Origin of the sequence: Acinetobacter sp. YH12135, from assembly GCF_013418565.1 — a bacterium.
Lineage (GTDB): Bacteria > Pseudomonadota > Gammaproteobacteria > Pseudomonadales > Moraxellaceae > Acinetobacter > Acinetobacter towneri.
This window is the reverse complement of record NZ_VPBU01000018.1, coordinates 1-57671: the sequence shown is the minus strand read 5'-3', so window position 1 is coordinate 57671 and position 57671 is coordinate 1. Positions and strand designations below refer to the sequence as shown.

Annotated in this window: 52 protein-coding genes, 1 tRNA gene and 1 pseudogene (1 of these 54 running past the window's edge); 19 read left to right on the top strand and 35 right to left on the bottom strand. The window is 41.8% G+C overall.

All coding sequences use genetic code 11. From position 1 onward, the window contains the following. A protein-coding gene (gene secG, locus FTU70_RS10790; RefSeq protein WP_004975868.1) for a preprotein translocase subunit SecG crosses the window boundary here: on the bottom strand, nt 1-290 show its 5' portion. 40 nt of this gene lie to the left of the window's left edge; only the first 290 of its 330 coding nucleotides appear in the window; the start codon lies at nt 288-290; its stop codon lies off the left edge, out of view. A gap of 13 nt (nt 291-303) precedes the next feature. Then, nucleotides 304-1095 (bottom strand): triose-phosphate isomerase, encoded by a 792-nt coding sequence (gene tpiA / locus FTU70_RS10785; RefSeq protein WP_019836081.1) that lies wholly within the window; start codon nt 1093-1095, stop codon nt 304-306. A gap of 277 nt (nt 1096-1372) precedes the next feature. Between tpiA and pilB the strand changes: the two genes are divergently transcribed. Genes pilB through coaE form a run of 4 tightly spaced genes read left to right on the top strand, consistent with a single transcriptional unit; the run spans nt 1373 to nt 5811 of the window. Beyond that, nucleotides 1373-3085: a type IV-A pilus assembly ATPase PilB gene (gene pilB / locus FTU70_RS10780; protein WP_180060576.1), complete on the top strand. Its 1713-nt coding sequence runs from the start codon at nt 1373-1375 to the stop codon at nt 3083-3085. A 30-nt stretch (nt 3086-3115) separates the two neighbouring features. Then, the gene (locus FTU70_RS10775; RefSeq protein WP_004975864.1) at nt 3116-4342 is read left to right on the top strand and encodes a type II secretion system F family protein; all 1227 of its coding nucleotides are present in this window, start codon (nt 3116-3118) and stop codon (nt 4340-4342) included. Beyond that, nucleotides 4342-5202, top strand: coding sequence for an A24 family peptidase (locus FTU70_RS10770; RefSeq protein ID WP_096901344.1), 861 nt, complete (start codon nt 4342-4344; stop codon nt 5200-5202). Before FTU70_RS10775 ends, FTU70_RS10770 begins: the two co-directional genes overlap by 1 nt. 9 nt (nt 5203-5211) lie before the next feature. Beyond that, the gene (coaE, locus tag FTU70_RS10765; protein ID WP_004975860.1) at nt 5212-5811 is read left to right on the top strand and encodes a dephospho-CoA kinase; all 600 of its coding nucleotides are present in this window, start codon (nt 5212-5214) and stop codon (nt 5809-5811) included. Nucleotides 5812-5816: 5 nt separating this feature from the next. Here the strand turns inward: coaE and FTU70_RS10760 are convergent, their stop codons facing one another. From FTU70_RS10760 to FTU70_RS10750, 3 genes are all read right to left on the bottom strand, one after another. Beyond that, a complete protein-coding gene (locus FTU70_RS10760; protein WP_180060578.1) occupies nt 5817-6737 on the bottom strand; it encodes a DMT family transporter in 921 nt (306 codons plus the stop codon). A gap of 52 nt (nt 6738-6789) precedes the next feature. Beyond that, a complete protein-coding gene (rlmB, locus tag FTU70_RS10755) occupies nt 6790-7539 on the bottom strand; it encodes a 23S rRNA (guanosine(2251)-2'-O)-methyltransferase RlmB (protein ID WP_180060575.1) in 750 nt (249 codons plus the stop codon). A 188-nt stretch (nt 7540-7727) separates the two neighbouring features. Further along, nucleotides 7728-8051, bottom strand: a complete 324-nt coding sequence (locus FTU70_RS10750) for a pyrimidine/purine nucleoside phosphorylase (protein WP_004975854.1) — start codon at nt 8049-8051, stop codon at nt 7728-7730. A 492-nt stretch (nt 8052-8543) separates the two neighbouring features. Between FTU70_RS10750 and recN the strand changes: the two genes are divergently transcribed. After that, on the top strand, nt 8544-10205 hold the full coding sequence (recN, locus tag FTU70_RS10745) for a DNA repair protein RecN (protein WP_131261101.1): 1662 nt from the start codon (nt 8544-8546) through the stop codon (nt 10203-10205). 61 nt (nt 10206-10266) lie between these two features. Here recN and FTU70_RS10740 read toward each other — a convergent pair whose 3' ends face one another. Genes FTU70_RS10740 through FTU70_RS10725 form a run of 4 tightly spaced genes read right to left on the bottom strand, consistent with a single transcriptional unit; the run spans nt 10267 to nt 13708 of the window. Continuing rightward, nucleotides 10267-11253, bottom strand: a complete 987-nt coding sequence (locus FTU70_RS10740) for a CsgG/HfaB family protein (RefSeq protein ID WP_004975851.1) — start codon at nt 11251-11253, stop codon at nt 10267-10269. A gap of 56 nt (nt 11254-11309) precedes the next feature. After that, nucleotides 11310-11912 carry a penicillin-binding protein activator LpoB gene (gene lpoB, locus FTU70_RS10735; RefSeq protein WP_004975849.1) on the bottom strand — a complete coding sequence of 201 codons (603 nt, stop codon included), beginning with the start codon at nt 11910-11912 and terminating at the stop codon, nt 11310-11312. Nucleotides 11913-11925: 13 nt separating this feature from the next. Beyond that, nucleotides 11926-12327, bottom strand: a complete 402-nt coding sequence (locus tag FTU70_RS10730; RefSeq protein WP_004975847.1) for a DUF1425 domain-containing protein — start codon at nt 12325-12327, stop codon at nt 11926-11928. 16 nt (nt 12328-12343) lie between these two features. After that, nucleotides 12344-13708, bottom strand: a complete 1365-nt coding sequence (locus FTU70_RS10725) for a COG3014 family protein (RefSeq protein ID WP_179988501.1) — start codon at nt 13706-13708, stop codon at nt 12344-12346. A 621-nt stretch (nt 13709-14329) separates the two neighbouring features. On the opposite strand from FTU70_RS10725, the gene FTU70_RS10720 reads away from it, so the two are divergent. The 3 genes from FTU70_RS10720 to FTU70_RS10710 all read left to right on the top strand — a co-directional run bounded on the left by FTU70_RS10720 (nt 14330) and on the right by FTU70_RS10710 (nt 16253). Beyond that, complete coding sequence (locus FTU70_RS10720; protein WP_004975844.1) at nt 14330-14884, top strand: YqgE/AlgH family protein; 555 nt, start codon at nt 14330-14332, stop codon at nt 14882-14884. Continuing rightward, nucleotides 14877-15320: a Holliday junction resolvase RuvX gene (gene ruvX / locus FTU70_RS10715; RefSeq protein ID WP_104852952.1), complete on the top strand. Its 444-nt coding sequence runs from the start codon at nt 14877-14879 to the stop codon at nt 15318-15320. Before FTU70_RS10720 ends, ruvX begins: the two co-directional genes overlap by 8 nt. 150 nt (nt 15321-15470) lie before the next feature. Further along, nucleotides 15471-16253 carry an IclR family transcriptional regulator gene (locus tag FTU70_RS10710; RefSeq protein WP_180060574.1) on the top strand — a complete coding sequence of 261 codons (783 nt, stop codon included), beginning with the start codon at nt 15471-15473 and terminating at the stop codon, nt 16251-16253. 89 nt (nt 16254-16342) lie between these two features. On the opposite strand, the gene FTU70_RS10705 is transcribed toward FTU70_RS10710, so the two are convergent. Continuing rightward, nucleotides 16343-16960 (bottom strand): alpha-ketoglutarate-dependent dioxygenase AlkB, encoded by a 618-nt coding sequence (locus FTU70_RS10705; protein ID WP_180060573.1) that lies wholly within the window; start codon nt 16958-16960, stop codon nt 16343-16345. A 142-nt stretch (nt 16961-17102) separates the two neighbouring features. Here FTU70_RS10705 and FTU70_RS10700 point away from each other — a divergent pair, with 142 nt between their 5' ends. Further along, nucleotides 17103-18905 carry an ABC transporter ATP-binding protein gene (locus tag FTU70_RS10700; protein ID WP_180060572.1) on the top strand — a complete coding sequence of 601 codons (1803 nt, stop codon included), beginning with the start codon at nt 17103-17105 and terminating at the stop codon, nt 18903-18905. A gap of 49 nt (nt 18906-18954) precedes the next feature. On the opposite strand, the gene pgsA is transcribed toward FTU70_RS10700, so the two are convergent. The 3 genes from pgsA to uvrC form a co-directional block, all read right to left on the bottom strand. Then, nucleotides 18955-19542, bottom strand: coding sequence for a CDP-diacylglycerol--glycerol-3-phosphate 3-phosphatidyltransferase (pgsA, locus tag FTU70_RS10695; protein ID WP_004975835.1), 588 nt, complete (start codon nt 19540-19542; stop codon nt 18955-18957). A gap of 105 nt (nt 19543-19647) precedes the next feature. Continuing rightward, nucleotides 19648-20442: a thioesterase family protein gene (locus tag FTU70_RS10690; RefSeq protein ID WP_096901351.1), complete on the bottom strand. Its 795-nt coding sequence runs from the start codon at nt 20440-20442 to the stop codon at nt 19648-19650. A 224-nt stretch (nt 20443-20666) separates the two neighbouring features. Then, the gene (gene uvrC / locus FTU70_RS10685) at nt 20667-22466 is read right to left on the bottom strand and encodes an excinuclease ABC subunit UvrC (protein WP_004975832.1); all 1800 of its coding nucleotides are present in this window, start codon (nt 22464-22466) and stop codon (nt 20667-20669) included. 185 nt (nt 22467-22651) lie between these two features. Here uvrC and FTU70_RS10680 point away from each other — a divergent pair, with 185 nt between their 5' ends. Continuing rightward, nucleotides 22652-23716, top strand: a complete 1065-nt coding sequence (locus FTU70_RS10680) for an AAA family ATPase (protein ID WP_179988504.1) — start codon at nt 22652-22654, stop codon at nt 23714-23716. Between the two features lie 372 nt (nt 23717-24088). Here the strand turns inward: FTU70_RS10680 and FTU70_RS10675 are convergent, their stop codons facing one another. Together FTU70_RS10675 and lpxO are read right to left on the bottom strand one after the other, a co-directional pair. After that, nucleotides 24089-24505 (bottom strand): PH domain-containing protein, encoded by a 417-nt coding sequence (locus FTU70_RS10675; protein ID WP_131260939.1) that lies wholly within the window; start codon nt 24503-24505, stop codon nt 24089-24091. 114 nt (nt 24506-24619) lie between these two features. After that, a complete protein-coding gene (gene lpxO / locus FTU70_RS10670) occupies nt 24620-25534 on the bottom strand; it encodes a lipid A hydroxylase LpxO (RefSeq protein WP_131260941.1) in 915 nt (304 codons plus the stop codon). A gap of 485 nt (nt 25535-26019) precedes the next feature. Between lpxO and fadB the strand changes: the two genes are divergently transcribed. Then, a complete protein-coding gene (gene fadB, locus FTU70_RS10665; RefSeq protein ID WP_180060571.1) occupies nt 26020-28173 on the top strand; it encodes a fatty acid oxidation complex subunit alpha FadB in 2154 nt (717 codons plus the stop codon). 12 nt (nt 28174-28185) lie between these two features. Then, the gene (gene fadA / locus FTU70_RS10660; protein ID WP_180060570.1) at nt 28186-29358 is read left to right on the top strand and encodes an acetyl-CoA C-acyltransferase FadA; all 1173 of its coding nucleotides are present in this window, start codon (nt 28186-28188) and stop codon (nt 29356-29358) included. Nucleotides 29359-29486: 128 nt separating this feature from the next. Here fadA and FTU70_RS10655 read toward each other — a convergent pair whose 3' ends face one another. Then, nucleotides 29487-29759 (bottom strand): hypothetical protein, encoded by a 273-nt coding sequence (locus tag FTU70_RS10655; protein WP_168417604.1) that lies wholly within the window; start codon nt 29757-29759, stop codon nt 29487-29489. A 112-nt stretch (nt 29760-29871) separates the two neighbouring features. Beyond that, complete coding sequence (locus FTU70_RS10650; protein WP_168417605.1) at nt 29872-30621, bottom strand: hypothetical protein; 750 nt, start codon at nt 30619-30621, stop codon at nt 29872-29874. A 207-nt stretch (nt 30622-30828) separates the two neighbouring features. On the opposite strand from FTU70_RS10650, the gene FTU70_RS10645 reads away from it, so the two are divergent. Next, a complete protein-coding gene (locus tag FTU70_RS10645; protein ID WP_180060569.1) occupies nt 30829-31530 on the top strand; it encodes a DsbA family oxidoreductase in 702 nt (233 codons plus the stop codon). 172 nt (nt 31531-31702) lie between these two features. Here the strand turns inward: FTU70_RS10645 and FTU70_RS10640 are convergent, their stop codons facing one another. After that, nucleotides 31703-31903, bottom strand: coding sequence for a dodecin family protein (locus tag FTU70_RS10640; protein WP_004975809.1), 201 nt, complete (start codon nt 31901-31903; stop codon nt 31703-31705). Between the two features lie 374 nt (nt 31904-32277). On the opposite strand from FTU70_RS10640, the gene FTU70_RS10635 reads away from it, so the two are divergent. From FTU70_RS10635 to FTU70_RS10620, 4 genes are all read left to right on the top strand, one after another. Further along, the gene (locus FTU70_RS10635) at nt 32278-32442 is read left to right on the top strand and encodes a hypothetical protein (protein WP_019836107.1); all 165 of its coding nucleotides are present in this window, start codon (nt 32278-32280) and stop codon (nt 32440-32442) included. A gap of 327 nt (nt 32443-32769) precedes the next feature. After that, nucleotides 32770-32949 (top strand): hypothetical protein, encoded by a 180-nt coding sequence (locus FTU70_RS10630; RefSeq protein ID WP_104852940.1) that lies wholly within the window; start codon nt 32770-32772, stop codon nt 32947-32949. A gap of 10 nt (nt 32950-32959) precedes the next feature. Further along, nucleotides 32960-34456, top strand: a complete 1497-nt coding sequence (locus FTU70_RS10625; RefSeq protein ID WP_180060568.1) for a hypothetical protein — start codon at nt 32960-32962, stop codon at nt 34454-34456. A gap of 94 nt (nt 34457-34550) precedes the next feature. After that, nucleotides 34551-35696 (top strand): hypothetical protein, encoded by a 1146-nt coding sequence (locus FTU70_RS10620; protein WP_104852938.1) that lies wholly within the window; start codon nt 34551-34553, stop codon nt 35694-35696. A 140-nt stretch (nt 35697-35836) separates the two neighbouring features. Here the strand turns inward: FTU70_RS10620 and htpG are convergent, their stop codons facing one another. From htpG to FTU70_RS10595, 5 genes are all read right to left on the bottom strand, one after another. Then, on the bottom strand, nt 35837-37753 hold the full coding sequence (gene htpG / locus FTU70_RS10615) for a molecular chaperone HtpG (RefSeq protein WP_180060567.1): 1917 nt from the start codon (nt 37751-37753) through the stop codon (nt 35837-35839). A 94-nt stretch (nt 37754-37847) separates the two neighbouring features. After that, a complete protein-coding gene (locus tag FTU70_RS10610; RefSeq protein ID WP_180060566.1) occupies nt 37848-38192 on the bottom strand; it encodes a lysozyme inhibitor LprI family protein in 345 nt (114 codons plus the stop codon). 174 nt (nt 38193-38366) lie between these two features. Further along, nucleotides 38367-38978, bottom strand: a complete 612-nt coding sequence (locus FTU70_RS10605) for an OmpW family protein (RefSeq protein ID WP_180060565.1) — start codon at nt 38976-38978, stop codon at nt 38367-38369. A gap of 573 nt (nt 38979-39551) precedes the next feature. Beyond that, entirely contained in the window at nt 39552-40928 is a 1377-nt protein-coding gene (locus FTU70_RS10600) for a Na+/H+ antiporter family protein (RefSeq protein ID WP_180060564.1), read from the bottom strand. A gap of 114 nt (nt 40929-41042) precedes the next feature. Continuing rightward, nucleotides 41043-41933 carry an alpha/beta fold hydrolase gene (locus FTU70_RS10595; RefSeq protein ID WP_180060563.1) on the bottom strand — a complete coding sequence of 297 codons (891 nt, stop codon included), beginning with the start codon at nt 41931-41933 and terminating at the stop codon, nt 41043-41045. A 121-nt stretch (nt 41934-42054) separates the two neighbouring features. Here FTU70_RS10595 and FTU70_RS10590 point away from each other — a divergent pair, with 121 nt between their 5' ends. After that, a complete protein-coding gene (locus FTU70_RS10590; protein WP_180060562.1) occupies nt 42055-42540 on the top strand; it encodes a DUF4442 domain-containing protein in 486 nt (161 codons plus the stop codon). Nucleotides 42541-42748: 208 nt separating this feature from the next. Then, nucleotides 42749-43600 carry an alpha/beta hydrolase gene (locus FTU70_RS10585; protein WP_096902328.1) on the top strand — a complete coding sequence of 284 codons (852 nt, stop codon included), beginning with the start codon at nt 42749-42751 and terminating at the stop codon, nt 43598-43600. 102 nt (nt 43601-43702) lie between these two features. On the opposite strand, the gene FTU70_RS10580 is transcribed toward FTU70_RS10585, so the two are convergent. From FTU70_RS10580 to FTU70_RS10525, 12 genes and pseudogenes are all read right to left on the bottom strand, one after another. Continuing rightward, nucleotides 43703-44059: a hypothetical protein gene (locus FTU70_RS10580; protein ID WP_004975789.1), complete on the bottom strand. Its 357-nt coding sequence runs from the start codon at nt 44057-44059 to the stop codon at nt 43703-43705. Nucleotides 44060-44170: 111 nt separating this feature from the next. Beyond that, a complete protein-coding gene (locus tag FTU70_RS10575; RefSeq protein WP_179989537.1) occupies nt 44171-44731 on the bottom strand; it encodes a hypothetical protein in 561 nt (186 codons plus the stop codon). 151 nt (nt 44732-44882) lie between these two features. After that, the gene (gene rpoC / locus FTU70_RS10570; RefSeq protein WP_096902331.1) at nt 44883-49082 is read right to left on the bottom strand and encodes a DNA-directed RNA polymerase subunit beta'; all 4200 of its coding nucleotides are present in this window, start codon (nt 49080-49082) and stop codon (nt 44883-44885) included. A 157-nt stretch (nt 49083-49239) separates the two neighbouring features. Continuing rightward, nucleotides 49240-53328: a DNA-directed RNA polymerase subunit beta gene (gene rpoB / locus FTU70_RS10565; RefSeq protein WP_180060561.1), complete on the bottom strand. Its 4089-nt coding sequence runs from the start codon at nt 53326-53328 to the stop codon at nt 49240-49242. 307 nt (nt 53329-53635) lie between these two features. Further along, nucleotides 53636-54007: a 50S ribosomal protein L7/L12 gene (gene rplL / locus FTU70_RS10560; protein WP_004975779.1), complete on the bottom strand. Its 372-nt coding sequence runs from the start codon at nt 54005-54007 to the stop codon at nt 53636-53638. Nucleotides 54008-54055: 48 nt separating this feature from the next. Then, nucleotides 54056-54562 (bottom strand): 50S ribosomal protein L10, encoded by a 507-nt coding sequence (gene rplJ, locus FTU70_RS10555; protein ID WP_004975777.1) that lies wholly within the window; start codon nt 54560-54562, stop codon nt 54056-54058. A 321-nt stretch (nt 54563-54883) separates the two neighbouring features. Beyond that, complete coding sequence (gene rplA / locus FTU70_RS10550; protein WP_004975774.1) at nt 54884-55579, bottom strand: 50S ribosomal protein L1; 696 nt, start codon at nt 55577-55579, stop codon at nt 54884-54886. A gap of 3 nt (nt 55580-55582) precedes the next feature. Continuing rightward, nucleotides 55583-56011 (bottom strand): 50S ribosomal protein L11, encoded by a 429-nt coding sequence (rplK, locus tag FTU70_RS10545; RefSeq protein WP_004975771.1) that lies wholly within the window; start codon nt 56009-56011, stop codon nt 55583-55585. 116 nt (nt 56012-56127) lie between these two features. Continuing rightward, entirely contained in the window at nt 56128-56661 is a 534-nt protein-coding gene (gene nusG / locus FTU70_RS10540) for a transcription termination/antitermination protein NusG (protein ID WP_004975770.1), read from the bottom strand. 7 nt (nt 56662-56668) lie between these two features. Beyond that, the gene (gene secE / locus FTU70_RS10535; RefSeq protein ID WP_004975769.1) at nt 56669-57109 is read right to left on the bottom strand and encodes a preprotein translocase subunit SecE; all 441 of its coding nucleotides are present in this window, start codon (nt 57107-57109) and stop codon (nt 56669-56671) included. Nucleotides 57110-57182: 73 nt separating this feature from the next. After that, nucleotides 57183-57258, bottom strand: a tRNA-Trp gene (locus FTU70_RS10530). Between the two features lie 51 nt (nt 57259-57309). Beyond that, a pseudogene (locus FTU70_RS10525) lies at nt 57310-57671 on the bottom strand (elongation factor Tu); the annotation flags it as partial.

The following is a 57671-nucleotide window of genomic DNA, read 5'->3' as shown; positions in this document are numbered from 1 at the left end:
GATACTGGCTGTGCAGGTGCAGTCGTTTGTACAGTCTGCAAACTATATGCACCTGTGGTTTGTTTCTTGGCAAACACCGCTAAAGTTAAACTGGTTGCAAAAAACAATGCTGTTAAAATTGCCGTTAAACGGGTTAAAAAGTTACCTGAGCCTGACGCACCAAATACGGTTGCCGCACCACCGCCACCAAAAGAAGCGCCTGCATCTGCACCTTTACCATGCTGAACCAAAATTAGTCCAATCATTAAAATGGCTAAGATAATATGTACTACCAGCACAAATGTTTGCATGCTGAACTCCTCATTATTGTGTATTTGCAAAGGCTTGCGCAATTTGATGGAACGATGCCGCATTTAAGGATGCACCACCGACCAAAGCACCATTAATGTCTGGGCAGGCTGCTAACTCTACGGCATTTTCTGGTTTTACACTACCACCATATAAAATCGGTAGAGTCACCGCATAAGCGGTGATTTGGCTTAAACCTTCACGGATTTTTGCATGCATGGTTTGCGCATCTTCAGGTGATGCGGTCTTGCCTGTACCAATTGCCCAAATAGGTTCATACGCAATCACTATCTGTTGCCATTGCTCAGCGTCAACCACAGCAGCAATATCACAAATTTGTTGCAAAACAACTTGCTCTGCCTGACCGCTTTCACGTTGTTGCAGACTTTCACCCACACAATAAATAACTGTCAAACCTGCCTGCAAGGCATTTTTAACTTTTTCATTCAAAATGCTTGGTGTGTCTGCAAAAAGTTCACGACGTTCTGAATGCCCAACCAATACATAATCAATTTGACTGTCTTTTAGCAATTCTGCACTGACTTCGCCTGTATATGCACCCAAACCCGCAATACGGGAAAGGTCTTGTGCAACGGTATAGACAGGACGTACTGCTTCGCTCAATGCAGCTTGAATTTGAGTTAAAGCCAAAGTGACAGGTGCAATCCCCAAATGACACTTTTCAGCCTCTACAGGGCTGTCTTGTAATAATGTTTTAAATTCAGAAATAAGTTGCTGAGCATCGGCATGTATCGGATTCATCTTCCAATTGCCAACCACCCAAGGCTTAATCGTCGTAGCCGACATAGAATAACCTGCAAAAACAATTCATTTAATCGCGCACATTCTACACGCAAATCACATTTCTGCTGAGTTTTTTGTACAAGCTTTGCATCAAACTGCTGCATGAAGTATCTTTTCATGGCAGGACTTACAATTTTTTTAGCAGATTAATGTAACTGGTTCATGCTTTTAGGCGATACTTAGGTGGTGACAGCACTTTCAGATATGGTATTTTTGTGCAACAAAAGTATAATTTTAAGATACCAATTATAAACAATCTTGATTTTGAGGACGTTGGGGAATGTCAGTACAACAAGCTACACCTAGATTTACAGGTTTTATTCGACGCTTGGTCGAAGATGGGCTCGTTTCTGCTGAAAATATGCAAACCGCCATTATGGCTGCTCATAAAGAAAAAGTAGATATTGTTCCCTACCTGATTCAACAGCATAAGATTGCCCCTGCACAAATTGCAGAGAAAATTTCCAGCGAATTTGGCGAACCTATTTTTGATTTAAGCGTATATGACTCTGCGCTCATCGTGCGTGAAGGCATTGATGAAAAGCTTTTCAGCAAATATAACCTTTTACCTATTTTTAAGCGTAATCACCTGCTTTACGTTGCGACCAGTAACCCGACCAATATCGAAGCAATGGATGCCATTCGTTTCAACAGTAAAATGAATATTGAAGCCATTGTGGTCGAACACGATAAATTGGTAAAACTGATTGAACAAAACTTTGCGAGTGAGTCTGCTTTTGAATTTGAAGATGATGACTTCGATCTCAACTTTGAAGATGGTAACAGCGAACCAGAACAAGCTGCAGAAGATGAACCGCAGGGTGATGAATCCCCAATTGTTAAATACATCAACAAATTACTGATTGATGCAATTCGCATGGGTGCTTCGGACTTACACTTTGAACCGTATGAAAAAACCTATCGAGTGCGTTACCGTGTCGATGGTGTATTACGTCAAATTGCCACCCCACCCTTACAGTTAGCTAACCGCTTGGCATCACGTTTAAAAGTGATGTCCCAAATGGACATTTCTGAAAAGCGTGTCCCGCAAGATGGTCGTATTAAATTAAAACTATCTAAAAATAAATCCATCGACTTCCGTGTGAACTCGTTGCCAACATTGTTCGGTGAAAAAATCGTACTGCGTATTCTTGACCCATCTAGCGCGATGCTTGGGATTGACGCTTTGGGCTATGAACCAGAACAAAAAGAATTGTTCATGGAAGCCTTAGAAAAACCGCAAGGCATGTTACTGATTACAGGTCCAACGGGTTCGGGTAAAACGGTATCGCTATATACAGGCTTAAATATCTTAAACAGAGAAGATACCAACATTTCCACTGCCGAAGACCCTGTGGAAATTAACTTAGAAGGCATCAACCAGGTTAACGTCAACAATAAAGTGGGCTTAACCTTCGCTGCCGCTCTGAAATCTTTCTTACGTCAAGACCCTGATATTGTCATGGTGGGTGAGATTCGTGACCTTGAAACTGCAGAAATTGCAATTAAAGCAGCCCAAACAGGTCACATGGTTTTATCTACCCTCCACACCAACAGTGCGCCAGAAACTTTAACGCGTTTACGCAATATGGGCGTTCCTTCCTTTAACATCGCAACTTCGGTAAACCTCGTCATTGCACAGCGTTTGGCACGACGCCTATGCCCGCATTGCAAAGCTCCTTCCGATATTCCAAAACAAAGCTTATTGGAAATGGGCTTTACTGAAGCCGATTTGAGCAATCCAGAATTTCAGGTCTATCAACCTGTAGGCTGTTCTGAATGCCGTGAAGGTTATAAAGGACGTGTTGGTGTTTATGAAGTGATGAAAGTCACACCAGAAATTTCTAGAATTATTATGGAGGATGGTAATGCCATCCAAATTGCTGATGCGTCAGCAAAATCGGGGTTTAACAATCTGCGTCGTTCGGGGTTACTTAAGGTCATGCAGGGGGTGACTTCATTGCAAGAAGTCAATCGTGTGACCAGTGAATAGTTGTAAAATTTAAAATAAGGATAAATACGCATGGCTGTCAAAAAAGCACAGATGATGCCCACCTTCGTTTATGAAGGGATTGACCGCAAAGGGGCTAAGTTAAAAGGGGAAATTCCAGCGCGTAATATGGCCTTGGCAAAGGTCACATTGCGTAAACAAGGGATTACCATCAAGACGATTCGCCAAAAGAAAAAGAATATTCTTGAAGGCTTAATGAAAAAACGGGTGTCGACCTTAGACATCACTATTTTCACGCGTCAGCTTGCCACTATGATGAAAGCAGGTGTGCCTTTGGTACAAAGCTTTGAGATTGTTGCCGAAGGTCTTGAAAACCCCGCCATGCGTGAAGTGGTTTTAGGCATTAAAGGTGAAGTGGAAGGCGGGAATACCTTTGCTGGCGCATTGCGTAAATATCCTCAATATTTTGACAACCTATTTTGTTCTTTGGTCGAATCTGGTGAACAATCGGGTGCCCTAGAAACCATGCTAGATCGTGTCGCGATCTATAAAGAAAAGAGTGAGTTACTCAAACAAAAAATTAAAAAAGCCATGAAATACCCTGCAACGGTCATTGTGGTGGCCGTGATTGTGACCATTATTTTGATGGTGAAAGTCGTACCTGTGTTTGAAGAGTTGTTTAGCTCTTTTGGTGCGGACTTGCCTGCCTTCACTAAAATGGTGGTGAACATGTCACAATGGATGCAGAAATACTGGTTTATTCTGATTATTGTGATTGGGGTCATCATTGCAGGTTTCTTGGAAACTAAAAAACGCAGTAAAAAATTCCGTGACTTCTTAGACAAAGCGGCACTGAAAGCGCCTATTTTTGGTGACTTGGTCTATAAAGCGATTATTGCACGTTATAGCCGTACTTTAGCCACTACTTTTGCTGCTGGTGTACCCTTAATTGATGCCTTGGAATCTACCGCTGGGGCAACCAATAATGTGGTCTATGAAGAAGCCGTGATGAAAATTCGTGATGATGTTGCGACAGGTCAACAGCTACAATTCGCCATGCGTGTCACCAATAAATTCCCGTCTATGGCAGTGCAAATGGTAGCCATTGGTGAAGAATCAGGTGCGCTAGATGCCATGCTAGATAAAGTCGCAACCCACTATGAAAACGAAGTCGACAACGCAGTAGATGGCTTAACCTCAATGATGGAGCCGTTGATTATGTCTGTCTTGGGTATTTTAGTGGGTGGTTTAGTTGTCGCCATGTACCTTCCAATCTTCCAAATGGGTTCTGTGGTTTAATGCAAGAATTAATCGCGTACTTTATCCAAAATCCAACTGCGCTCTATATCGCAGTTGGACTTTTTAGTTTATGTATTGGCAGTTTTTTGAATGTGGTGATTTACCGCACCCCAAAAATGATGGAACAGGAGTGGCGTAATGACTGCCAAATGTTATTACATCCTGAACAAGCCATTATTGATGAAAGTAAAATCACCCTGAGCAAACCTGCATCGACCTGCCCCAAATGTCACAACCCAATTCGTTGGTATCAAAATATTCCTGTGCTGAGTTGGTTGGTATTACGCGGTAAATGTGGCAACTGCCAAAACCTGATCAGCGTACGTTATCCAATGATTGAAGTATTAACCGCTGTTTGCGCCCTGATTGTGCTTGCGGTATTTGGCCCAACTGTACAAATGCTGTTTGGTTTGCTGCTCACTTATACCTTGATTGCACTCACCTTCATTGATTTTGATACACAACTCTTGCCAGACCGTTACACCCTGCCTTTGGCTGCACTGGGTTTGGCAGTCAACAGCTATGCCATCTATACCTCACCGACATCGGCAATTTGGGGTTATGTAATTGGCTTCCTATGTCTATGGGTGGTGTATTACCTGTTTAAAATAGTCACAGGCAAAGAAGGCATGGGCTATGGTGACTTCAAGCTCCTTGCCGCTTTAGGTGCATGGATGGGGCCGATGATGTTACCCCTGATTGTGCTGCTATCGTCCTTAGTTGGGGCGATTATTGGCATTATTCTGTTAAAAGTGCGTAAAGAAAACCAACCCTTTGCATTTGGTCCGTATATCGCCATTGCGGGCTGGATTGCCTTTTTATGGGGCGAGCAAATCATGAAAGTATATTTGGGACAATAAGGACAGCACATGCGTTTTGTTTTGGGTCTAACAGGAGGAATTGGCAGTGGCAAGTCTGCAGCCAGTGCGTGGTTCGAGACCCAAGGCATTGTTGTGGTCGATGCGGATGTTGTTGCACGTGAAGTGGTTGAAAAAGGACAGCCTACCTTAAAGCAAATTCAACAACACTTTGGCGATTGGGTTTTACTTGAAAATGGCGAACTAGATCGTCGCGCATTACGTGAACACATTTTCAAAGAACCAAGTGCACGACAAGCACTTGAAAAAATCACCCACCCTGCAATTCGTGAATCGATTATTCAACAATTAGATACTGCCGACAGTCCCTATGTGGTTTTGGTTTCACCACTCTTGTTTGAAACCAATCAACATCAATTGACCCGACATACATTATTGATTGATGCTACTGAAGCCCTACAAATTCACCGTGCTTCACAACGTGATGGTCAAACGGTTGAGCAAATTCATAAAATTATTCAAGCACAAATGCCACGTGCTGAAAAACAACGCCTAGCCGATGACATTGTGCTAAATGATGGGCATTTAGATCATTTGTATAGCAAACTTGAAGTATTGCATCAGCAGTATTTAAAGCGAGCGATGCAGTAAGCAAATTAATCTGACTGTTGTTTTTGCTGTTCAAGTTGAGCTTTTAAGCTGTCAGGTCGGGCCCACCAACGCCAAGGTTGCAAAGCACCAATCCCCATACCCACCAAGCCACATAAAATTGCTAAACTCAAAGGTTCACCCAATAAAGGGACAGCAAGAATCGCAGCGATAAACGGCGCCAAGGTCACAATACTGCCAGTTTTAAATGCTCCCAAACGCTTAATTGCCTCGACATAGCTAAGTGTTGCGATGATCACCACAAACACTCCATGAAAAATAGTTTGCAGCAATAAATGAATCGGTTCAGGTGTGCTGAGTTGTTTCGGGAAAAACAGTACGTAAATCGGGACATAGACGATTGCCGACCAAATTGCGACACCCGCCATAGCATGCCAAGCGGAAAGCTTCCATTGTCTTAATAAAACCGTAAACACACCCCACCAAATAGCGCTGATAAAAAACAGTCCATCCCCAAGTCCAAAGGCAACACCTGTTTCTTGATACATCAGCGCACTCATACCCGCAATGGCGGTCAGCATAATTACAATACTGATCCATGTATGGCGGTCAAAAGGCACTCGAAATAACATCCAAGCAGCAATGGCGGTACAAACAGGAATACAGCCATTCAAAAAAATGGCAGCATGCGCAGCAGGTACATAATGAAAAGCACTATACGCAGTCAGGCAATAGCCCACTCCACCAATCATTGCCAAAATAAAAGGCTCTTTTTTCCATAAAAATGCCGTATCTTTTTTCCAGATAAGAATCGGCATTAAAATACAAAAAGCCAAAGCAAAGCGTAAGGCGGTAATATCCCAAGCACTGATCTGCCATTGTGCATTCAGCCGAGCAGTTAGGGTAAAACCACCCCAAATGCACATGGTAACAAACACCAAGGCATAACCTTGCTTTTGGGGAGACAGACGAATCACAGTGTTGAAGACATCAATAGAATAGCAAATACAAAATCAGCAATTAAGCCTGACGCTGACGGCAAGCTTCATACAAGGCCATGCCTGTTGCAACACTAACATTCAGACTTTGTAGCTTTCCTGCCATTGGAATAAATACGGTTTGATCACATTGTGACTGCGTAATTGGGCGTAAACCTGTATCTTCTGCGCCCATCACCACGCATACTGCTGTACCTTTAAAATCAAATTGCTGAATTGGTAAAGCTTTTTCATCCAGCATTGTACCCACCACGCGCACATTAAACTCTTGTTTCAAATGCGCCAAAGTACGTGCTAAATTAGTGACTTGAATAAATTTGACTTTTTCTGCACCACCTGCAGCCACTTTACGTGCGGTTGGGGTTAAACTTGCTGAACGATCACGCGGCACAATCACAGCAGCAACACCCATGGCAGCAGCAGTACGAATACACGCGCCTAAATTATGCGGGTCAGTGACTTGGTCTAGCGCCAAAAGTAAAGGCTTACTATCGGCCTGCAACAAGGTGTCCAAGTCTTTTTCATTCAGGGTTGGATGGGGGCGCACTGCAGCCACCACTCCTTGGTGAAAAGGCAAACCTGCCAGTTTTTCCAAGCTGTCACGGCTGGCTTTTTGCACACTAATGCCAAATGGTTCGGCAAGTTCTAAAATCTTTTGTAAACGCTGATCATCACGCCCTTTTAAGGTAAAAAGAGTTAAGACGCGCTCTGGCTCAAGCTCCAATAATGACTCCACCGAGTGAACGCCATAATAATATTCAGGTTTTGCCATGAACGACCTCTAATTAATGCACCAATAAACCAGCGAAAACGAAAAATCCTGCAAAGCTGACTTTACAGGATTTCAATAAGATCTAGTTTAACCGATTCGGGTGAAAATTTCTTGATTCAATTCCGCTTGATTGGGTGCTCAAGCAGGAGAAAAATGAAATCTTAATTCAATACCCTATTATCGGCTGATTAGCCTTCTAAGTGGCACACGTAATCGAGCACTTCATCGGTTTCGATGCTGAAACGGCTATTGCCAGGCACATAGAACGATTGACCCGCGCGGAATAATTCACTTTCCTCGCTATCGGCAATTTTGACACGACATTCACCTGAAATAATTTCCATACGTTCAGGTACATGCGTTTCGAAAGTCAAGGCTTGTTCAGTCGGTAAAATTACCCCTAAGGTTTTTTTGGTACCGTCTTCAAATTGCACCGTGTGACTGATGCATTGCCCACCAAAATAGACATTCGACTTTTTCACAACTGATACATGATCAAACTGAGCTGACATGCGTATTCTCCAGGTAACGCGTTTTTATATTTTTGACTGATGTAGTTTAATTCTGTCCTCAGAACTAATCAATCTGTGTTTACAGTGGGCTTTGCGTAAATTGAACAATGTTTCAATACGCAGCATGCAACACGCTGACAGCACAGTCTAAGCCAATGCCAGAGGCATGCAAAGTACTCTGCTCTAGATTCTTCCCCACTAAAGTGCTAAATCTGAATGTGAAACAGATCACGAATAGTATCTATATCGTTTAAGTTCCACCATATCAAGCAGCACCGAAAACTCCCCAAGTGAATATACTGCAATTTAATGACCATCCAATGAAATGATCAAATGATCATGTGTTTTATATATGATGCTTATCGGGTACATTTTTTGTTGTTTGCGCTGCAATTTAAGCTAGAATTAAATAGAAGAAAATAACAGCCTTGTTATGGCATTTCCAAAACTTGACTCTCTTTCACTGACACTTTTCGCAGCTTGGATGCGTTTATGCTGACTCATTTAACACTGATTAACTTTGCCCTTGCCGACCACTTAGCACTGGATATTGAAACAGGTTTTAACGTTCTGACAGGGGAAACAGGTGCAGGTAAATCCTTACTTTTAGATGCGCTCTCTGCCTGTTTAGGTGAACGTACCGATACCAATTATGTACGTTTTGGCTCAGATAAAGCCGATGTGACCGCGAGTTTCAGTTATCAGGACAATAGCCCTGAAGCACAATGGCTAAAAGAACATGAATTAGATGATGAGTCTGGTGAAATCCATTTACGTCGGGTAATTTTTGCCACAGGGCGCAGCAAAGCATGGATTAATGGTCGTCCAAGCAGTTTGGCAGAGCTGAAAGAAATTGGACGCTTACTGGTACAGTTATACAGTCAGCACAGTCAGCAACAATTGCTCGAACCGCCTTATCCAAAACACTGGCTTGATCGTTATTATAATTTTTATGCCCCTGCCCAAGCAGTACGTGATGCTTACAGTACATGGCAAAAAAATATCCGACAGCATCAGGCAGCGCTGGATGCACAGGCAACCCGCAAGCAACGCATCGAAACCCTGAACTTACAGCTCGAAGAACTCGAAGAACTGGTACAAATCGATTATAAGGAGATTGAACAAGAGTTTGATCGCCTAAGCCATCATGAACATATCATGCAGGATTGCAGTTATAGCTTAAATGCCTTGGATGAAGCCGAGCAAAACATCACTCAGGAAATTGCTTCAATTATTCGCCGCTTGGAATCGCATGCGGGGCGCAGTGAGCAATTATCGGAAATTTATAATTCATTGTTAAATGCGCAAAGTGAATTAGATGATGCGACAGCCAATTTACGTCAGTTTATTGATCGTCAAAGCTTTGATCCAGAGCGCATGGAAGAACTGAATCAGAAGCTGGAAGTTTTTCATCGTTTGGCACGTAAATACCGCACTCAGCCTGAACTACTGAAACAAGAGTTCGATACTTGGCAAGCCGAACTCACGGCTTTACATGAACTGGAAGATCCTGAAACTTTGGCAGAACAAGTAGAAGTGGCACATCAGGACTTCTTAGCCAAAGCACAACATTTAGATGATATCCGTCGTGAAGCAGCTGCACCGCTCGCTAAACAACTAACCGAGCAAGTTAAACAATTGGCACTGCCTGAGGCACATTTTGAATTTAAATTTGAACCTTTAGAACAAGTTTCTGCGGAAGGGTTAAGTTTTATTCAATTATTGTTTACCGCCAACAAAGGTATTCCTGCACAGCCATTGGCACGCGTGGCTTCTGGTGGTGAATTATCGCGGATTGCCTTGGTTATGCAAGTCATGAATGCCGAAAAAACCGAAGCCGAAGTCTTGGTTTTTGATGAAATTGATGTCGGGATTAGTGGTGGTACCGCAGAAATTGTGGGGCGCTTACTCGCAGGTTTGGCGCAACACGTTCAAATTTTATGTATTACCCACCAAGCACAAGTGGCGGCACAGTCTGATCAACATTTACTGGTAAAAAAACGTCAGACCGACCCTGCCAGCAGCACCATTGTTGAATTAGAAGAAGATGCGCGTATTTTAGAATTGGCACGCATGACAGGCGGTGTTGAAATTAATGACACTACCTTGCAACACGCCAAACAATTACGCCAATTGAAGTTTCAACAGGCTTAAAAAATAAATCCCCTGATTTTCAGGGGGATTTATTTAGGTCTAAAACAAGCTTAATCATTATTTACCATTTCACAGGTTGGTCACTTGAACCAGGTGTCATTTCATAACCTGGAGAGGTATCATAAAATTGACTGCTAGAAGATTGCACAGGTTGTAGTTTAAGACCCTGTAAAATTTCAGGATTTAAACTTTGGGCAATCTTATCTGCAGTACTATCATTTAAACTATTATTTAAAAGATTCTGTGTCATCAAGTTCGATAAGGTACGATTAAAAGTCCCTGCCGCAACTACCTTACTGGTATTCGCTTCAATCACTCGCCACGTTAAACGCACCTGCTCTGCACCAGCATTTAACCCATACATTTGTTGACCGCTAGCAACTGACAAATCGTTAATACGCCCCACGAGTAAATAATCAGCACCTACTTTTTGACCAATACGCGCTAACTCATGCGGTGCACCATCCCAATACAGGAAGTCATTTTCAAATTGCATTTCATCTATGTAATGACGATCAACAACACTTAACTGCCCTGACTGTGCCAAATAAGTACCTAAAGTATCTGATAATTCTTGACTAAACTCAGAAGCAGAAGCACCGCTGGCTAAGCGGTTATTTTTTTCTGCCATTTGAAATGGCAAGACTGCAATACGGCGCATGTGTTGATCTTGTACAGTAGATTCAAACTTCACCACATGTGCGCGAACTTTAGCGCGATAATTATTTTTAGCACCAGAAACACTCAAGACCTGAAACTTGGTGACAGAACCCGAACCTTGATTGGCTACACTAAATACAGGTGAAACTTTACCCGTATATGTCCAGCCCTGATTATTTACAGATAAAGAAACTGTTTCTTCATAATTCATTTGTGACGATACCGAAGCACCATTCACCGATTGAACTGCAATCAATAATGCTTCAGAAATAGCTTGGTGTTGTGTTGGACCACTACCCGTTGCCTCTTTAATCACTTCTTTAATCGCAGCAAAAGCAGGACTGCACAGTAATCCAGATAATAAGCCTGCAAATAATATTTTTTTCATGTTCTATTCTTCAACAGCAACTGCGCTTATCACAGCGCAGTTGCTTTCAGATTAAATTAAAGACCAAAAGTTGAGCGCTTTGCTGCCTTACGGATTTCTTTTTCGCCTGTCCACTCTACAATGCCAGTTTGTAAGTTCTGCAATTTAAATGTGAACTTGTAATACACATCGCTCTTACCACCTGCATTTTTTACAATACTAGATAGATTGCCATTGAGCATATATTCAGCACCGATATGTCCACCAGTACGCACTGCAGTCGCTTGATTGACCATGCCGCTTTGCTTTTGATAGGCAAGTTGCTGCGCCATCGCATTGACAGATTTCATATCTACAAAACGAAACTTCCCTGAATTAATTAATTTGTTCTGAATCGTATCTGTAATAGATTCTGTATCGATATGTTCTTGTGTCTTGTTATGAATACGATCAAGCACAATGACTGGACGACGAGTTTGCGTCATTTGCACCACAGGTGGGAAGGTCAGCATATCATCCACCATCTTTGCAGCAATCATTTGTAGATCTGTCGATCCAAAATCTTTCGTTAAAGTTTCTACAGCTTGAGCATCACCATAACTCACTGCACTACCCGTTGTTGCACAACCTGTTGCCAAAACAGAAGTTGCTACCACAGCCATGATTAACTTTGCATTCATTGCTCTATCTCGCTTATTTCTTTAAATACACAACAACATCTACAGCCGATGGATTTGGTGCTAAAGATTGCACGCCCTTCACCTCTCGACCCGTTAACTGAATTGGTTTCCAAATCGCACCTTCAGGGTTCACTTCTGCTCCATGTGCATCGACCCATACGATTTTGTAGCTAAAATCTTTGTTATTGAAACGGCGGTTTTTAATGGCAATTGATGCCTTTTTTAAGTCGCCTGCCATAGACATTCCCACACGCTCAACAAATACCTCAGTGGTTAAGACTGGGTTATTGGTAATGGTGCGAATACTTACTTCGTTATTCGCATCTGTCTGTGTAGACAAAGCATTAGGGGCTGTACATCCAACCATCGCCGCAGCACTAAGACCGAGTAATGCGAGTTTTAACTGATTTTTCATAAAGTTCTCTTCAAAATTATTGGCGTGGAATACTACTTACACTTGCTGTAATTTTGTCATTTACATGATGTGCATAAACAAATACTGTCTCATTGGCTTTTACATCTAACTTCACAGAGGAGCTTGACAAATTACCTGACGATAACTGTAAGTTGTGTGTCCCTGGTGTTAAGTTCAGACGTGCAATTTGCGTATTACTTGGCAAAGTTGTCCAAGCTCGTAAATCTGCTCGCTCGGTTGCCATATTGAGCACGTTACCTGCCAATTGCCCTAAAACACCAAATTGGTTACCAAGCTCTTTTTGAGCAGCATATTTGGCTGTGGCACGAATCACTTGGGTTGTTAAAGTTCCAACGACTTTTTCTTTTAAGTCTTTAACAGCCAATGCACCAATATCACTAATCACATAACTGTCTTGCAAAACTCGGTTATTCAGCTTCACTTTCAGGCTTTTGGGTGCAACATAAGTGCTAGGTTCATAAGTCGCAAAAGCAATGTTGATAATGCCGCCTGGAGTCGGAATATCTAACTTATTTTCAATTTTCTGTGGAACGATACCTTGTTCAATAAATACAATAACAGGCACACTACTATTACTTTGTTTTGCAACCAATTGATCTAAACGCTTTACATCTTTAGCAATCTGCTCATCAGGCTGTAACTCATAAGCTTTTTTGTAATCCACCAAAGCATCGTTATATTCGCCTAAGGTTTCCCACAAGTTAGCTGCCATATAAAAAGCATAGGCATTTTGATAAGTATTCTTAATCTTGCCCGCAATTGGATCTAAGCCAACAAATGCCTCATCTAAAACATGCAATGCGGCATTTGAAGATGCATTTGCTTTTGTATTTTTCTCTTTTTTCTTTTCAAACTCAGCCTGATGTGCCAGTTCAATTTCACGCTGAATACCCTGTGCAACACGCATTTCTACTGCAGCAGCCTCAAGGTTTTTTAGAAAAATATAATTTTTGGCTTGAGAAATATGTGCCAATACCTGTTCATGAGGTGGTACCAAATAAGGCACCACCGAATCATTACTCACCATAGAAAGTGCTTTAAATCCGACCCGACTCAGACTAATTTTTGCACGACTTTTTTGTTTATCTAGCAATTCAAAAGCCTGCTTATAATGATTCAAACTTTCTTCATACTGATGATTGACTTGTAATAGACGTGCCTGCTCCAGTAAATATAGTACGCCGTCTTTTGAATCTACTTTATCTTTAAATTTAGCAACTAAATCTTCAGATAAATGATTATTCAAATGACTGCGAAATAAATTACCTTCATCATTATAAGTTCCAAAAATTGCTGCTTGAGAAAAAACTGAAGCTGAAAAAACAGCAGCAAACAAACTTCCCTTTATTAAATAATTCATATTAAACCATCAAAAAAAGCTATAAAAGATGAAAATTTCACCATCTTACAAACAATCATTTTTTGTTTCAATATGTATTTTATGTATATTTATTGAAACATATCAAGCTATAAAAAACACAAATTTTACACTAAAGTACAAAACTTACAAAAGAGATAAACAAACTTATAGATTTTTTATATTAAAAAACCACTACTCATTAGACAAACTTAATATTTAATAAAAGAGAATCTAAATGTAGTAAAACCGCCTATTTTGCAATTAAAAAACAGAAATCACATTAGTTAAAATTAAAAAAGTAGATTAAAAAATATACACTGAAACATTTAACAAACCCACCTCACAAAGATAATAAAGCAATCAATTATTATGTTCCTATATCTTCAACTTTGTAACTAAATAGATAAATTTAATGACATCATTTTTTCTAAATTTTAAATTTATTCTTTTATTTATCCTTTGTCTCACTTTTACCAAAGCAAAGTTGTCATCACAGTGGTTTTATGGGATAAGTACAGCTAAGAAATGTATATTTGCATGATTTGGCTGTAACTCGTTTACGTTTCCAAGTCGGTTTACAGTTCTGTTTGCCACCCCCTCAGATTAAGGAGAATTGCTTAGGTGACTAAACAATATCTGACGCATCGCTGTCTCATAGCCCCGCCCGATATGAATGATGAGTTTTTTGCAAACACCGTCATCTATTTGGCACGTCATGATGAAGACGGTGCGCAAGGCATTATTATCAACCGTCCATCGGGTATCCAAATCAAAGAATTACTCAATGATTTAGATATAGACGCAGATAATGTGCATCCTCACGAAGTTCTACAAGGTGGTCCATTACGACCTGAGGCAGGTTTTGTTTTACACACAGGGCAGCCAACTTGGCATTCATCTATCGCTGTTGGTGAAAATGTCTGTATCACCACCTCTAAAGATATTTTAGATGCGATTGCCCACAACGAAGGCGTTGGACGTTACCAAATTGCCTTGGGCTATGCCAGTTGGGGCAAACAGCAACTGGAACAAGAAATTGCCCGTGGCGATTGGCTCATTTGTGAATCGGACATGGACTTGATTTTCAATTTACCTTATGACGACCGTTGGGATGCCGCTTATCGTAAAATGGGCGTAGATCCAACATGGTTATCTTCAGAGATTGGTCATGCCTGAAACAACACAAGCCCAAACTATCATGGCATTTGACTTCGGTACGCAAAAAATGGGCATGGCTGTGGGGCAGGCACTAATTGAAAGTGCGACCCCACTCGCCCTCTTCCCCATGAAAGATGGCATTCCACAATGGGAAAACTTGCTGAAAATCATCAAGCAACATCAGCCACAATTATTTCTAGTGGGCTTACCTTTAAATATGGATGATAGCGAGTCGGAACTGTCTACCCGTGCACGTAAGTTTGCCAGACGCTTACGCCATCAAAGCAATATCAACACCCTAATGGTCGATGAACGCCTAACCACACGTGAAGCACGTGATGAGCTTGATCATTATCAAGCCCAAGGGCGTGGCAAAAAGCTCGCAGCCGACAGTCTTGCCGCAGCACTATTGATTGAAAGCTGGTATCGTGAGCCTCACGGCATTCAGCCTTAAATCCTGTTTCTGAATAGATAACAACGACAAACGAAAGAATTGGGATATTGATCGTTAGAATGCCTAAGACCATCTTTAAAAAGTCTATTGGTCTGGCGATTTTTTGATATAAAGTGACACCATCCTTTTGGTGTGAATGGGTAAATCCGCATGGCACTGTCTAGCTTTGGCAAGATTCTCACAGTCTTAGACTTATTTTCAACCGCACGTCCTGTCATTAATGTAGATACCATTAGTGAGGAACTTGGTTTATCTAAGCCTACCAGTTACCGCTATTTAAAAGAGTTGGTTTCGGCAGAGTTGTTGCAGCGCATGAGTGGCACATCGGGAGATTACACCCTAGGGCCAAAAATTGCAGTATTGGATTTTATCTCTCGCACGACCGATCCATTGGTCACCATCAGTATTCCGTTTATGAAAAAAATTGCGGAACGTACTGAATTTTGCTGTTTGCTGACCCAACTCAATCAAGATTCCTGCATTGATGTGCATCACGAAATCTTTAAAGATACGCCTTTGCTGTCTTATGGTCGCGGCTGCCCACGTCCTGTTTATGTCGGCTCATCGCCAAAAATTATTATGGCACATCTGCCTAAAGCTAAAATTTTAGACTATTACCAACGTTTTTCTAACGAATTGGCACAAGTCAATTTTGCACAAGATGAAGATGACTTTTTGCAGCAAATGCGCAAAATCAAAAAACAAGGCTATTATTTTTCTAACGGCGAACTCGATGCAGAAATTGCAGGCTTATCTGTACCGATTCGTTTTTCATCTAAAGATGCACCTTATGCATTGACGCTGCTGGCATCTAAAAACCGTTTTGAATTTGTCAATTTGCAAAAACTGATTGAAATTTTGCAGGACAATGCAGAACAAATTGAAAAACAGGTGGAAGTACTGAATACCAGTTTTAATATAGAGCTCTCTTAAATTTTTAGGTTATCGACACATTAAAGCACTGAATTTAAATACAATTAAAATTTATTTCTGAATAAGGATTTAGAGTGCTAAATCAAGTCTTATTCAGTAGCCGCGTGAAAATAGCGAAAGGTCAGATTAATTCTGGGTTGTATAATTTTATTGGACTTCATTAAGGCATGTTTCCAATGGTGTTGCGTCGTGCCACGCATGACCAACAACTGACCGCTGTGCAACAGTAGCTCAACCTTGTTGGCGCGGTGTTTATGCTGAAAACAAAATTTACGGGTTGCCCCCAAACTCAAAGATGCAATGACAGCGTGTCTGCCTAAATTTGGCTCATCATCACTGTGCCAACCCAAGCCCTGCGTACCATCTTGATATAAATTGGCCAAACATGAATTAAAGGGATGCCCGACCCATTGTTCAATTTGCTGTTTCAATCGCCACAAAGCAGGCTGCCATAGCAGTGCCTGCTTAACTGCTCCCGAATAACGATATTGATACTGCTCATCGCCATACCATACCACTTGGCGCTGTGTCCGATAATACTGACCAAAGAGCAGACCTTCATCAGGCTGCCATGCCAAATGTTGCAGAAAATACTGCAAATAACGCTCACTATGCTCCGCACTCAGCACCAAACCATAGTCCTGCACAATGCCGTCATAAGGCAGTACGTTGTCACAACGCTCAGGTGCAAACAATTCTAGATTCATGGTCATTCCTATGCTGAATAGCTTATTGTTTAATCTAAAACAAGGATCAGGACTGCTCACAAAATGACACAGCTTTTTGGCTTGTGAGTCGTGAAGTTCATCCTTAGACTTAAAATCATCGTTCTTATAACAATAATAGCTTATGAATTTATGGCATTTATTTCAAAAATTGCGTCCCTTCGTTCGACCTTATCGGCTCTTGGTGATTGCCACCTTAGTTTTAACGCTCATCGGCTCGTTAACAGCTCAAGTCAATGCACTGACTTTACAATACGCTGTTGACCGTATTAACGCCTTAATTGAGGCAGGACAGGGGCTGTCTGCAGGCTGGCACATTTTAATCACCATTTCAGCCATTTTGCTGGGTAAAGAAATCATCAATGCTTTTGTGCAGTTTGGACAGAAGTTTTATGGTGAAAAACTACGCATTTTTGTGTCACAAGATTTGGCACAGGGCATTATTGAGAAATTTTTACGTTACAGACTGGCCTTTTTTAATCAGGACAACAACCAAGCAGGTAAATTACAAACACGTATAGATCGTGGCATTGGTTCACTCACCCGTTTAGTGCAAATTTTCTTTATTGATATTTTGCCACTCTTTACCAGTGCAATTGTGGCTTTGGGCTTAATGTATTATGCCAATGTTTACGTGGGTTTGGTCTCGACACTCATTGTGCCTATTTATTTTTGGCTAACCTACCAACAGGCACAAAAACTAGGAAGCTGGCGACGTAATTTACGTGATGGACGTGAGAAAAAAAGCCAAGGGATTCTCAGCATCATCAACTCAATTACCGTGATTAAATCATTTAACAGAGAAAGCATCGAAGCAGAAAAACAACTCACCCTGCAGAAAAAACTGACCCACAATCAAATGCAGACCCGCCAAACCAGTTTTTTATTTGATGGTTTAAAAAGCTTTATTGAACAAATTGGCGTGGTGCTGATTATTATTTTAACTGCTTATTTTGTGTTAGATAGACAAATGAGCATCGGCATGATCATGTATCACGTGTTGCTGTTTGGCAATGTTTCTGCCCCAATTCGCTCATTGCATCGTATTTATGATGAAGTCAATGATGCAATGATCTATTCAGAAAGCTTCTTTCAAATTTTGGAAGCCGAGCATGAAATTGAGCCAAGTGGTACGCTTAAACCAGTTATTCGAGGGCAGTTTGATCTGCAACAGGTAAACTTTTTTTATCCGAATGGACATCATGCACTCAAAGACATTCAAATGCAGATTCAGCCCAATAAAATTACCGCATTGGTGGGATTGTCGGGAGCAGGAAAATCTACCCTGATCAGTTTATTAGATAAATTCTATGAACCACAACAGGGAACAATTCAGCTCGATGGGATTGATATTAACCACATCGACACTCAATATTTGCGTGACCATATCGGCTTGGTTTTGCAAAAAAATCATATTTTCCAAGGCTCTATTTTTGAAAATATTCGTTATGGCAAAACTGATGCAAGCTTGGAAGATGTGATTCTGGCAGCCCAAAAAGCCTCTATTCACGAACAAATTTTGCAATTGCCTCAGGCTTATGACGCAGATGCCCTCATGCTTTCAGGCGGTCAACAACAACGGATTGCCCTTGCACGTATGTTCCTGAAAAATCCACCTATTATTTTTTTAGATGAACCGACTGCTAGTCTGGATGCCATTGCAACCGAACAAATCAAACAAAGCCTCGATGAAATTAAACAAGGGCGTACAGTCATTATCATTTCACATAGCTTATCGCAAATTATTGATGCCGATTACACCTATGTCATGAAAGATGGCAGGATTGCAGAACACGGCGAACATGATGCGCTTTATCATCAAAATGGGGTTTATAAAGAAATTTTTGATGCGATGGCAAAAAGTTTAAATATTGAAAAAATTGCCAAAACTTATGAGGATGATGCCGAGGAAGAAACCCATAGTTAATCAAAAAGTGCTTCAATCAGAAGCACTTTTTAATGAAGAATCATGATATTTAAGGCTGTTTCAAATATGGCCATGCCGCTTTTAAATAAATAAACATCGACCAAAGCGTTAAAATTACAGCAGTATAGAGCAACAAATAAGCCACCATTTCCAATGGTTGCCAGTTCAATAAAAACACTGAAATCGCAATCATTTGGAATGCTGTTTTATATTTCCCCACTGTAGACACCGCCACACTGGTACGTGCGCCGAGTTCAGCCATCCACTCTCGTAAGGCAGATACGGTAATTTCACGGGAAATAATTACAATCGCGGCAAAAGCCATAGAAATAGTCGGTTGCCATTGCACTAAAACAATCAATGCCGCAGCGACCATAAGTTTATCGGCCACAGGGTCTAAAAAGCGCCCAAATGCAGAGGTCTGATTCAAAGTACGTGCCAAATAGCCATCAAACCAGTCGGTCACAGCAGCAATCACAAAAATAGACGTCAAAATAATATGACGCGTCATGCCACCATCATAACCATTTACGCCCATTGCAGGCGGCCAATACGCCACCAACAAAAAAACAGGAATCAAGGCGATTCGAGCCAAAGTTAATATATTTGGAATGTTCAGGATACGACCTGTTGTCATAGACACCGCCAATGTTTCCCCTCTTTACGCTGCATATTCACAAGTTTTTTGAGGATTTGTCATCGTGAATAGGCTTCACTTTATACGAAATGCTAGTAGGTGTCACTAGGCAAACACGGTGATGGTCTGTCGGGCAATCGCTATTAGCCGATCCTGATCATCCCATAAGTGCGCATATTCTGTGGCATAACCACCGCTAGCATGATCGGTAAAAACTTTATATTTCATCCAATCTTGCAGCTGATTTTGCAAAGGATTGACATAGGTCACATGCCAAGTCAGTGAACTGGCAGGAGCGAGCTGCTCAAACATCGGCAGTACTCCAGGCGGCCACATATCAAAAGCCACCATCAAATCGGCAATGGTCATGGCACGATTCGTATGCTGTTTTGGGTTAAAACGCATCCAGCCTGCAAAATCAGGTTTATGACTAGCAGTAAACGGATATTGTCCTTCAGACCAAACCAAATCCATCTGCTGAAAACATTCAGGTGCTAAAGGATGATGCTGTGTAACAGGCAATTCCGTTGCAGGTGGAAAATTGGGCGCAGTACGTTCTTGTTGCACCACAATGCTGGATTCACGTGCCGCACCAAAACTGGCAATTAAAATGCTTTGTACTGCATCATCCTGCCATAAACGAACTTCGACACTGGTCACAGATTTGCCTTCACGCAGAATTTCCGCCGTGAGCCGTGCCCGACCTTGTTGCACAGGTCCGACAAACGTGACACTGCTGCTTAGCAAGCGCTTTTTCGGATCGGCAATACAAAGCTGGGCTTTTTGCATCATCAAACCTGCCACCAATCCACCATAAATAGTGCGCCCCTGTAACCACCCAAGCGGGATGTCTATCCATTCTTGCTCGGCAATGGCTTGATAGGTCTGTAGCAACGACATAGCTTTTCCTTAAACAATGTTGTGGTTGATATTACAGGGTTTCGATCTGATGTGAATGTTCAATGACGACAGAGTCAATGCACTTTTTTGCTATTTACCTTTGTAGAAAATACTGCTTTTTATGCAGTAAATAGGGTCTGTTGACAATTCGTCTATGTTTGCGACGTGAGAGATATATCTCGCAAGATTTTTAGCTAATATAAGGCATGAGGCAGGAAATTTAGTCATTCATGCAGCACTTTATAAATCGTACGCGCCATTACTTCACCCAGTCCGGGTACTAAAGTCAACTCTTTTTCAGAAGCTTTCAGGACACCTTGTATGCCACCAAAATGGGTGAGTAAATCACGACGACGTTTTGGCCCTAAGCCCGGAATCACTTCAAGTATTGATGAGCCACGTTTTTTATCGCGCTTGGCACGGTGCTTGGTAATTGCAAATCGGTGTGCTTCATCACGTACCTGCTGAATCAAATGCAGCGCCTTATGATCTTCAGGCAGCTGAATTTTGCTGCCATCGGTAAAATGTAGCGTTTCTAGACCAGGTTTGCGTCCTTCGCCTTTGGACACCCCAATCATAAAGGCATCCAATCCTAACTCCTGCATGACCTCCATCGCCATATTCAACTGCCCTTTACCGCCATCAATCAGCAATAAATCGGGCAGCATGGCTTTTTTATAACGGCGCGTTAAAGCTTGGCGCATGGCAGCATAGTCATCTCCAGCCTGAATATCCTGAATTGAAAATTGTCGATAATCACGTTTGCGAATACCACCACTGTCAAATACCACGCAAGATGCCACAGTGTCTTCGCCCATAGTGTGCGAAATATCAAAACATTCAATCCGATCAATCGGGCGTCCAACCACTTGCTCTAACTGATGAAAACGCTCATTTAATTCAAAGTGATTGGCGAGTTTACCTTTAATGGCATGCTGCACATTCATTTGTGCCAATTCTTGCCACTCGGCACGGGTTTCACGCACTTTATGTTTAATTTGAATTTTTTTATCGAAGTGTTGCTGTAAGGCTTGTTCCAACTCTTTGCAATCTGCCACTTCCACATTAACAATCAATTCCGCTGGAATTTCATCGGCCACCTGAAAGTAAAAGTTGGCAATAAAATCGGCCAACATTTGCCCCAAATCATCGCCCAACATATCAGGAAAATAGCTTTTACCGCCCAGCATTTTGCCATTGCGCACATGCATAATTTGCACACAGGTCACACCTGCCTGATAAGCAATTGCGATAATATCGGCTTCGCCTTTGAGTTTATAAATGGCTTGCTGTGCCTGCACATCACGCAACAAAGCCATACGGTCACGGTAAAAGACTGCTTTTTCAAATTCCAACGCTTCGGCTGCAGCTTCCATTTTGGCAATCAATTGCTGATTCAGTTCTTTACTATCGCCCTGTAAAAATCGAATCGAATTATTAACATCTTCTTTATATTCTTCGGGCGAAATCAATCCTACACACGGTGCCGAACAGCGTTTGATCTGATATTGCAAACACGGACGCTGCCGTTGAGCAAAATAACTGTTTTCACACTGCCGCACATTAAACAGTTTTTGTAACACCACCAAAGTATCGCGGGCATTGTACGCACTCGGATAAGGCCCAAAAAACTTGCCTATCTGATGCTTGCCTTTGCCGCGTCCACTGGCAATACGCGGATAAGGCTGATCTGCCGACACAAAAATATAAACATAGGACTTATCATCGCGCAGCATAATATTGTACGGTGGACGATGCAGCTTAATCAGATTTTGTTCAAGCAATAACGCTTCAGTTTCGGAACGCACCACCAAAGTTTCAATATCATAAATACGCGCCACTAAAGCCTGCGTTTTAGGATGCTCGATGGTTTTGACAAAATAACTCGACACTCGGTTTTTTAAATTTTTGGCTTTGCCGACATATAACAACTCCCCGTCTTTACCCAACATACGGTAAACCCCTGGCAATTGGGTCATATTTGCCAAAATTTTCTCGATATGCTCACCTGCGTTTGGGTTCACGAGTCATCCTATTCTTGCTACATTCTTTACATGATGTGCTGCTTTATCTGATTTTTTCAAGCTTTATCCTGTGGCATAGCACATGATCTATCCACTAAAACGATCAGCTCAGTGCTAAAAACGATCAGTCGGCAACACAAGATTTGCTATGCTCAGGCATCTTGTCAGCAGAAGGAAAGTGCAGGATGACGACCGCACCACACGGCATACCGACCATTCAATCCGCAACGTCCCAGCCGATCAGTACACATCAGTATGTATCCGCCAAAGACCGTTTGATTGGCAAGCCGCGCTTTCATTTTGAACCTACACAAGTCATGCAATTGTTACGTCAACGGATTATTGGACAAGATGCAGCGCTGAATGAAATCGAAAAAATGCTGTATGTGGTCAAGGCCGATTTCTCCAGCACAGAGCGACCACTTTCAGTGACTTTAATGCTTGGCCCGACAGGTGTTGGCAAGACCGAAACGGTGCGCCTGATTGCCGAAGCCATTTATGGTCGCCCCGATGCCTTCTGCCGCATTGATATGAATACCTTGGCGCAGGAACACTATGCGGCTGCACTCACAGGCGCGCCTCCTGGCTATGTCGGCTCTAAAGAAGGCCATAGTTTATTTGATGAAACTGCGATTGCAGGTTCGCACACCCGCCCAGGCATTATGCTGTTTGATGAACTGGAAAAAGCCTCAAGCGAAGTGATACGTGGCTTAATGAATGTGCTAGATACAGGCAAACTGACCCTGACTGCAGGCACCAAAACCATCGACTTTCGCAATTGCATGATTTTTATGACCAGCAATGTGGGTGCTCAAGCCGCACAACAATACTTAGATAAATTGAATCTGTTGCCGCAAAAAGTACAACAACTGTGCTTAAAACGCATGCCCACACAACGGATCATTGAAAAAGTCATGCAGCGTAAATTTGACCCTGAATTTTTAAATCGGATTGACCGTAGTTTGCATTATCAAGCGGTATCTGCTGATGCCCTGCCGCAATTGGTTGAAATTGAATTGGAAAAGTTAAACCATCGCCTGCAGCATCAACAGCGCCAAGTCGAACTCACTGCAGCAGCTAAAGCCTATTTTTATCAGGGGCATGATATTCGTTACGGCGCGCGGCATTTGGGGCGTAAAATTCGTACTGAACTTGAACCCATTTTAGCTTTATATTTTTTAAAGTATCCTGAAAAATCGGAAATATGTGTAGATTGCAGTGCAAATCAATTGCACCTCAAAATAGAATAAGCCCGCGACTTATGCTGCGTGAATCTTGAGAATGCCGCTCTGCTCATCCTCAAAGTTTTGATGCTTATTTTTGCTTAAAAAGCCTAGGGTCTGTTGACAATTCGTCTATGTTTGCGACGTGAGAGATATATCTCGCAAGGTTTTTTAGCTGATATAAGGCATGAGGCAGGAAATTTAGTCATTCTAAATGACTGACTCATAACGCAATAGCAGCAAAAAATATGCTCGTCCTGAAAGGCTGTGGCTAAAACTTTCTCAGATTGCGTTATGAAACTTGGCAATAGTCTCGCTATTCCCTGCGTTTCATGCCTGATCTGCTCAGTTTTAGCCTACAGCGCAAGCCATTTATGAAATGTCAACAGACCCTAGGGATTAGTCGGTAATTTCCATTCCCAAGGCTTGACTAAATTTGGTCTGATCTTTAGGTGAAACCAATACAAATTTTGGCTGCCCCGCTAGAAGATAATCAATTTTTAAACGCTTCAGCGACAAAGCAGGTGACGCTACCGAATTATTGGTTTTAGATATTTTTTGAATACTGTCGCGTGGAATGTCCCATTTTAAAAACATGCAACGGATCTGCAAGCGTTCTGCATCGACCTGATAGCGCGTATTGAACACAGGCCACCACAACACAAAAATGGTAATGAAATACACCCCTGTGTGCACAGGAAATGCTGGCATCGTGCCTTTGGCGTACATGGTCAGCAATAACTGAATCAATAGACCAGACATACAAATCACAAAAGCCAAAACCCACCAATCTTTTTTAGAACGAAACGTTTGCATAAAAATTCCCCTATTTACTTCATTCTATACATAAAAGTAGGTCTGGATTAAAGCTCGTTGCTGAAATTGCTAAAAAATGTCATAAAAAAACGCCCCGAAAGGCGTTGTGATACTCTAAAACACATAAGGGCGAATAAAAATTAAGAAGAAAATCCCGAGCATTAAAAACCATTTTAAGAAATAGTACACACGACTATTTTTAGCTTTTAAAGCCTTGGCTTTTAAACGCACTTGATAGACATAGCCAAAGACTTTATTTAAGCCACCCGTCTGATCGCCTGCTTCATTCGGAGAACTTGCTGCAGTCATCACATTCTTGCCAAACCAGTGATTAAATTTTTGCATCCAGCGAGATTTTAACGGACGCTCGACATCGGCAAAGAAAATAATACGGTTTTGAGAAGTGCCATTTTCAGCATAGTGAATATAGGTTTCATCAAACACCACACTTTCACCATCACGCCATGAATACCGTTCACTATCGACATCAATAAAACAACGGTCATCATTTGGTGTCATCAATCCCAAGTGGTAACGCAATGAACCTGCGTACGGGTCGCGATGACGCACTAAACGACTGTCGGGCGCTAGTTCAGTAAACATCGCCGCCTTAATGCTAGGCAAAGTTTTTAATAATGCTGTGGTTTTTGGACATAATTCTGCGGCAGATGGATGCGCGGAGTCATACCATTTTAAATAAAAACGCTTCCAGCCTGTTTTAAAGAATGAGTTAAATCCCAAATCATCGTAGCTACTTGAAGCTTTAATACCACCCTGTTCATACAAAGCTTTGGCTTCATCACGAATCATTTCCCAATTGTCATCCAAAACCTTTAAATCTTGAAAGTGCTGGGTGTCGATATAAGGTTGATTCGGCACTTTAGAAAATAAGTACATTAAATAGTTGATCGGTGCGAGAATGGTAGAATGGTCAAAAAACTGACGATAAAAACTATGACGCACCTTGCCGCGCTGTTGAATATACAACGCTGAAGCGATAAAAATCGCCAAAATAACCCACTTCAACATAGAACAACCCAAATTGCTGAAAACAGCTGAAATTCAAAAATGGCGCATATTCTACTCAATTTCAGCGCATGAGGTCATAGCAGAAAATAGAACACAGCATTGCAAATCGCTATCCCCCCTATCCAGCTTCACGCTTTAAAACATCACCATCCAAACGATGGATTGACTTTTCTGCCCAAAACAACCCACTGATAACATCTATTTATCAAGCTTTTCTAAATCATAAAACAATACAACCCGATTAAAAATAAAAGAGAAAACAATCACTTTCATCTTGCTTTAAAAATAGGATTTTAAAATCAGGTCAAAAAGCAATTCCGTGCTATGAGAAAAATCATGACCCTTGCGTCACGGCTTGATACAACTTGCTATATTTTTTTTCGATATAGTTATCGTAAGATTAGCGAGGCATATATGTGTGCAGGACTATCGCACACGCTTCATAACATCAACTTAGAAGTCCTCCAAAATAAAGGAGATCAGGCATGATCCACGCTGGCAATGCCATTACCGTCCAAATGCTTTCGGACGGAATTGCAGAATTCCGCTTTGACTTACAAGGTGAGTCGGTCAACAAATTTAACCGTGCAACGATTGAAGACTTTAAAGCTGCGATTGAGGCTGTTAAAGCAAACAATGAAGTGAAAGGTTTAATCGTCACTTCTGCAAAATCAACCTTTATCGTGGGTGCAGACATCACCGAATTTGGCGCAAACTTCGCTCAAGGCGAACAAGCTATTGTGGATTGGGCATTGCCTGTTCACGACATCTTCAATGCTTTTGAAGATTTAGAAATTCCTAAAGTTGCTGCAATCAATGGTATGGCATTGGGCGGTGGCTTTGAAATGTGTTTGGTATGTGACTACCGTGTCATGTCAGACCAAGCACAGGTGGGCTTACCAGAAATCAAACTCGGTATTTTCCCAGGCTTTGGTGGTACGGTTCGTTTAAGCCGTCTAATTGGTATCGACAATGCAGTTGAATGGATGGCGATGGCTAATCCTAAAAAACCAGCTGCTGCACTGAAAGACGGTGCGGTTGATGCCGTTGTTGCTGCGGACAAACTACAAGACGCTGCAATTGACTTGGTTAAACAAGCCCTTGCTGGCCGTGTAGACTGGAAAGCAAAACGCCAAGAAAAATTAGACCCTGTAAAATTGAACCCACTTGAACAAATGATGGCGTTCAACACAGCAAAAGGTGCGGTACTAGCAAAAGCAAACCCTGCACAATACCCTGCGCCAAAACTCATGCTTGATTCTTTACAAGCAGGTGCAAGCTTGCCACGTAATGAAGCACTTCAAGCTGAAGCGGCTGGTTTTGCTAAAGCTGCTGTAACGCCTCAAGCAGGTGCGTTGATTGGTTTATTCATCAACGACCAAGTGGTGAAGAAAACTTCTAAGAAATATGAAAAAGGTGCACACCCTGTCAACCAAGCGGCTGTTCTAGGCGCAGGTATCATGGGTGGTGGTATTGCTTACCAAGCGGCAAGCAAAGGCACACCAATCATCATGAAAGACATTGGTAATCCGCAACTTGCTTTGGGTATGAAAGAAGCCAATGGCTTATTGACCAAACAAGTTGAACGCAAAAAGTTAACCCCTGCAAAAATGGGTGAAACTTTGGCACGTATCCGCCCAACTTTAAGCTACGACGAGTTTAAAGAAGTCGATATCGTGATTGAAGCCGTGACTGAAAATCCGAAAGTCAAAGGCATTGTGTTGGCTGAAACTGAGAAATCAGTACGTGAAAACACCATTATCGCGTCAAATACATCCACCATTTCGATTACACGTTTGGCAGAAAACCTACAACGTCCAGAAAACTTTGTCGGGATGCACTTCTTTAACCCAGTGCACATGATGCCATTGGTGGAAGTAATTCGTGGTGAAAAAACTTCACCTGAAGCAATTGCGACCACTGTGGTGCTTGCTCAGAAAATGGGTAAAACACCAATCGTAGTGAACGACTGCCCAGGCTTCTTGGTGAACCGCGTATTGTTCCCTTACTTTGGTGCATTCGACTTGTTACTTAAAGATGGCGCAGACTTCCAGCAAGTCGACAAAGTCATGGAAAAATTCGGTTGGCCAATGGGTCCTGCTTACCTAATCGACGTTGTTGGTATCGACACGGGCGTTCACGGTGCAGAAGTCATGGCAGAAGGTTTCCCAGACCGCATGAAGCCAGACTTTAAAGGCTCAATCCAAGTCATGTACGAAAACAAACGTCTTGGTCAAAAGAATGACGTCGGTTTCTACAAATATGAATTGGATCGTAAAGGCAAAAAAGCCAAAGTGGTTGATCCAACTGCATACGAGCTTGTGGCATCTGTTGCAACTGCTGAAAAACGCGAGTTTGATGCGCAAGAAATCATTGACCGTATGATGCTTGCTTTCTGTAACGAAACTGTTCGTTGCTTAGAAGACAACATTGTGGCAACACCATCTGAAGCAGATATGGCCATGATTATGGGTGTAGGCTTCCCTCCATTCCGTGGTGGTCCATGCCGTTACATCGACCAAACAGGTGTTGCTGAATACGTTGCGCTTTGCGACAAATATGCACATTTAGGAAAAGCTTATGAAGCGCCACAAATGTTGCGTGACATGGCTGCTAACAACAAAAAATTCTACGGTTAAGGAGCAACGTGAATGGCTACTTTAAATCCACGTGACGTTGTCATCGTTGATGGCGTACGTTCTGCAATGGGTAAAACCAAAAACGGTATGTTCCGCAATGTACGTGCTGACAGTCTATCGGCTGAATTGGTTCGTGCTTTAGTTGCTCGTAACCAGTTCGATGTCAACGAAGTTGAAGATGTGATCTGGGGCTGTGTGAATCAAACCCTAGAACAAGGCATGAACATTGGTCGTAATATTGCATTATTGGCTGATCTTCCAAAAACAGTTGCAGGTCAAACTGTAAACCGTCTGTGTGGTTCTTCAATGCAAGCTATCCACACGGCTGCGGCACAAATTGCAACCAATCAGGGTGATATTTTCATCATTGGTGGTGTAGAGCACATGGGCCATGTGGGCATGATGCACGGCATCGACATCAACCCTGCTGCATCTAAGCACTATGCCAAAGCATCAAACATGATGGGCTTAACTGCTGAAATGTTGGGTCGCATGAACGGTATTTCTCGTGAAGAGCAAGATGCTTTTGGTGTGGAATCACACCGTCGTGCATGGGCTGCAACGCAAGAAGGTCGTTTTAAGAACGAAATCATTGGCATTGAAGGTCATGATGCAAATGGCTTTAAACAGCTGTGCGACATCGACGAAGTGATTCGTCCAGATGCTAATCTTGAATCGTTCCAAGCTTTACGTCCTGTATTTGACCCGAAAGGCGGTACAGTCACTGCGGCAACATCTTCAGCATTGTCTGATGGTGCTTCTGCGATGTTGCTCATGTCTGCTGAACGTGCACAAGCATTGGGTTTGAAACCACGTGCGGTGATTCGCTCTATGGCAGTTGCAGGCTGTGATGCAGCAATCATGGGTTATGGTCCAGTACCTGCAACACAAAAAGCGCTTAAACGCGCTGGCTTGTCAATTGCAGACATTCAAACTTTTGAATTAAACGAAGCATTTGCTGCACAAGGTTTGTCTGTACTGAAAGGCTTAGGCATTTATGACAAGCAAGACCTTGTGAACTTGAACGGTGGTGCAATTGCACTCGGTCACCCATTGGGTTGTTCAGGTGCACGTATTACCACTACGCTGTTAAACGTGATGGAACAACAAGATACGCAAATTGGTCTTGCGACTATGTGTATCGGTCTTGGTCAAGGTATCGCGACCATTATTGAACGTGTGTAATTTGTTCTAAGCAATAAAAAATCCTCGCAATATGCGGGGATTTTTATTTTATTGTTTTCAGAATTTATAATTTTAAGATTTTATTCTCTTGCATAGTTATATTTGAATATAAATGCTTGATCACTCAATCAGATCAGCAACTCCCCCATCAACCAAGTCATATAACGGTCTTTATCCATAAAGTCTGGCGCACTGCCTGTATCTAGACAGTAATATTGCTGATTAAATTCAATCACGATTTGTTCAGTTTGATGCCAGTCTTCAATCAAATGAAAGTGCTGATTGAAAAAGAAACGGTTTTTTCCCCAATTATTTAAGTTTTCGAGTTTAGGGTAGTTTCTATTTTCTAGAAATTGTAAATACAGTTGTTGAATGTCATCAAAAACTTGAATGTTGTTCATCTCAAACCTGCCTATACCAAGCTGTTAAATCAACAGGCTCAGTCTAGGCAAGACAGTTGAACAGCAGATGACATTCTTTTGACAATCTGATGTAAGTGTTTAAAGCAACGCACTATAACTTGGCTTTCAAAGCACGTTGATGATGCTGACTGATTTGCTGCATTTGGTGATTTAACTGCACAATTTCTTGATAAACCGTATTAAATTCTTTTAATGGTGCATCTTCATAAAACATGAAAGTCTTATTTTTCAGCTCCCATTTATTATTTTTTAAAATGGAAAATAACACATAAGCTTTGCCCAAGTTCTGTTTTTCCAACTCATACAAAGCATGCCCCTGATCATTATGGCGGCTTTCAATTAAGGATTCTGCCAAATGACGGCGTAAACTGTTTTCAATGGGCAAGGCTTCAATTTGCTCCAATGCCATTGCTTCATGTTGTTCTAAATGCTCCTGATACAACTCCACCATAGCACGTACTTGTGCCAGCATGGCTTCGGTGTCGGCATAGTCCTGTTTTTTATCTTCAGCCAAACGCTGTGGATCTAAAAACTGATCCCAATTTAAAGCTTTGAGTTCACGCAAATAGCTATTTCTGGCTTCAGCACTTTGTACCATGTGGCTCAGCACAAAATTGGCCATGACCTGATAATCCCCCTCTAAGCGTGAGTCTTGCACATTAATCTGAATCGGTTTAGACCAATCCTGTGCCTGTACAAAAATCTGTTCAGCTTTTTCATAAATCACGTTTTGATAGGCGTGTAATTGCGTCACTTGTTTTTGCTGACTGCTGTATTGATAAAACATCCACCCAAAAATAATAACCGTTACACATCCAATGATTAGCACTATCCGTCGCATGAGTGCCCTCTTATTTTTAATATTTGCTTTATCTTACCGTGAAGCCCATCACATTTGTATAGATTTCATACTTATTTTATTACTAAGCTATTGGAATATACCAATTTCTATTTGACCAGACACTCAAAAACAAGTTTCCTTGAACTTACTGCTTTAAATTTTGTACGACATCCCCATCTTAGTAAAAAATAGAATTTGAGATTTTTCATGCGCGTTGATATTTGGTCAGATATTGTTTGCCCTTTTTGCTACATCGGGAAAAAACGTTTAGAAGCTGCAGCTCAAGAGGCAGGTGTGGAATTAGAAGTGCATTGGCACAGTTTTGAACTCGACCCAGATGCCCCACCACGTCAGGAAGTTTCCAATTCTGAACGCTTGGCACAAAAATATGGCCGTACTGTAGCCGAAGTTGAAGACATGCAACGCAATATTGCAGAAATGGCCAAAGCTGAAGGCATTGACTTTCAATGGGAAAATGCCAATTCAGGCAATACCTTTAACGCACATCGCTTGGTGCATTTGGCGCAAAGTAAGGGCTTGGGCAATGAAGCCAAGGAAGCGTTTTTCTATAGTTATATGACGCAAGGTCTTGCTATTGGTGAGCGTGAAACACTGGAAGATGTGGCAGCACGAATTGGTCTAAATCCTGTAGAAGTGGATGATGTGCTCAATTCAGATGATTATGCAGATTTTGTTAAATTTGACCAAGAAGTTGCTCGTGATCAATTGAAAGTGACGGGTGTACCATTCTTTGTATTTGATCAACGCATTGCTTTGGCTGGTGCTCAACCTCGTGAAGTGTTTATGCAAGTCATGCAAAAAGCCCTTGAAACAGCAAGCGAGCTAGAGCTTGAAGATGCAGCAAGCTGCGATGCAGAACAATGCGATGTATCTGAACCTAAAGCTTAAGATTGAAATACAGACAAGGCTGAATAGTGTTCTTCCAGCTGATTAGACGCACAAAAAAATCCCATTACGGGATTTTTTTGTGCTTTTAAAATGGGTCAAAGTTCCAGCTTTGCCCCGCAACCATGCTTCGGTTAGTTGTCATCTTACTATGCTTCGTTAATGAAGCGAGGTGTTATTCAACCAAGAAGCTGATTTTTAAATTGACCCGATACTCCGTGATTTGATTGTCTTTAACCACCACTTTTTGTTCGTTAATCCACGCCCCTTGGACATTTTTAATTGTTTCTGTCACTTTAGCGATTCCAGTCTGAATCGCGTCTTCAAAACTTTTTGTACTGCTTGAATTAACTTCAACTACTTTTGCAATTGCCATGATTTTCTCACTGTCCTTTATCGTTATTGGAATTCCATCATAGATTAAAAAAACCGCATTTTTAGACTGTTTAACCAATCACAGCCAAAACATTACATGATTTCACACTGTCAAAAACTGTCACCATTCACCCGCATTTCAGACTTATCTAAATACAAATTTTGCAGACATCTCAACCATTTAAGCCTACATAAAAAACTAGAGCTAAAACTCTAATATATTGTTTTATATTGCTATTTTTAAAATAATTGCCGAAATGATCATTTTGTAAATTTTAAACTTTGTTATGATTCATGTGAATTTTTTATTTCGTTTGATCTCCCTACGATGTCTATTCTTCTGCCTAGACATTAACACTTTGGATGGATATTCCCATGAATATGTTTAAATCTGTTTTGATGGTTTCACTTTTAGCAATTGCTGCAAATGTATCTGCTCAAATTGTGCATGTACCTGATTTTCCAACTCAAAAAGTGAATACAGAATCGGCTGCATCTGAAGCTGTTGTAAATGAACCAACTTCGCAAAAGGCAGCTTAAGTTACGCGTTTTATCCACTAATTTTAGCTGTATTAATCTCTCCCATTTCTCTCCCCAAACAGCAGTCTAAAGCAGGCTGCTGTTTGTTTTTCTAATGCTAAATTTGCTTTAAATCGTCCATGCAACATCTAAAAACTGTGTTCTACCCAATTGCTAATACTTTTTTGGCACTGCGATTTAAATTTTTTTGATTATTTTTCATATAAAAAGCGCATTTTTTGTCAATAATGACTAAAAAAGCACAAAAGCTGACAATTTTTAGCATGTATTTTTTAATTAAATCCATATAATTAAAGTGATTTTTTTTCATTGCTATAGCAGATGCCTATGCAACAACTTCAAGCACTTATACAAAGAAAAATTCCACCTCAAGCGATTGAGGTCAACCATTTAATAGAATTAGCCAAACACTATCCTCAACCACAATCGGCAGAATATAAATTGATTGAATTGGCTCTGAATATTGTCTTGGCAGATTATTTGGAAAAAGCACAACAACATATTTAAGTATGCATCAATGAATACACTAGAAAAATCACTGTTGATTAAAGAATTACGCGACTTAATTGATGCTTTAACGCATAAAAGACTCAGTCTGTATGAAACAGCCAAAGCCAAAGCACGCATTAAAGAAATTTTTATGCTGTGCGATAAACCGATTTTTCAAAAACAGTTGCTCACATTTAAAGCCTCACAAAATCCAATTCAAACTGCGGTAACTTTTGCAGAACAAAGTTTATATGCACAATCTTTTCGTGGCGTATTTACACAACTTGAAGCACTTGAAACAGTACTTTATCAACAGCCTGAAGCAGGTTGGGCGATTTTGTATCAACCGAGAGCAGGTTGGCAAATTTGGTTAATTCCTGCTGCTGACCGCACTGCTTTACTAAGTGAGTTTCAAGATTTAGAGCAGGTCTATCGCTGGATGTTGGAACAGCAGCAACAATATCACTGCCTTCAAACCGATGCAGAACTGAAACAAGCTGCAGTTCTAGAAGCTGCGCAAACTCAGCCAGTCTTTGTCACTGCAGACTTGGAAGAAAATAAAGCTGTAGATTCGCCAATTCAATTTGACTTTATTAGAGACCACATCGCTACAGAAGAAGTTGCCTCGTCTGATACTCAAGTTGTGGACGTGGCTAAAGATGAACTTACAATTGAACCGACAGCAGACCAAACGATCATTTCCAACGCAATACTGAATACAACTCAGCCTGATGCAACGACAATAGATACTGCCCAGATGACGGCTGGCACGCAAAAACCAAGCGTCAACCCAGCTTATAATCTATTGTTAAGCCAATATAGTTGCCCCATTTCTGCGCTCAATCTAAGCCAAAATGAGTCAGCACAGTTGTATCGGGTCTTTTTGCCTGAAGCGCCAGAAGTCACGCAATATGCCGATGTATTGGTGCATTTGTCTGATCCCGAAGAAGATCAGCAACAGGTGTTGGCGCGTGCGGTATATTTGGCAGAACAAACCAATACGCAAGGACGCTTTATTAAATATGTGGTACTGCTTGGCGCATTAGATCAAATGCAAGCGATTCGTTTGACTCAAAACTTTTGCCAACAGTTTGAACATGAAATTGCAGCAATACGTGAAATTTCTTGGGAAAAATTACAAGAACATTTATTTGATTTCGATCAGCTTTTTCAATGCTATAGTCATGATGCTCAAATCGTGTGGCAGCAAGAGCATTATTTTCCTTTCATTCCGATACAGCACATTCAAACTACTAAGTTTATTCAGTTTGAAGAAAGTGAAGCACAGAGTCATACCCCTTTGATTTTACTGAAAGAACGACAAAAAATTCGTGTGATTCATGGTCAAAAGCGCTTACAACTGTCCCGTACTGAACAAGCTATACCGCACATTTTATTAGATCGACAACAAGGTATTAGTTGGCAAATGATTCAAAAAGTCATCTCCCAATTACAGCAACCGATTGATGCTTTGCAGTTATGCCAAGCACTTCAAATGTATCAAGAAAAAGAGGTTTCTGCCTAAAAACTGCCGTTTATATTATGATTTTGTAGCCAAGTCTTGCTTTTATCTCATAGATTTTCAACACTAACAAAAATGGCTTAAAGATCAGTAAATAATGTCAAGAATAAAGCACACATCGCCTTTTATATTAAGCTGTCTCTTAAGTGGGGTCGCAGGCATCACTTTTGCACAAGAATCAACTCAAGCAGTGGATCAAGCCCATACGTCACTGCCACCTTATGAATTGCCTGTCGCTCCGCCAAGTGCAGTAGATAAAAGCAGTTTTTATTACACGATTCCACGTTGGATTGATGCTACACCGACGGTGTTACCCGAACAATCCAATGAACCCATTGTACCTGCCACCGCAGAAACGGAACATTTAACTTGGTTCGATCAACGTCAAAAAAATATTCGCAACTGGGCAGATAAAACAGCACATAAACTGGATAACTGGTTTGGTGAACCAAGTCCTGAACAGCCTGCCTCAGCCACTTTGCGGGTTTTGGTCGATAGCAGTTGGGATAAGCATAATGAATATGAAGTCAAACCTCGTATTCGCGGGAAAATCAAACTGCCTACGCTTGAAAATAAACTCAGTGTGGTCTTTGGTGATGACTCGCTCGATAACGAATTGCAAAATAACGTCGCCATTACCAACGAAAACCCAGCGCATGATGCAGACAAAACTGTAGACAGCAAACGTAGCCGTGAAGACAACAGTTCTCTGGCATTACGTTGGTCGAACTTTGCCGAGCGTCTACCTTTTGAAACAGATGTCGATTTAGGGGTACGTTCTGGCGATGATATTTATCTGCGTTTAAAAGCCTCTAAAGACTGGACTTTGGAAAATGATTTCTCTTTTCATGCCGAACAAATTTATCGTTATGGCATCGACAGTGAAAATTATCTCAGAACCAACTTGGAGCTCACGCACGCACGCCCCAATCAGGCTTTCTTGTCCAATCAATTTAGCCTGACCTATGCCGATGAACAAGATGATGATTTGGTTTGGGACAACTACACCTTTAGACAACATCAATTCTTTGCAGGCAACCGCTTTAACTATGGCATTTATACAGGCGGTTATTATCACGATGATGACTTACGTTTAAATCGTTGGGGGCCATTTGTCTCTTGGCGTCAACCATTTTTACGTGAATGGTTCTTTATTCAGGGCGATGTCAATTATTTAAATGATGATCGCGCAGATCGTAATCATTATCTCGGTGCTTTAGTGCGTTTAGAAGCCATTTTCTAAACAGGTAACATCTACAATCAAGCCAAATTAAAAAACCAAGTCTTGCGAACAGGACTTGGTTTTTTTGCAAGATGATCTTGCAAGATGACGATGCATTATTTGTACAACGCATCATCGATCATGTTCATGCGAAAGCAGACTTACTTTAACAGTAAGCTATTAATACGTTTCACATATTCCGCTGGGTCTTCAGGCAAGCCACCTTCAGCAATCACAGCTTGATCAAAAATCACATGCGCCAAATCATCAAATTGATTGGAGTCCTGTAATTTTTTCACCAAAGGATGCTCTGGGTTGATTTCCAAAATTGGCTTCATATCAGGTACAGCTTGCCCTGCATCCTTCAACATACGAATCAATTGTGGTGACAGTTCACCTTCACCTGTTACCAAACAAGCAGGGGAATCAACCAAACGTGTAGTCACACGCACTTCTTTGGTTTTACCGCTTAAAGATGCAGACAATTGCTCAACCACAGGTTTAAATTGTTCTGCAGCCGCGTCTAAAGCTTTCTTCTCTTCAGCATCTTGTAGATCGCCTAAATCAACCGCACCTTTAGATACGTTTTGCATTGGCGTGCCATCAAACTCCTGCACAAAGTTCATCGCCCACTCGTCTACGCGTTCTGCCATCAACAACACTTCAATGCCTTTTTTCTTAAACAACTCCAACTGTGGAGAATGCTTTGCTGCGTTCAAGTTGTCTGCCGTAACGTAGTAAATGGCTTTCTGACCTTCTTTCATTCGCGCTTTATAGTCCGCCAATGAGGTACTGATGTCATCATTACTTGAAGTAGCGTAGCGTAATAATTTCAGGATACGTTCACGGTTGCCAAAGTCTTCGCCTAAGCCTTCTTTTAAAACTGAACCAAATTCTTGATAGAATTGCTTAAATTTTTCTTGGTCTTTTTCATCTTCAGACTTGGCTAAATTGTCCAACATGGTCAACACACGACGGGTATTGCCTTCGCGGATGGTTTTAACATCACGGCTTTCTTGCAATAACTCACGGCTCACGTTCAATGGCAAATCGGCGCTATCCACCACACCTTGCACAAAGCGCAGATAATTTGGAATCAGGTTCTCTGCCTCATCCATAATAAATACGCGCTTCACATACAATTTAATCCCCGCTTTGGCTTCACGAGTAAAAATGTTGTGCGGTGCTTTACTTGGCACATACAACAACTGGGTGTATTCAGTACTGCCTTCAACGCGGTTATGCGCCCATGCCAATGGTGCGTCAAAATCATGACTGAGGTTTTTATAAAATTCGATGTACTGTTCTTCACTAATTTCGTTTTTATTGCGCGTCCACAACGCACTGGCCGAGTTAATTGCTTCCCATTCATCAGTTTTCACATACTGACCTGCTTTCGGCGTTTCACCTTCAGCTGCTTCTTCTTGCTGCCATACTTCTTTCTGCATTTGAATTGGCAAACTGATGTGATCAGAGTATTTATTGATGATCTGCTTAACTTTGTAGCTTTCTAAATAATCCAGTGCATCTTCACGCAAGTGCAGAATAATATCGGTACCCCGTTCTGCTTTGTGAATTTGCTCAACATCAAACTCGCCAGTACCCGTGCTGCTCCAACGCACGGCTTCATCTGCAGCCAATCCTGCACGGCGTGATTCCACAGTAATTTTATCCGCCACGATAAAACCTGAATAAAAACCCACACCAAATTGACCAATCAATTGCGCATCGGCTTTTTGATCGCCTGTCAATTTAGACATAAAGTCTTTGGTGCCCGATTTGGCAATGGTACCCAAATGCTCAATCGCTTCCTGTTGGCTTAAACCAATGCCGTTATCTGAAATGGTTATGGTTTTTTGATCTTGATCTAAACGAATACGCACACGTAAATCAGGATCATTTTCATAATATTCAGGATGATTGATACCCTCAAAACGTAATTTGTCGCAGGCATCTGATGCGTTAGAAATCAGTTCACGCAAAAAAATTTCAGGGTTGGAATAAAGAGAATGGGTCACCAAATGTAATAACTGCGCCACTTCGGCTTGGAAACTGTGTTTTTGGCTTTGCTCGCTCATTCATCACTCCTTAAATTCATAAACATGGTTATTGTTGGATGTGTTAATGAATTGGAGTGATTGCCAGATTTTTCAAGCCTAAACCCAGAAAAATTTAAAAAGGCGCACGTTGATAGACCTGATTTAAATGATACTCTAATTTCTGCTGACGCAAATTATACACTTGGGTTAAACAATCGACGGAAGCGCCACAACGATCACGCAACTCTAACCAACGCAGTTGTTCATCACGAATTTGTGAGCGCGTCCCCATAGCGACCAAACGGCTGACGATACGATAGGTGGTGGCCATTTTCACATCGGCATCATTGACCGCACGATGTTCACAAATGGCATGTTCCGTTTGTGTTTTGGCTTTCTCACAAGAAAAACTTGCCGCATGCCCCGCAACACTTAGCATTAAACCAAGACACACTAACCAACCATATTTGATCGACATGAATAAATTCCTTATTTATTGTTCTTTACTTTATCTTTCAGACTGTAAATGAACATGGCATATGCTCTCAATTTTTTCATTCGCTACATTTGTTATTTTTTGCAATAAAAAAAACCCCACCCTAAAGATGGGGTTGCGCTGATTTTTATTATTATAAAGAGCTACGTTTTATGATTAAAATTTGTAGCTATAACCGATGGTGTACACCATTGGGTCGATGTCCAGATCAAACTTTTCAGCTCCTAATGCAGCAGCAGTATCTGCTGTTAAAGTAACTTCAGGACTCAATTGTGCATAACGTGCATCAAAGAATACACCCCAATTTTTCGCATCAGCTGGCTGGAAGTTAAAACCGATTTGACCTGCAAAACCAAAGTCTTCTTTTACATCTTTAGCAACACCTTCTTCATCCCATGCGATAAATGCCGTACCACCGACACCAATGTATGGTGTAAAACGGGTTGAATTTTTAAAGTGGTATTTAGCAGTTAATGTTGGCGGTAAATGCTTAATCTTCGCACCATTATCACCATTCACTAGCACATCATGACTAATTGGTGTAGCCAACAATAGTTCCGCAGAGATATTGTCGTTAAAGAAATACTCTACAGATGGTGTAAATGCATATTCATGATCAGCTTCAACATTCACAGGGCCAATTAAAGTATTTAGTGATGTATCAGCTGTTGGAGAAATCACAGAACCTCCAACTTTAACTTGCCATTCACCGGCCATAGCAGAAGCAGACATTCCCATTAATGCAATTAGAGCAACTTTCTTTAACATTTCAAAACCACCTTTAAAATAAAAAATCTTAACGCTTAATTAATATTAAACACGACCACTATTAATATGCAACACATATTAAACATTATATTTTAATTATTTTATAAGTTATTAATTATTATATAAATTTATTTTAAATAGACCAATTTACTTGGTTTTTAAAACCGAGTTAATTAATAAAGTTTAATTTATTATTTCCCGACCATATTACTCAATTTTATTTAAAAATAAATTAAAAGATTCATTTACAATACATCTTATATTTATTTAAAAACTAACACAAATTTATTTTAAATTGATTAATTCACTCAGAATTTATATTTTTAAATCATAGGAAATTAATAAAAATTATTAAAATTAAATAAAGAGAATTAAAATCACCTTCATTCGAATATATGAAGCTGATGACAATGAAAACAGACTATTTTGTTTAGAGATTTAAAATCGTGTATTGAGATGGAATCGGCAGATGTGAGGATGAACTTGAGGAAGATTCTTCTTGTCGTTTTAGCACGATGCTGCAACGTGCCCAGCCTATTCTGAACACGTGTGCTTACAAGTTTTGGTGATGATTTACAGCACCATCGCTGCAATCCAGCCAAAAATCATCAATGGAATATTAAAGTGAATAAAAGTCGGTACCACACTGTCTTTCATGTGGTCGTGCTGCCCATCCATATTTAAACCCGAAGTTGGCCCCAAGGTTGAATCCGATGCTGGAGAACCCGCATCTCCTAAGGCTGCTGCTGTACCAATAATCGCAATGGTTGCTGCAGGGCTAAAACCGAACTGCAAACATAAAGGCACATAAATAATCGCTAAAATAGGCACGGTAGAGAAAGATGAGCCAATCCCCAAGGTGATTAACAAACCAATCAATAACATTAAAAATGCAGCCAAAGCTTTGCTATTGCCAATCCATTCCACCGACGCTTCTACCAAAGCAGGCACTTGATTAGTCGCTTCAATCACTGAAGCGAAACCTTGTGCAGCAATCATAATAAAGCCGATGAGTGCCATCATACGCATACCTGTAATGATCACATCATCTGCTTCTTTCCATTTGAAAATTCCCGCACAGCTTAAAATGGCAACACCCACCAAACCTGCCAGAATCATCGAATCTGAATACAATTGCACCGCCAAGGTTGCAATAATCGCAAACACTGCCATCCACAAGGTAAATTTTGCAATCTGAGGCGCTTGTAGGGTTGGCGCGGCGGTATTTGCATTGAGCTCACTCGAAATGCTTTGGGTACGCTCTACCTGCACATCTTGATAATGTCGAGGCTTACGATAGCTCACAAACAACGCGATCAATAGACCTATGAACATTCCAAATACAGGAATAAACATAGCAGAAGGAATATCTTCATTTTGAATGGCAAAACCATACGGAGCACCAAAGGTGTTGATATTGTGCGCCAAAATATCATTCAGGAAGATTGCACCAAAACCGAAAGGAACAAACATATAGGTGGCAACCAAACCAAAAGTCAGCAAACAAGCCACTGCACGACGGTCTAGGTTTAGATGATTGAAAACACTCAATAAAGGTGGAATCAATACAGGAATAAATGCAATATGTACAGGAATTAGGTTTTGTGAAAATACCGCTGCCAAAGCCACAGTAAAATAAATCAGATATTTAACGCGGTTCTGTACCTTAGTATTACTGCTACCTGTTAAAGTGCGAATCAGCTTATACGCCAATAAGTCTGGCAAACCTGAACGTGCCAAAGCCAAAGCAAATGCACCTAAAATACCGTAAGCAAGAGCAATTTTAGCGCCACCACCTAAACCATTATTAAACGCATCTAAAGTGCCTTGTAAGCCTAAACCAGCCAGTAAACCACCTGAGACTGCACCAATAACCAAGGCAAAAACCACAGGCACACGAGCCAACGACAATCCGAACATGATTGCAATGGCAGCAAGAATTGCGAACATAAGAGATGAAAATTCAAAAAAGAAGCTATTTTATCAGAGATTATGCAGATTGGAGTTGACCAAACATTCAACTCCGACAAGCGTTTCTGATTTAAATTGCTGCAGCATGTGAATTTAAATTACTGCAGCATGTGAATTTGAATGACCTAAGGCAAAATCACGGATGGCAGTAGCAACCGCTTGTGGCTGACTAAGAATTGCCCAATGATTGGCAGCCAACTCTACACGTTGAAAATCATCTACCCAAAGCGACATTTCATCAATCAATTCAGCACCCACAAATTGATCATATTTCAAGACAATAGCTTGCACAGGACAAATTGCATAACGTTGACGCGGCTTTAATAAACGTGGGATAAAATTGGCACGATATAAATTGACGCCATAGCGCCCATCTTTGCGGATATTAGGATTGATCGCAATATCTTGATCGCGTTCTAAGCGCATCACTACCTGACGCCATTGTTCAGGTTGAAAGAACTGCCAAACTGTAGGCGCAAGTGCAGGAAGTTGAAAGGCAGCAATATACCAAGATTTACGCATTTGTTTGAAAAATTTAATTTTATTTTCAGAAAACTGCTTACGCATCCAGAACGCTGCATGATCCAAACATGGGCCTGAAATACTGCTGTACGATAAAATTCGTCCCTTTAATTCTGGATCCGTCACTGCTTCCCAAGACTGAATTGAACCCCAGTCATGAGCTGCCAAGTGAAATGCACGCTGCCCCAAAACGGCATTAGCAACAGCCATTAAATCTGCAGCCAATTGAGCCAAGCTATAGGCACGAATGGATTTAGGAATGGAGGATTGTCCCGCACCACGCACATCATAACTCACCACATAAAAATCTTGCACCAACACGGCAATCACCCGTTCCCAGACTTCTTGGTTATCTGGATAGCCATGCACCAAAATCAGTGCAGGTGCTTTTTTTTCGCCCCAAGTTTTGACATAAAGCTGTTGTCGATCAGAGGTTTCAATCCATTGCGTTTGCGCTTGCATAAACATCCTGTTGGTTTTTATTGACACGATTGCTGTTGAGAATAACAAAATATGCCATAGGTTTGCTTAAATTTCATACTAATATAAAAGACAATCTGCTCTAGGCTCTATGAAATATCACATGAATCTCATCAAAAAATTACAGCAACTTCCTATCGTTTCCAAATACTTTTTAAATCGCTATCCACCCTATCGGGGTGCAGGCATTGAAATCGATCAAATCGATTTAGCCAACCACCATGTCCGTGTCAAAATGCCACTGACCCGCAAAAATCAAAACATTGTCGGGGTGCATTTTGGCGGCAGTCTCTATTCCATGGTAGATCCATTTTATATGTTAATTCTGATGCATCACTTGGGTTCAAAATATATTGTTTGGGATAAAGCTGCGACGATTCATTTCCTAGCCCCTGGGCGCAGTACAGTCTATGCCGATATTCGCCTAAGTGCTGCTGAAGTCGAAGAAATTAAACAACTCGCAGAAGACTATGCTCCTCTGACACGTCAATATACGCTCAATATTATCGATGAATCAGGTGTACGAATTGCAGAAGTGCATAAAACGTTATATATCCGACGTAAAAAGCCCAAAGCCGTAGCAACGTAATTTTTAGCTCACATAAAAACGCAGAATCTAATGATTCTGCGTTGTTGGTAATATTATTTTAATCAAAAGACAAAAAGATCAATGTCACCGACAAACTTCTCTACTCTTTTTGAGCAGGTATGAATTAATTAACGTATTACTGTTGATACATCAGTGGATCATAAAAATTATAAACATTGATAGTATTTAAAATTAAAGGATCATTAAAATGAAAAAAAATCTTGTGCCAATCTTTTCCCTACTTTGTTTCTATTCATCGACATCCCTCCATGCTTTGGTGCCGAATACATTTACCAAAGTCCAGACTTTGAAAAATGTGGCTTATGGATCTCATCCTCAACAAGTGATGGATGTCTATTTCCCTGCCAAAGTACTCACAGATCAAACACCAGCCCCGCTCATGATGATGGTCCATGGCGGTGCTTGGAAAATGGGTGATAAAAATCATGCTGCTGTGGTCAAAAATAAGCTGAGTTACTGGACCAAGCAAAACTGGATTTTTGTGTCTATCAACTATAGATTAGTTCCAGATGTGACCGTACAGCAGCAAACTCAGGATATCGCCCAAGCGCTTATTTATATCCAAAATCAGGCACCGCATTGGCATGCTGACTCAAAACGCTTGGTGCTGATGGGACATTCTGCGGGCGCACACCTGGTCAGTCTATTAACCGTTCGCCCCCATTGGCTGGCACCCCAGCCACAGCCTTGGCGTGCTACAGTTGCTTTAGATAGCGCGGCTTATGATATAGAAAAGATAATGCAAACACGTCATGCACGTTTTTATGATCAAGCCTTTGGTGATCAACCTTCCAACTGGAAAGCCCTTTCTCCGATAGCTCAGCTACATCAAGCTTTACCTGCATTTCTCGCGGTGTGCTCAACCATCCGTGCAGATCAACCCTGTACTCAAGCTCGACAATTTATTCAACAAGCACAGAAATTCGGAACTCAAACCCAGTTATTGCCTGTCCGACTTTCACATGCTGAAATCAACAAGTCATTGGGACAAAATAATGCTTATACTCAAGCAGTCAATCAATTTATCCAAACGCATTAATTTTTCAGCTAGCGCATAAAAAACGCAGAATCATAAGACTCTGCGTTGGATGTACTGAAATATAAATACTTCAGTAGGATGGCATGGCTGTTCGTATTCAGATTAACGCTTTTGCTCGATGGCTGCACCAGCACCACCACCAACAGCACCACCGATTGCAGCGCCTGCATTACCACCTATCACTTCTTTACCTAAAATTGAACCAATCGCACCGCCAATTCCACTATAGGTTGCGTTACGGTTAGAACCATCTTGGGTTTTACTTCCAACTGCTGCACCTGCACCTGCGCCTGCTGCTGCACCAACACTACCACCTACGCTGTTACCCGCTGCGCCACCAACGGCACCGCCTAATGCTGCAGCACCAATACGTTGGTCATTAGAACTCATGCTTTCACAACCCGCCATAAGCATGGTCGATACTGTGGCAATTGCCAATACACTCAATACTTTTTTCATGGTGATCACTCCCCCTCGGTCTATTCGCTCTCAGCTTAGTGCATATTGCGGTAACAACTTTGAAAAAACTGTTACCAAGCACAGCAAGATGAAGGTATTTCTGTAAAAGACTTAAGGCTGAATAGATGATTCAGCAACATCTTCTTCCAAAAGCACGACATCTCTTGTGGTTTGTCCATCTTCAGTAAACACAGCATGAGAAACTGTTTCTTTGCTTTCAGGCGTTTTGACCCGATCCAGTTTTAATGTGCGATGAATTGGCGCCTGCCCCTGCTTATATTCCATGCCTTCTGCATCAATCGTTTTCACTTCAGAAATGACTTTACCATCCTGCTTTAGGGTTTTATTCAACTCAATTTTTGAGGTTGGTACAATCACCCCACCTTTTTGAATCACAGGAATACCCAATTGTTTCTCTGAAAACTGTGCTTGATCATCATCAAAAACAACTTCCTTTGCCACAATATCTTTACCCTGATTGCTCACTTCAAAAATCGTGGCTTCTACATGGCGTATAGGCTTTTCACCTGTCACTGTACGAATCACTTCAGTTTTTAGAATAGGCACAATGGCTTTGTCTTTCACCACAATGCTGTTTGGCATTGGTGCAGCCGAAACAGACACACTCAGTAGCATTGCCGATAAACACAGTGTCAGTCCTCTAAATTGCATAAGCTATCCCCTTAGTTTTCTTGATATTTTTAAATTGTTCTTAATTCACTATATGCAATATTGCGGCTTTATTAAAGCAAAATATGCAACTAAAACGTTGGCAAAAAAAAGACGCCTCGAAAGGCGTCTTTAAATGATGCTTTAAAACGAATTAGAGATCGTTAAATTCATCGCTAAATGCTTGGCTTAATGCTTGATCTACATCAGAGAAATCATTCACTAATGCCAATTCAGCAGCTTCAGCTTCTTGACGACGACGCTCTAAGTGGTAAGCAAGACCCGTACCTGCTGGGATCAAACGACCCACAACAACGTTCTCTTTCAAGCCACGTAAATCATCTTCTTTACCTGTTACAGCCGCTTCAGTTAACACACGTGTAGTTTCCTGGAACGATGCAGCAGAAATGAACGAGTCTGTTGAAAGCGATGCTTTGGTGATACCCATCAATTGACGTTCAAACTTCGCTGGGAACTTGTTTTGTGCAAGTACAGCTTGGTTTTCTTGTACCACGCGAATGTAATCCACTTGTTCGCCTTTGATGAAGCTCGTATCGCCACCATCGGTGATTTCAACTTTACGCAACATTTGACGCACGATGACTTCAATGTGCTTATCGTTAATTTTTACACCTTGTAAGCGGTAAACGTCTTGAACTTCGTTCACGATGTAGTTGGTTAATGCCACTTCACCTTTCAAGCGTAAGATGTCATGTGGGTTTTGTGGACCATCAGAAATGGTTTCACCACGGTTCACATGCTCACCTTCAAACACGTTGATGTTACGCCATTTTGGAATCAACTCTTCGTAAATCTCAGAGCCATCATCTGGTGTAATCACTAAACGGTTCTTACCTTTGGTTTCTTTACCAAAGCTCACGATACCTGACACTTCTGCAAGAATCGCATGCTCTTTTGGTTTACGTGCTTCAAACAAGTCAGCAACGCGTGGTAAACCACCGGTAATATCACGAGTACGTGAAGATTCTTGTGGTACACGACCAATAACGTCACCCACACCGATATTTTCGCCATCACGGACAGAAAGAATCGTGTTCTGTGGCAAGAAGTAGAACTGTTCGCCACCATCCACAGTGTCTAATACCACAGCAGGACGTAAGTCTTTACCTGACGCAGGACGTGAAGTCACTGGCAAGATTTCAACTGTGGTCATACCTGTTGCATCATCAGTTTTCGAGGTTGCAGTCACGCCATCAGCAATTTGGCTGAAACGGATTTTACCCGCAACTTCGGTCACAAGTGGATGCGTGTGTGGATCCCAAGTCGCCACAATACCGCCAGCTTCTACCGCTTCGCCATCTTTGAGCAAGATTGACGCACCGTATGGCAGTTTATAACGCTCACGCTCACGACCTAACTCATCGGCAATACCAATTTCACCTGAACGTGAAACAGATACCAAGTGACCTTTAGCGTGTTGTACAGTTTTCACGTTATGGAAACGTACTGAACCTTTGTTACGCACTTGTACGCTATTGGCTGCAGAAGTTCGGCTTGCCGCACCACCCACGTGGAATGTACGCATGGTTAACTGTGTACCTGGCTCACCAATCGATTGAGCAGCCATTACACCCACAGATTCACCTGGATTCACCAAGTGACCACGTGCTAGGTCACGACCATAACACTTCGCACATACACCAAAGGTCGATTCACAAGATACCACTGAACGTACTTTTACTTCATCGACACCTTGCTCTTCTAAGAAGTTAGCAAGTTTTTCATCAATGAGTGTGTTACGTGGCAGAATAACTTCGTCTGAACCCGCTTTCTTCACATCTTCTGCAGTTACACGACCTAATACACGCGTACCAAGGTTTTCAATGACATCACCACCTTGAATGAATGGTGTCATCACTAAACCGCCATAAGTACCGCAATCTGGCTCAGTAATTACCAAGTCTTGTGCAACGTCAACCAAACGACGTGTCAAGTAACCTGAGTTCGCTGTTTTCAATGCGGTATCGGCCAAACCTTTACGCGCACCGTGAGTTGAAATGAAGTACTGAAGTACCGTCAAACCTTCACGGAAGTTCGCTTTAATTGGCGTTTCAATGATCGAACCATCTGGTTTCGCCATCAAACCACGCATACCCGCCAACTGACGAATCTGTGCCGCACTACCACGCGCACCTGAATCCGACATCATGTAGATCGAGTTGAATGATTTTTGCTTCTCGTCTTCACCCTGTTTGTTTTTCACAGTTGTGAATGACAAGTTGTCCATCATCGCTTTAGCAACTTGGTCGTTGGTACGTGCCCAAATATCGACCACTTTGTTATAACGCTCACCCGCAGTTACGAAGCCTTGCTCGAACTGTTGTTCAATTTCACGAACTTCAGTTTCTGCTTTTTCAATAATTGCTTGTTTTTGTGGTGGAATAACCATGTCTTCCATACCCACAGAAACACCTGAACGTGTCGCTTGACGGAAGCCCAAGTACATCAATTGGTCTGCAAAAATAACCGTGTCTTTTAGACCTAATTTACGGTAGCAAGAGTTGATTAACTTTGAGATGTTCTTTTTGTTCATCTCTAGGTTAATTTGCTCGAAGCTTAAACCTTCAGGCACAACTTCCCAAAGTAAGCAGCGACCTGGTGTCGTATCTACAACAATAGTTTGTTGCTCACGCTCACCATTTTCATTGATTACGGTTTGGTGTACACGTGCTTTTACGCGAGCGTGTAAGTCAACTTGACCTGTTGCCAATGCACGGTTTACTTCGTGCGTATCAGCAAACACCATGCCTTCACCTTTGGCATTGATTGCATCACGAGTGATGTAATACAAGCCCAACACCACGTCCTGAGATGGTACGATGATTGGTTCACCGTTCGCAGGAGACAAGATGTTGTTGGTGGACATCATTAACGCACGCGCTTCTAATTGCGCTTCAAGCGTTAATGGTACGTGTACCGCCATTTGGTCACCGTCGAAGTCGGCGTTAAACGCAGCACAAACGAGTGGGTGTAGACGGATGGCTTTACCTTCAATCAGGATCGGTTCAAATGCTTGAAGACCCAAACGGTGAAGTGTAGGCGCACGGTTCAACATCACTGGGTGTTGACGAATCACAGAGGCAAGTACGTCCCAAACTTCTGGGGTTTCGCGCTCAACCATTTTCTTCGCAGCTTTAATGGTGGTAGCTTGACCTGAAGCTTGTAGTTTCGCAAAGATGAATGGCTTGAACAGTTCAAGTGCCATTTTCTTCGGAAGACCGCACTGGTGTAAACGTAGGTTTGGACCAACGGTAATCACCGAACGACCTGAATAGTCAACACGCTTACCAAGTAAGTTTTGACGGAAACGACCTTGCTTACCTTTGATCATATCTGCCAAAGATTTAAGCGGACGCTTGTTTGAACCTGTGATTGCACGACCACGACGACCGTTATCTAACAAGGCATCAACAGACTCTTGTAACATACGTTTTTCGTTACGTACGATGATGTCTGGCGCTGCAAGGTCAAGAAGACGCTTCAAACGGTTGTTACGGTTAATCACACGACGATAAAGATCGTTCAAGTCAGACGTCGCAAAACGACCACCTTCAAGTGGAACCAACGGACGAAGATCTGGTGGAAGTACAGGCAGTACATTCATCACCATCCATTCTGGCTTGTTGTTCGACTCTTTGAACGCTTCCATCAACTTCAAACGCTTAGACGCTTTTTTCAGCTTAGTTTCTGAAGTTGTTTGTGGAATTTCTTCACGTAAACGAGCAATTTCAGCTTCAAGATCGATGTCTTTTAACAAGTCTTGAACTGCTTCAGCACCCATTTTCGCAGTGAATTCATCACCATGCTCTTCTAGAGCATTGAAGTATTCTTCGTCATTGAGAAGTTGATATTTCTCAAATGGCGTCATACCTGGGTCAGTAACCACATAAGATTCGAAATACAATACGCGCTCGATATCACGTAAAGTCATATCAAGTAATAAACCAATACGGCTTGGTAATGATTTCAAGAACCAAATGTGTGCAACTGGAGAAGCGAGTTCGATGTGACCCATACGCTCACGACGAACTTTTGCAGTCGTTACTTCAACGCCACATTTTTCACAAATGACGCCTTTGTATTTCATACGCTTGTATTTACCACACAAGCATTCGTAATCTTTTACTGGACCAAAAATTTTGGCACAGAATAAACCATCACGTTCAGGCTTAAACGTACGATAGTTAATGGTTTCTGGCTTTTTAACTTCACCGTGAGACCATGACTTAATCATTTCTGGTGACGCAAGACCAATACGGATGCGGTCAAACTCTACTGGAGCATGACCGTCTGAATCCGTCTTTTTGCGCATGATATCGAGCAAGTCTTTCAATTTTTTTCTCCGTGTGCTGGGAGGCTGTTTTCACATCCCAACTGGGTCACAAATATTGTTTTTTAACTGAGTTTTAATCCCCCTTAATCCCCCTTTTTCAAAGGGGGAAAAGTCCCTCTTTTATAAAGAGGGATTTAGGGAGATTTAATGGAGATGCTTAGTCACCATTTTTCAGTTCAATGTTGATACCTAAAGAACGGATCTCTTTGGTCAATACGTTAAACGATTCAGGCATACCTGGGTCCATATAATGGTTACCATCTACAATGTTCTTATAGATACGGGTACGACCTTCAACGTCATCCGACTTCACAGTGAGCATTTCTTGAAGCGTGTATGCTGCACCGTATGCTTCAAGTGCCCAGACTTCCATCTCACCGAAACGCTGACCACCGAATTGTGCCTTACCACCCAACGGCTGTTGCGTTACAAGTGAGTAAGAACCTGTAGAACGTGCGTGCATCTTGTCATCCACCAAGTGGTTGAGTTTGAGCATGTACATATAACCTACAGTCACTGGACGGTCAAATTTCTCGCCTGTACGACCATCGTACAACACGGTTTGACCAGAACGTGGTAATTCAGCCAGTTCAAGTAATTCTTTAATTTGACCTTCTTCTGCACCATCAAATACAGGAGTAGCCAACGGAACACCTGCACGTAAGTTGCCAGCCAATACCAAGATTTCATCATCAGTTAAGCTGTCAAGATCTTCTTGCTCGCCACCAACTTTGTTATAAATCTTGTCTAGGAACTCACGTAGTTCAGCAATTTCACGTTGTTGTTTGAGCATTTTATCAATTTGCTCACCCAAACCTTTGGCTGCCATACCCAAGTGTGTTTCAAGAATCTGACCCACGTTCATACGCGATGGTACGCCTAGTGGGTTCAATACGATATCTACTGGTACACCGTTAGCATCGTGCGGCATGTCTTCTACAGGCAAGATGTTTGATACAACACCTTTGTTACCGTGACGACCCGCCATCTTGTCACCCGGTTGGATGCGACGCTTAACAGCAAGATAAACTTTAACAACTTTCAACACGCCCGTAGTGAGTTCATCGCCTGTAGAAAGCTTACGTTTCTTCTCAGCGAATTTCTCATCAATTTCAAAGCTCTTCTCTTTCAAGAAAGTTTGAATTTGAGTTAAACGCTCAGCAATTGCTTCATCACTTGGTTGAATTTCAAGTAGATCAACTAACTCTAAACCAGACAACACATCTTCAGAAAGTTTGTCGCCACGTTTAGTTGTACCGCCACCGTTAGATTCTTGACCTTTTAATAAGCGGATAATACGTTCACGCGCTGCTTCTTCAAAGATTTTGTATTCTTCTTTCAAGTCTTTGCGGTATGCATCAAGTTGTGCTTTTTCAATCGCTTGTGCACGTTCGTCTTTTTCTAGACCATCACGGGTAAAGACTTGAACGTCAATCACAGTACCTTTAGTACCTGATGGAACGCGCAATGATGAATCTTTCACATCTGCTGCTTTTTCACCGAAGATTGCACGAAGCAATTTTTCTTCAGGCGTTAACTGAGTTTCACCCTTAGGCGTTACTTTACCAACAAGAATGTCGCCTGCAGTCACTTCAGCACCAATGTAAACGATACCAGACTCGTCTAGTTTAGACAGTGCAGCTTCGCCCACGTTTGGAATATCAGCTGTGATTTCTTCCGCACCCAATTTGGTATCACGTGCAACACATGACAATTCTTGAATGTGAATCGAAGTTAAACGGTCTTCTTGAAGTACACGCTCAGAAAGCAAGATCGAGTCTTCGTAGTTATAGCCATTCCAAGTCATGAACGCGACACGCATGTTCTGACCGAGTGCAAGCTCACCGCCATCTGTAGATGGACCGTCAGCCAATACATCACCACGACCTACCTTATCACCCATCTTCACCAAAACTTTTTGGTTAATACAAGTGTTTTGGTTTGAACGTGTGTATTTGATCAGGTTGTAGATATCTACACCTGCTTCACCCGCGATCATTTCTTCTTCGTTCACACGAATGACTACACGTGAAGCATCGACATATTCAATACGACCACCACGGTTTGCAATCACACATACACCTGAGTCATGTGCTACGTTCGCTTCCATCCCTGTACCCACAAGTGGTTTATCAGCGATAAGCGTCGGAACAGCCTGACGTTGCATGTTCGATCCCATCAAGGCACGGTTGGCGTCATCGTGCTCAAGGAATGGAATCAGTGATGCTGCTACAGATACAACCTGCTGTGCAGAAACGTCCATGTGCGTCACGCGCTCTGGCGGCATACGCACGAAGTCACCTTGGTAACGTACAGATACGAATTCTTCTGTTAAATTGCCATCTTGGTCTACGCTTGAGTCCGCTTGCGCAATGATCGTGCCCACTTCTTCAATTGCAGATAAATACTCAACCTCATCGGTTACACGACCATCAACCACTTTACGGTATGGCGTTTCCAAGAAGCCAAAATTATTACATTTTGCATAAACAGAAAGCGAGTTGATCAAACCAATGTTTGGACCTTCAGGCGTTTCAATTGGACACACACGACCATAGTGAGTTTGGTGTACGTCACGTACCTCAAAGCCTGCACGTTCACGTGTCAAACCACCTGGACCAAGCGCAGATACGCGACGCTTGTGGGTAATTTCAGACAACGGGTTGTTTTGGTCCATGAACTGAGACAATTGGCTTGAACCAAAGAATTCTTTGATTGCAGCAGCCACTGGCTTCGCATTGATTAAATCTTGCGGAGACAGGTTGTCTGTTTCAGCTTGTGACAAACGCTCTTTTACAGCACGCTCAACACGTACCAAACCAACACGGAATTGGTTTTCAGTCATCTCGCCCACTGAACGTACGCGACGGTTACCCAAGTGGTCGATATCGTCGACTTCACCTTTACCGTTACGGATTTCGATCAATGTTTTAAGTACATCGGTAATGTCTTCGTTAGACAAAATACCTTCAACTTCACGTGATTTCTGATCTGTACCCACTTCGTAAGGACGACCCAAACGACGGTTGAACTTCATACGACCTACTGGCGATAAATCATAACGCTCAGAAGAGAAGAACAAGTTATTGAACAGATTTTCAGCGGCTTCTTTCGTCGGTGGCTCACCTGGACGCATCACTTTGTAGATTTCTACCAAAGCATCTTCACGACCAACAGTTGTATCTGCACGTAAGGTGTCCGCAATGAACGAACCACGGTCGATGTCATTGGTGAATAGGATGTTAAATTGTTTAACACCACCTTCTGCAAGTTTCACCATGATTTCATGGCTTAACAAGGTGTTTGCAGCAATCACATCGCCATCTTTTAGCTGGATGTCTTCTGCAGTAATATGTTCGTACAAGTACTCATCAGGAACTGAAAGCTTCTCAAGACCAGCTGCTTCCATTTGACGTACGTGACGCGCATTAATGCGTTTACCTTGCTCAACAATCACTTTGCCGTCAGTATCAGTGATGTCAAATTGTGCCATTTCGCCACGTAAGCGTTCTGGGACAAGGTCAATTTGGTAGCTACCCATGTCTAAATAGACAGGTACTTTCTCAAAGAACAAGTCTAGGATTTGTTCATTGCTATAGCCCAATGCACGCAACACTACAGTCGCAAGCAATTTACGACGACGGTCAATACGCACATAAACGAGGTCTTTGGCATCGAATTCAAAGTCTAACCATGAGCCACGGTAAGGAATAATGCGTGCTGAATACAACACTTTACCGCTCGAGTGGGTCTTACCTTTATCGTGGTCAAAGAACACGCCTGGTGAACGGTGTAATTGAGAAACAATTACACGCTCAGTACCGTTAATCACAAAGGTACCGTTATCCGTCATCAATGGCATTTCGCCCATGTAGACTTCTTGCTCACGCACATCTTTGATTGATTTCGTTTCACGATCTTTAATGATCAAACGAATTTTTACGCGCATTGGTGCCGCATAAGTTGAGCCGCGAAGAATACACTCACGTACATCAAACTCAGGCTTACCAAGACTATACTCAACAAATTCTAAAGCAGCATTGCCAGAATAACTTTCTATAGGAAAAACTGAACGAAATGCGGCTTGGAGACCGATATCTTCGCGGCTTTTTGGAGTTTTGCCATCTTGAAGGAAAGTACGGTACGAGTCGACTTGAATCGAAAGCAAGTACGGTGCATCCATTACTTGGGGCAATTTACCAAAATTCTTACGGATCCGTTTCTTTTCGGTATATGAGTATGCCATCTGGAGTCCTCGGAAAGTAAACTAAACCCGCCTGCAGAACGGGTTTAGAAGGAATTACGCAGGCCGATATGGCCACCACTCTTTACAAATGCTGCAATTTTTAGTGGTATTAAAACGCTTAACAATATTTTTAAATGTGGAAAAATATTGGTAAGCGTTTGATTTTATTGATTTATATTGTTTTCGATGGTTTTCCCATCATTCAAACAAAAATCGAGCCGATAATTGTAACGCAAAAAGGCTGATGACCCAAGAGCCATCAGCCATTTTTTGGAGTCGATTATAAAAAAATCGACTCCCCTTAAGATTACTTAAGTGTAACTGTAGCACCAGCTTCTTCAAGTTTCTTCTTAAGCTCTTCACCTTCTTCTTTAGAAACAGCTTCTTTGATCACTGAAGGAGCGCCTTCAACGATGTCTTTAGCTTCTTTAAGACCAAGGCCAGTAGCTTCACGAACTGCTTTAATTACAGCAACTTTGTTCGCACCGAAAGAAGTCAACTCAACGTTGAATTCAGATTGCTCTTCTGCAGCAGCAGCGCCAGCGCCTGGAGCAGCAGCAACAGCAACAGCAGCAGCTGATACATTGAATTTCTCTTCAAAAGCAGAGATAAGTTCAACAAGTTCAAGAACAGTTTTTTCAGCAACTGCGTTTAAGATTTCTTCGTTAGTTAAAGCCATGAGAATAACTCCAAATGGAAATTGAATGGTGTGGAAATAAATTTAAGCTTATGCAGCTTCTGACTCGTTTTTCTCTTTGAGCGCAGTAATAAGGCGACCCAATTTCGAAATAGGAGCTTGAAGAACGTTTGCAAGCATAGTAAGCGCTTTTTCTTGGTTCGGAAGATTCGCAATTACGCTAACTTCAGCACCTTTATAAAGTTTGCCGTCAAATGCAGCAGCTTTAAGTTCAAATGCTTTATTCGTTTTAGCGAATTCTTCGAACAAGCGTGCAGCTGCACCCATGTCGTCTTCAGAAGTTGAGAAAGCTAAAATTGTTGGGCCAACAAGGTTGTCGTTCAAGATCGTGAATTGCGTATCTTGAAAAGCACGTTTAGCCAAAGTATTACGTACAACACGTGTAGTAACACCTAATTTACGCGCTTCAACACGTAGAGCCGTTAATTGCTCAACGCTCATACCTTGATAGTCAGCAACAACAGCAGAGAACGCTTTAGAAGCAACTTCGTTAACTTCTGCTACGATCTGTTTTTTGTCTTCGATAAGAAGAGCCATTGTAAAACCTCCTAACGGTGATTTATGTGCTTACGTGAAGCACACTCCCAATTCGTAAATTCATTGCTGAACTTACACGCGGAGGAGGAATAAATCACACCACCGCGTCTACCCAGGCTGGAAGATTAAGAAAGCAGCATAAAACTACTCTCGCCTGAGGTCTTTGACGCTGATAAATTCTCATTTACCAATTCAAAGTCCGCCTGAATGTCCCCCTCTCCTGCTAGGAGAGGGTTAGGGAGAGGTTTAACCCTCATCCCGACCTTCTCCCAGAGGGAGAAGGAGACTTTTCAGGACTTTAAAATTCTTTCTAAGTCAGACTTAGTTAGAAACGTTCTGTACATCAATAACAAGACCAGGACCCATAGTAGAGCTCAAAGTGATCTTTTTGATGTATACGCCTTTAGAAGTTGCAGGCTTTAACTTTTTCAAGTCAGCAACTAAGGTTTCAACGTTTGAACGAACTGCTTCAGCAGTAAAGCCAACTTGACCAATCGCAGCGTGGATAATACCCGCTTTGTCTACACGGTAACGCGCTTGACCTGCTTTTGCATTTTTAACTGCAGTCGCAACGTCAGGAGTTACAGTACCCACTTTAGGGTTTGGCATTAAGCCACGTGGACCAAGAATCGTACCCAACTTACCTACTACGCGCATTGCATCCGGAGCTGCAATCACAACGTCAAAGTCAAGGTTACCCGCTTGAATGCTTTCAGCTAAGTCGTCGAAACCAACTACGTCTGCGCCTTCAGCTTTAGCAGCTTCTGCAGCAGCACCTTGAGCGAAAACAGCTACACGTACAGTTTTACCAGTACCTGCAGGAAGTGTAGTCGCACCACGAACAACCTGATCAGATTTACGTGGGTCAACACCTAGGTTTACCGCAACATCCAAAGATTCTTTGAATTTAGCAGCAGGAAGGTTGTTTAGAACTTCAACTGCTTCTTCCAAAGTGTAAACTTTGTTTGCTTCTACAGCAGCAGCAATGGCTTTTTGACGTTTAGTTAACTTTGCCATGTCTTATAGCTCCACATCCAAGCCCATAGAACGTGCAGAACCAGCAATGGTACGCACACGTGCTTCTAAATCAGCACCAGTTAAATCTGGTTCTTTAGTAGTCGCGATTTCTTCTAATTGAGCACGAGTCAACTTACCAACTTTGTTTTTGTTAGGTACAGCTGAACCCTTTTGAATGCCTGCAGCTTTCTTAAGAAGAATTGCAGCAGGAGGAGTTTTCATGATGAATGTGAACGACTTGTCGTTGTACACAGTGATCACTACAGGAATTGGCAAACCTGGTTCAACTTTTTGTGTAGCAGCATTGAATTCTTTACAGAATGCCATGATGTTAACACCACGTTGACCTAATGCAGGACCAATTGGTGGAGATGGATTCGCTTTACCAGCTGGAACTTGCAGCTTGATATAGCCGTCAATCTTCTTAGCCATTTCAAATTACCTCTGGGTACAAACGCCGCTAGGCTCCCCAATATTTTAAGTAACGATACCGTTACAACAACAATGCCCGATTCATCATAAATCGGGCGTTTTCCAACCACTCAAACTTAAACGGATTTTTCGACTTGACGAAATTCCAGCTCAACCTGAGTAGGTCGATTAAATACATTAATTGTCAACGTTAAACGTGACTTCTCGTATTGAACTTCTTCCACCACGCCTTTAAAGTCGGTGAATGGACCATCAATCACAAGTAATTCTTCGCCTGGTTCAAACATCGTCTTCGGACGAGGTGCTTCACCAGTATTGCGTACACGTGCAAGAATCGCGTCAGCTTCTTTTTGCGTAATTGGGGCAGGCTTTTCTGCTGTACCACCAATAAAACCTAAAACTTTTGGACACTCTTTAACAATGTGCCAAGTTTCATCGTTCATTTCCATTTCAACCAATACATAGCCTGGAAAGAACTTACGCTCTGACTTACGTTTCTTACCATCCTTCATTTCTACCACTTCTTCGGTAGGAACAAGGACTTCACCAAAGCTATCGGCAACAGCGCTACGCTGGATTCGATCATTAAGCGAACGCATCACTTGTTTTTCATAACCTGAGTAGGCATGAATAATGTACCAACGTTTCATAGCTCTTTTACCCGATAATTAACTTGATTGCCCAGCCTAACAAATAGTCAAAACACCACAATACAATTGAAGTGACTACAACAACAATCAATACATGCCATGACGTTGTTACAGTTTCCTGTTTAGTAGGCCAAGTGACTCGACGTAACTCAATACGTGAATCTTTAAGCAAACGAACAAAGCCTTTGCCTTGATGGGTGGCGTATAATAAACCTAAAGCCACAACGATACAAGCCAAAATTACCCCAACACGCACCCAAATATCATTGGCTGGTGCCCAATACGCAGGAAGATGCTGATTCACCATCATCGAAGCGATGAATAAAATCAAAGCGATACCCCACAACACGTAGTCTAATGGAGAACTCGATTGAACAACTTCAGCAGAATTATTTCTTTGAGGGATTGGCGCGTCGCTTAATGCGTCACGCGATTTATCATTCGACATTTTTGTACTCGTCGTAGAATTCGCGACTTATTATATGACTAGATTAGCCGACATCAAGCTTTTTTAAAAAAAGTGGCAGGCCAGGAGGGACTCGAACCCCCAACATTCGGTTTTGGAGACCGACGCTCTACCAATTGAACTACTGACCTACAAAACAGAACGAGAGCCAAAGCTCTCGACCTGTTTAACACATTCTATAATTATGCTGTTACTTTAGCAACAACACCCGCACCTACAGTACGACCACCTTCACGGATCGCAAAACGTAGACCTGGGTCCATTGCGATTGGGTGGATTAATTCTACTGACATTTCAACGTTGTCACCTGGCATTACCATTTCAACGCCTTCTTTCAACTGGATCGCACCAGTTACATCAGTTGTACGGAAATAGAATTGTGGACGGTAACCGTTAAGGAATGGAGTGTGACGACCCCCCTCTTCTTTAGAAAGTACGTATACTTCCGCATCGAATTTAGTGTGTGGCTTGATTGTACCTGGCTTAGCAAGTACTTGACCACGTTGTACGTCTTCACGCTTAGTACCACGTAAAAGAACACCAC

Bases quoted from the DNA above. Each gene is read 5' to 3' on its own strand.
- FTU70_RS10740 (WP_004975851.1), bottom strand. From the start codon at position 11,253: ATGAAAAAAATATTATTTGCAGGCTTATTATCTGGATTACTGTGCAGT.
- FTU70_RS10770 (WP_096901344.1), top strand. From the start codon at position 4,342: ATGCAAGAATTAATCGCGTACTTTATCCAAAATCCAACTGCGCTCTAT.
- nusG (WP_004975770.1), bottom strand. From the start codon at position 56,661: ATGAAACGTTGGTACATTATTCATGCCTACTCAGGTTATGAAAAACAA.
- lpxO (WP_131260941.1), bottom strand. From the start codon at position 25,534: ATGTTGAAGTGGGTTATTTTGGCGATTTTTATCGCTTCAGCGTTGTAT.
- FTU70_RS10705 (WP_180060573.1), bottom strand. From the start codon at position 16,960: ATGAATCTAGAATTGTTTGCACCTGAGCGTTGTGACAACGTACTGCCT.
- ruvX (WP_104852952.1), top strand. From the start codon at position 14,877: ATGCCTGAAACAACACAAGCCCAAACTATCATGGCATTTGACTTCGGT.
- pilB (WP_180060576.1), top strand. From the start codon at position 1,373: ATGTCAGTACAACAAGCTACACCTAGATTTACAGGTTTTATTCGACGC.
- FTU70_RS10675 (WP_131260939.1), bottom strand. From the start codon at position 24,505: ATGCAAACGTTTCGTTCTAAAAAAGATTGGTGGGTTTTGGCTTTTGTG.
- FTU70_RS10655 (WP_168417604.1), bottom strand. From the start codon at position 29,759: ATGAACAACATTCAAGTTTTTGATGACATTCAACAACTGTATTTACAA.
- FTU70_RS10640 (WP_004975809.1), bottom strand. From the start codon at position 31,903: ATGGCAATTGCAAAAGTAGTTGAAGTTAATTCAAGCAGTACAAAAAGT.
- FTU70_RS10690 (WP_096901351.1), bottom strand. From the start codon at position 20,442: ATGTCGTTGCTACAGACCTATCAAGCCATTGCCGAGCAAGAATGGATA.
- FTU70_RS10580 (WP_004975789.1), bottom strand. From the start codon at position 44,059: ATGAAAAAAGTATTGAGTGTATTGGCAATTGCCACAGTATCGACCATG.
- rplL (WP_004975779.1), bottom strand. From the start codon at position 54,007: ATGGCTTTAACTAACGAAGAAATCTTAAACGCAGTTGCTGAAAAAACT.
- coaE (WP_004975860.1), top strand. From the start codon at position 5,212: ATGCGTTTTGTTTTGGGTCTAACAGGAGGAATTGGCAGTGGCAAGTCT.
- secE (WP_004975769.1), bottom strand. From the start codon at position 57,109: ATGTCGAATGATAAATCGCGTGACGCATTAAGCGACGCGCCAATCCCT.
- FTU70_RS10605 (WP_180060565.1), bottom strand. From the start codon at position 38,978: ATGTTAAAGAAAGTTGCTCTAATTGCATTAATGGGAATGTCTGCTTCT.
- FTU70_RS10625 (WP_180060568.1), top strand. From the start codon at position 32,960: ATGAATACACTAGAAAAATCACTGTTGATTAAAGAATTACGCGACTTA.
- FTU70_RS10725 (WP_179988501.1), bottom strand. From the start codon at position 13,708: ATGAATTATTTAATAAAGGGAAGTTTGTTTGCTGCTGTTTTTTCAGCT.
- htpG (WP_180060567.1), bottom strand. From the start codon at position 37,753: ATGAGCGAGCAAAGCCAAAAACACAGTTTCCAAGCCGAAGTGGCGCAG.
- rplJ (WP_004975777.1), bottom strand. From the start codon at position 54,562: ATGGCTCTTCTTATCGAAGACAAAAAACAGATCGTAGCAGAAGTTAAC.
- FTU70_RS10775 (WP_004975864.1), top strand. From the start codon at position 3,116: ATGGCTGTCAAAAAAGCACAGATGATGCCCACCTTCGTTTATGAAGGG.
- FTU70_RS10645 (WP_180060569.1), top strand. From the start codon at position 30,829: ATGCGCGTTGATATTTGGTCAGATATTGTTTGCCCTTTTTGCTACATC.
- FTU70_RS10750 (WP_004975854.1), bottom strand. From the start codon at position 8,051: ATGTCAGCTCAGTTTGATCATGTATCAGTTGTGAAAAAGTCGAATGTC.
- FTU70_RS10620 (WP_104852938.1), top strand. From the start codon at position 34,551: ATGTCAAGAATAAAGCACACATCGCCTTTTATATTAAGCTGTCTCTTA.
- FTU70_RS10590 (WP_180060562.1), top strand. From the start codon at position 42,055: ATGAATCTCATCAAAAAATTACAGCAACTTCCTATCGTTTCCAAATAC.
- FTU70_RS10585 (WP_096902328.1), top strand. From the start codon at position 42,749: ATGAAAAAAAATCTTGTGCCAATCTTTTCCCTACTTTGTTTCTATTCA.
- FTU70_RS10710 (WP_180060574.1), top strand. From the start codon at position 15,471: ATGGCACTGTCTAGCTTTGGCAAGATTCTCACAGTCTTAGACTTATTT.
- recN (WP_131261101.1), top strand. From the start codon at position 8,544: ATGCTGACTCATTTAACACTGATTAACTTTGCCCTTGCCGACCACTTA.
- rplA (WP_004975774.1), bottom strand. From the start codon at position 55,579: ATGGCAAAGTTAACTAAACGTCAAAAAGCCATTGCTGCTGCTGTAGAA.
- FTU70_RS10730 (WP_004975847.1), bottom strand. From the start codon at position 12,327: ATGAAAAATCAGTTAAAACTCGCATTACTCGGTCTTAGTGCTGCGGCG.
- FTU70_RS10680 (WP_179988504.1), top strand. From the start codon at position 22,652: ATGACGACCGCACCACACGGCATACCGACCATTCAATCCGCAACGTCC.
- FTU70_RS10635 (WP_019836107.1), top strand. From the start codon at position 32,278: ATGAATATGTTTAAATCTGTTTTGATGGTTTCACTTTTAGCAATTGCT.
- FTU70_RS10700 (WP_180060572.1), top strand. From the start codon at position 17,103: ATGAATTTATGGCATTTATTTCAAAAATTGCGTCCCTTCGTTCGACCT.
- FTU70_RS10595 (WP_180060563.1), bottom strand. From the start codon at position 41,933: ATGCAAGCGCAAACGCAATGGATTGAAACCTCTGATCGACAACAGCTT.
- rlmB (WP_180060575.1), bottom strand. From the start codon at position 7,539: ATGGCAAAACCTGAATATTATTATGGCGTTCACTCGGTGGAGTCATTA.
- lpoB (WP_004975849.1), bottom strand. From the start codon at position 11,912: ATGAATGCAAAGTTAATCATGGCTGTGGTAGCAACTTCTGTTTTGGCA.
- rplK (WP_004975771.1), bottom strand. From the start codon at position 56,011: ATGGCTAAGAAGATTGACGGCTATATCAAGCTGCAAGTTCCAGCTGGT.
- fadA (WP_180060570.1), top strand. From the start codon at position 28,186: ATGGCTACTTTAAATCCACGTGACGTTGTCATCGTTGATGGCGTACGT.
- FTU70_RS10600 (WP_180060564.1), bottom strand. From the start codon at position 40,928: ATGTTCGCAATTCTTGCTGCCATTGCAATCATGTTCGGATTGTCGTTG.
- FTU70_RS10610 (WP_180060566.1), bottom strand. From the start codon at position 38,192: ATGTCGATCAAATATGGTTGGTTAGTGTGTCTTGGTTTAATGCTAAGT.
- FTU70_RS10630 (WP_104852940.1), top strand. From the start codon at position 32,770: ATGCAACAACTTCAAGCACTTATACAAAGAAAAATTCCACCTCAAGCG.
- fadB (WP_180060571.1), top strand. From the start codon at position 26,020: ATGATCCACGCTGGCAATGCCATTACCGTCCAAATGCTTTCGGACGGA.
- FTU70_RS10575 (WP_179989537.1), bottom strand. From the start codon at position 44,731: ATGCAATTTAGAGGACTGACACTGTGTTTATCGGCAATGCTACTGAGT.
- pgsA (WP_004975835.1), bottom strand. From the start codon at position 19,542: ATGACAACAGGTCGTATCCTGAACATTCCAAATATATTAACTTTGGCT.
- FTU70_RS10650 (WP_168417605.1), bottom strand. From the start codon at position 30,621: ATGCGACGGATAGTGCTAATCATTGGATGTGTAACGGTTATTATTTTT.
- rpoB (WP_180060561.1), bottom strand. From the start codon at position 53,328: ATGGCATACTCATATACCGAAAAGAAACGGATCCGTAAGAATTTTGGT.
- tpiA (WP_019836081.1), bottom strand. From the start codon at position 1,095: ATGTCGGCTACGACGATTAAGCCTTGGGTGGTTGGCAATTGGAAGATG.